General features: G+C 50.2%; 54 protein-coding genes and 6 tRNA genes (1 of these 60 running past the window's edge). 54 read left to right on the top strand and 6 right to left on the bottom strand.

The annotated features are described in order from the left end of the window. Positions 1-256, bottom strand: partial view of a cell division protein ZapA gene (gene zapA, locus BZG77_RS06850; RefSeq protein WP_077646674.1) — the 5' portion only. 50 nt of this gene lie to the left of the window's left edge; the window shows 256 of its 306 coding nt (coding positions 1-256); it begins with the start codon at positions 254-256; its stop codon lies beyond the left edge, outside the window. Between the two features lie 345 nt (positions 257-601). On the opposite strand from zapA, the gene BZG77_RS06845 reads away from it, so the two are divergent. From BZG77_RS06845 to gcvH, 4 genes are all read left to right on the top strand, one after another. Next, complete coding sequence (locus BZG77_RS06845; RefSeq protein ID WP_077459801.1) at positions 602-1,180, top strand: UPF0149 family protein; 579 nt, start codon at positions 602-604, stop codon at positions 1,178-1,180. Between the two features lie 57 nt (positions 1,181-1,237). Further along, positions 1,238-2,428 carry a 2-octaprenyl-6-methoxyphenyl hydroxylase gene (gene ubiH / locus BZG77_RS06840; RefSeq protein WP_077646673.1) on the top strand — a complete coding sequence of 397 codons (1,191 nt, stop codon included), beginning with the start codon at positions 1,238-1,240 and terminating at the stop codon, positions 2,426-2,428. Next, a complete protein-coding gene (locus BZG77_RS06835; RefSeq protein WP_077646672.1) occupies positions 2,425-3,660 on the top strand; it encodes an FAD-dependent 2-octaprenylphenol hydroxylase in 1,236 nt (411 codons plus the stop codon). The genes ubiH and BZG77_RS06835 overlap by 4 nt, the downstream gene beginning before the upstream one ends. A 182-nt stretch (positions 3,661-3,842) precedes the next feature. Then, positions 3,843-4,241 (top strand): glycine cleavage system protein GcvH, encoded by a 399-nt coding sequence (gene gcvH, locus BZG77_RS06830; protein ID WP_021022112.1) that lies wholly within the window; start codon positions 3,843-3,845, stop codon positions 4,239-4,241. A 157-nt stretch (positions 4,242-4,398) separates the two neighbouring features. On the opposite strand, the gene ygfZ is transcribed toward gcvH, so the two are convergent. Further along, on the bottom strand, positions 4,399-5,382 hold the full coding sequence (ygfZ, locus tag BZG77_RS06825; RefSeq protein WP_077646671.1) for a tRNA-modifying protein YgfZ: 984 nt from the start codon (positions 5,380-5,382) through the stop codon (positions 4,399-4,401). Positions 5,383-5,597: 215 nt separating this feature from the next. On the opposite strand from ygfZ, the gene BZG77_RS06820 reads away from it, so the two are divergent. The 4 genes from BZG77_RS06820 (at position 5,598) to BZG77_RS06805 (ending at position 6,935) form a co-directional block, all read left to right on the top strand. Beyond that, complete coding sequence (locus BZG77_RS06820) at positions 5,598-5,861, top strand: FAD assembly factor SdhE (protein WP_021022110.1); 264 nt, start codon at positions 5,598-5,600, stop codon at positions 5,859-5,861. Beyond that, positions 5,830-6,240, top strand: a complete 411-nt coding sequence (locus BZG77_RS06815; RefSeq protein ID WP_131826140.1) for a hypothetical protein — start codon at positions 5,830-5,832, stop codon at positions 6,238-6,240. Before BZG77_RS06820 ends, BZG77_RS06815 begins: the two co-directional genes overlap by 32 nt. A gap of 101 nt (positions 6,241-6,341) precedes the next feature. After that, on the top strand, positions 6,342-6,563 hold the full coding sequence (locus BZG77_RS06810; RefSeq protein WP_077646669.1) for a hypothetical protein: 222 nt from the start codon (positions 6,342-6,344) through the stop codon (positions 6,561-6,563). Between the two features lie 45 nt (positions 6,564-6,608). Further along, the gene (locus BZG77_RS06805) at positions 6,609-6,935 is read left to right on the top strand and encodes a methyl-accepting chemotaxis protein (RefSeq protein ID WP_131826139.1); all 327 of its coding nucleotides are present in this window, start codon (positions 6,609-6,611) and stop codon (positions 6,933-6,935) included. A gap of 57 nt (positions 6,936-6,992) precedes the next feature. Here the strand turns inward: BZG77_RS06805 and nadB are convergent, their stop codons facing one another. Then, the gene (gene nadB / locus BZG77_RS06800) at positions 6,993-8,609 is read right to left on the bottom strand and encodes an L-aspartate oxidase (protein ID WP_077459795.1); all 1,617 of its coding nucleotides are present in this window, start codon (positions 8,607-8,609) and stop codon (positions 6,993-6,995) included. Positions 8,610-8,941: 332 nt separating this feature from the next. On the opposite strand from nadB, the gene rpoE reads away from it, so the two are divergent. The 11 genes from rpoE (at position 8,942) to acpS (ending at position 17,888) form a co-directional block, all read left to right on the top strand. Further along, positions 8,942-9,523, top strand: a complete 582-nt coding sequence (gene rpoE / locus BZG77_RS06795) for an RNA polymerase sigma factor RpoE (RefSeq protein WP_021022105.1) — start codon at positions 8,942-8,944, stop codon at positions 9,521-9,523. A gap of 32 nt (positions 9,524-9,555) precedes the next feature. Continuing rightward, positions 9,556-10,188, top strand: coding sequence for an RseA family anti-sigma factor (locus BZG77_RS06790; protein ID WP_077646667.1), 633 nt, complete (start codon positions 9,556-9,558; stop codon positions 10,186-10,188). Next, positions 10,185-11,153: a sigma-E factor regulatory protein RseB gene (gene rseB, locus BZG77_RS06785; RefSeq protein WP_077646666.1), complete on the top strand. Its 969-nt coding sequence runs from the start codon at positions 10,185-10,187 to the stop codon at positions 11,151-11,153. Before BZG77_RS06790 ends, rseB begins: the two co-directional genes overlap by 4 nt. Positions 11,154-11,164: 11 nt before the next feature. Next, positions 11,165-11,662 carry a SoxR reducing system RseC family protein gene (locus tag BZG77_RS06780; protein ID WP_077646665.1) on the top strand — a complete coding sequence of 166 codons (498 nt, stop codon included), beginning with the start codon at positions 11,165-11,167 and terminating at the stop codon, positions 11,660-11,662. 78 nt (positions 11,663-11,740) lie between these two features. Next, positions 11,741-13,537, top strand: a complete 1,797-nt coding sequence (gene lepA / locus BZG77_RS06775; protein WP_077646664.1) for a translation elongation factor 4 — start codon at positions 11,741-11,743, stop codon at positions 13,535-13,537. 14 nt (positions 13,538-13,551) lie between these two features. Continuing rightward, a complete protein-coding gene (gene lepB / locus BZG77_RS06770) occupies positions 13,552-14,448 on the top strand; it encodes a signal peptidase I (RefSeq protein ID WP_077646663.1) in 897 nt (298 codons plus the stop codon). Between the two features lie 12 nt (positions 14,449-14,460). Then, positions 14,461-15,132, top strand: a complete 672-nt coding sequence (gene rnc / locus BZG77_RS06765) for a ribonuclease III (protein ID WP_028569567.1) — start codon at positions 14,461-14,463, stop codon at positions 15,130-15,132. After that, the gene (era, locus tag BZG77_RS06760; RefSeq protein ID WP_021022098.1) at positions 15,132-16,037 is read left to right on the top strand and encodes a GTPase Era; all 906 of its coding nucleotides are present in this window, start codon (positions 15,132-15,134) and stop codon (positions 16,035-16,037) included. The genes rnc and era overlap by 1 nt, the downstream gene beginning before the upstream one ends. 40 nt (positions 16,038-16,077) lie before the next feature. Continuing rightward, on the top strand, positions 16,078-16,773 hold the full coding sequence (gene recO, locus BZG77_RS06755) for a DNA repair protein RecO (protein WP_021022097.1): 696 nt from the start codon (positions 16,078-16,080) through the stop codon (positions 16,771-16,773). A gap of 2 nt (positions 16,774-16,775) precedes the next feature. After that, positions 16,776-17,507: a pyridoxine 5'-phosphate synthase gene (pdxJ, locus tag BZG77_RS06750; RefSeq protein ID WP_021022096.1), complete on the top strand. Its 732-nt coding sequence runs from the start codon at positions 16,776-16,778 to the stop codon at positions 17,505-17,507. Continuing rightward, positions 17,508-17,888, top strand: coding sequence for a holo-ACP synthase (acpS, locus tag BZG77_RS06745; protein WP_077646662.1), 381 nt, complete (start codon positions 17,508-17,510; stop codon positions 17,886-17,888). It abuts the gene before it with no gap. Here the strand turns inward: acpS and barA are convergent. Next, the gene (gene barA / locus BZG77_RS06740; protein WP_077646661.1) at positions 17,885-20,650 is read right to left on the bottom strand and encodes a two-component sensor histidine kinase BarA; all 2,766 of its coding nucleotides are present in this window, start codon (positions 20,648-20,650) and stop codon (positions 17,885-17,887) included. The genes acpS and barA overlap by 4 nt on opposite strands. A 145-nt stretch (positions 20,651-20,795) precedes the next feature. On the opposite strand from barA, the gene rlmD reads away from it, so the two are divergent. The 13 genes from rlmD (at position 20,796) to rpoS (ending at position 34,609) form a co-directional block, all read left to right on the top strand. Further along, entirely contained in the window at positions 20,796-22,127 is a 1,332-nt protein-coding gene (gene rlmD / locus BZG77_RS06735) for a 23S rRNA (uracil(1939)-C(5))-methyltransferase RlmD (RefSeq protein WP_077646660.1), read from the top strand. Positions 22,128-22,195: 68 nt separating this feature from the next. Beyond that, positions 22,196-24,412 (top strand): GTP diphosphokinase, encoded by a 2,217-nt coding sequence (gene relA, locus BZG77_RS06730; RefSeq protein WP_021022092.1) that lies wholly within the window; start codon positions 22,196-22,198, stop codon positions 24,410-24,412. A 50-nt stretch (positions 24,413-24,462) separates the two neighbouring features. Further along, complete coding sequence (gene mazG / locus BZG77_RS06725; RefSeq protein WP_077646659.1) at positions 24,463-25,257, top strand: nucleoside triphosphate pyrophosphohydrolase; 795 nt, start codon at positions 24,463-24,465, stop codon at positions 25,255-25,257. Positions 25,258-25,412: 155 nt separating this feature from the next. Continuing rightward, the gene (locus BZG77_RS06720) at positions 25,413-27,047 is read left to right on the top strand and encodes a CTP synthase (RefSeq protein WP_021022090.1); all 1,635 of its coding nucleotides are present in this window, start codon (positions 25,413-25,415) and stop codon (positions 27,045-27,047) included. Positions 27,048-27,121: 74 nt separating this feature from the next. Beyond that, entirely contained in the window at positions 27,122-28,420 is a 1,299-nt protein-coding gene (gene eno / locus BZG77_RS06715) for a phosphopyruvate hydratase (RefSeq protein WP_077459783.1), read from the top strand. Between the two features lie 159 nt (positions 28,421-28,579). Continuing rightward, complete coding sequence (gene ftsB, locus BZG77_RS06710) at positions 28,580-28,858, top strand: cell division protein FtsB (RefSeq protein ID WP_021022088.1); 279 nt, start codon at positions 28,580-28,582, stop codon at positions 28,856-28,858. Between the two features lie 42 nt (positions 28,859-28,900). Next, positions 28,901-29,614: a 2-C-methyl-D-erythritol 4-phosphate cytidylyltransferase gene (ispD, locus tag BZG77_RS06705; protein WP_274532599.1), complete on the top strand. Its 714-nt coding sequence runs from the start codon at positions 28,901-28,903 to the stop codon at positions 29,612-29,614. After that, positions 29,614-30,093 (top strand): 2-C-methyl-D-erythritol 2,4-cyclodiphosphate synthase, encoded by a 480-nt coding sequence (gene ispF, locus BZG77_RS06700; protein WP_077646658.1) that lies wholly within the window; start codon positions 29,614-29,616, stop codon positions 30,091-30,093. Before ispD ends, ispF begins: the two co-directional genes overlap by 1 nt. Next, positions 30,090-31,121 carry a tRNA pseudouridine(13) synthase TruD gene (truD, locus tag BZG77_RS06695; protein WP_077646657.1) on the top strand — a complete coding sequence of 344 codons (1,032 nt, stop codon included), beginning with the start codon at positions 30,090-30,092 and terminating at the stop codon, positions 31,119-31,121. The genes ispF and truD overlap by 4 nt, the downstream gene beginning before the upstream one ends. Continuing rightward, positions 31,105-31,842, top strand: a complete 738-nt coding sequence (gene surE, locus BZG77_RS06690; RefSeq protein ID WP_077459780.1) for a 5'/3'-nucleotidase SurE — start codon at positions 31,105-31,107, stop codon at positions 31,840-31,842. The genes truD and surE overlap by 17 nt, the downstream gene beginning before the upstream one ends. A gap of 85 nt (positions 31,843-31,927) precedes the next feature. Continuing rightward, the gene (locus tag BZG77_RS06685; RefSeq protein ID WP_077459779.1) at positions 31,928-32,548 is read left to right on the top strand and encodes a protein-L-isoaspartate(D-aspartate) O-methyltransferase; all 621 of its coding nucleotides are present in this window, start codon (positions 31,928-31,930) and stop codon (positions 32,546-32,548) included. A gap of 34 nt (positions 32,549-32,582) precedes the next feature. Next, positions 32,583-33,530, top strand: a complete 948-nt coding sequence (locus tag BZG77_RS06680) for a peptidoglycan DD-metalloendopeptidase family protein (protein WP_077576438.1) — start codon at positions 32,583-32,585, stop codon at positions 33,528-33,530. A 104-nt stretch (positions 33,531-33,634) separates the two neighbouring features. Beyond that, positions 33,635-34,609, top strand: coding sequence for an RNA polymerase sigma factor RpoS (gene rpoS / locus BZG77_RS06675; RefSeq protein ID WP_077576439.1), 975 nt, complete (start codon positions 33,635-33,637; stop codon positions 34,607-34,609). A 134-nt stretch (positions 34,610-34,743) separates the two neighbouring features. Here the strand turns inward: rpoS and mutS are convergent, their stop codons facing one another. Next, entirely contained in the window at positions 34,744-37,290 is a 2,547-nt protein-coding gene (gene mutS, locus BZG77_RS06670; RefSeq protein ID WP_198532397.1) for a DNA mismatch repair protein MutS, read from the bottom strand. Between the two features lie 139 nt (positions 37,291-37,429). Here mutS and BZG77_RS06665 point away from each other — a divergent pair, with 139 nt between their 5' ends. From BZG77_RS06665 to BZG77_RS06560, 22 genes are all read left to right on the top strand, one after another. Then, a complete protein-coding gene (locus BZG77_RS06665; RefSeq protein WP_021022082.1) occupies positions 37,430-37,915 on the top strand; it encodes a CinA family protein in 486 nt (161 codons plus the stop codon). Positions 37,916-38,046: 131 nt separating this feature from the next. Next, positions 38,047-39,096, top strand: a complete 1,050-nt coding sequence (gene recA / locus BZG77_RS06660; RefSeq protein WP_021022081.1) for a recombinase RecA — start codon at positions 38,047-38,049, stop codon at positions 39,094-39,096. Further along, on the top strand, positions 39,096-39,563 hold the full coding sequence (locus BZG77_RS06655) for a regulatory protein RecX (RefSeq protein WP_241844117.1): 468 nt from the start codon (positions 39,096-39,098) through the stop codon (positions 39,561-39,563). Before recA ends, BZG77_RS06655 begins: the two co-directional genes overlap by 1 nt. A 128-nt stretch (positions 39,564-39,691) precedes the next feature. Continuing rightward, positions 39,692-42,274, top strand: coding sequence for an alanine--tRNA ligase (gene alaS, locus BZG77_RS06650; protein ID WP_077646655.1), 2,583 nt, complete (start codon positions 39,692-39,694; stop codon positions 42,272-42,274). A gap of 442 nt (positions 42,275-42,716) precedes the next feature. Continuing rightward, positions 42,717-42,914, top strand: coding sequence for a carbon storage regulator CsrA (gene csrA / locus BZG77_RS06645; RefSeq protein ID WP_021022078.1), 198 nt, complete (start codon positions 42,717-42,719; stop codon positions 42,912-42,914). A gap of 197 nt (positions 42,915-43,111) precedes the next feature. Beyond that, positions 43,112-43,204: transfer RNA gene (locus BZG77_RS06640), tRNA-Ser, on the top strand. Between the two features lie 24 nt (positions 43,205-43,228). Next, positions 43,229-43,305: transfer RNA gene (locus BZG77_RS06635), tRNA-Arg, on the top strand. Positions 43,306-43,313: 8 nt separating this feature from the next. Next, positions 43,314-43,406: transfer RNA gene (locus BZG77_RS06630), tRNA-Ser, on the top strand. 42 nt (positions 43,407-43,448) lie between these two features. Continuing rightward, positions 43,449-43,525 (top strand) — tRNA-Arg (locus BZG77_RS06625). Positions 43,526-43,581: 56 nt separating this feature from the next. Then, positions 43,582-43,658 (top strand) — tRNA-Arg (locus BZG77_RS06620). 26 nt (positions 43,659-43,684) lie between these two features. Continuing rightward, a tRNA-Arg gene (locus tag BZG77_RS06615) sits at positions 43,685-43,761 on the top strand. Between the two features lie 440 nt (positions 43,762-44,201). Beyond that, positions 44,202-44,450, top strand: coding sequence for an oxaloacetate decarboxylase subunit gamma (locus BZG77_RS06610; protein ID WP_021022076.1), 249 nt, complete (start codon positions 44,202-44,204; stop codon positions 44,448-44,450). A 31-nt stretch (positions 44,451-44,481) separates the two neighbouring features. Further along, positions 44,482-46,284, top strand: coding sequence for a sodium-extruding oxaloacetate decarboxylase subunit alpha (oadA, locus tag BZG77_RS06605; RefSeq protein WP_077646654.1), 1,803 nt, complete (start codon positions 44,482-44,484; stop codon positions 46,282-46,284). A 9-nt stretch (positions 46,285-46,293) separates the two neighbouring features. Further along, the gene (locus tag BZG77_RS06600; RefSeq protein WP_077646653.1) at positions 46,294-47,424 is read left to right on the top strand and encodes a sodium ion-translocating decarboxylase subunit beta; all 1,131 of its coding nucleotides are present in this window, start codon (positions 46,294-46,296) and stop codon (positions 47,422-47,424) included. Between the two features lie 208 nt (positions 47,425-47,632). After that, positions 47,633-48,589: an NADP-dependent oxidoreductase gene (locus tag BZG77_RS06595; RefSeq protein WP_021022073.1), complete on the top strand. Its 957-nt coding sequence runs from the start codon at positions 47,633-47,635 to the stop codon at positions 48,587-48,589. Positions 48,590-48,594: 5 nt separating this feature from the next. Then, positions 48,595-49,017, top strand: coding sequence for a YqaA family protein (locus tag BZG77_RS06590; RefSeq protein WP_077646652.1), 423 nt, complete (start codon positions 48,595-48,597; stop codon positions 49,015-49,017). Between the two features lie 10 nt (positions 49,018-49,027). Continuing rightward, the gene (locus BZG77_RS06585) at positions 49,028-51,877 is read left to right on the top strand and encodes a M16 family metallopeptidase (RefSeq protein ID WP_077646651.1); all 2,850 of its coding nucleotides are present in this window, start codon (positions 49,028-49,030) and stop codon (positions 51,875-51,877) included. Positions 51,878-51,972: 95 nt separating this feature from the next. Further along, a complete protein-coding gene (gshA, locus tag BZG77_RS06580; RefSeq protein ID WP_077646650.1) occupies positions 51,973-53,550 on the top strand; it encodes a glutamate--cysteine ligase in 1,578 nt (525 codons plus the stop codon). A gap of 14 nt (positions 53,551-53,564) precedes the next feature. Beyond that, positions 53,565-54,182 (top strand): transglycosylase SLT domain-containing protein, encoded by a 618-nt coding sequence (locus tag BZG77_RS06575; RefSeq protein WP_077646689.1) that lies wholly within the window; start codon positions 53,565-53,567, stop codon positions 54,180-54,182. A 28-nt stretch (positions 54,183-54,210) separates the two neighbouring features. Continuing rightward, positions 54,211-54,729 (top strand): S-ribosylhomocysteine lyase, encoded by a 519-nt coding sequence (luxS, locus tag BZG77_RS06570; RefSeq protein ID WP_077646649.1) that lies wholly within the window; start codon positions 54,211-54,213, stop codon positions 54,727-54,729. A gap of 280 nt (positions 54,730-55,009) precedes the next feature. After that, on the top strand, positions 55,010-56,089 hold the full coding sequence (locus BZG77_RS06565) for a substrate-binding domain-containing protein (protein WP_077646648.1): 1,080 nt from the start codon (positions 55,010-55,012) through the stop codon (positions 56,087-56,089). A gap of 3 nt (positions 56,090-56,092) precedes the next feature. Then, entirely contained in the window at positions 56,093-57,346 is a 1,254-nt protein-coding gene (locus tag BZG77_RS06560; protein WP_077646647.1) for a LuxQ periplasmic sensor domain-containing protein, read from the top strand. On the opposite strand, the gene BZG77_RS06555 is transcribed toward BZG77_RS06560, so the two are convergent. After that, a partial coding sequence (locus BZG77_RS06555) for a transposase (protein WP_198532395.1) occupies positions 57,304-57,671 on the bottom strand: 368 nt, incomplete at its 5' end. The genes BZG77_RS06560 and BZG77_RS06555 overlap by 43 nt on opposite strands.

Raw genomic sequence — 57,671 nt, 5'->3', positions numbered from 1 at the left:
TCAGGGCGGTCCGTTGCTTGACCTGATCTTCAACTGTCTCCAACGCTTGTTTGGTATCATTTAATTCATGACAAACATTCAAAGCGGCAATGGCAATTAGTTGCTCTGTATTGGTTACTTTAGTGCGCTCTGCCAGCCGATGCAACCGTTGATCGAACTCGTTTGCTGCATCTTTAAGCGCTTGCTCTTGTCCAGGCGGACAATTGACGCGAACAAGGCGATCCAGGATTTTAATTTCAACCGGTTGTGTGTTCATAGTCCCAAGCTGGCTCCTCATACGGCCCGCAATGTCGAGGGCCAGATACAGAATAATGGCGCTATTCTAGCAATTATTTTCCCGAATACACTACATCGAAAGTTGCCTTGGTGAGTGATGCAGAGAATTTAGACAAAAATGGACACCGAGGGGTTGATCTTTATCATCGTGGCAACGGCCTTCCTGCTTTTACACTGGGCTTGTGACCACCATAATGGACAGAATAATTCTGCATCGCACAAGCTGGCCAAGAATCACGGGTTTTTTCGCTGAGTGATTCAGCCCTGTGGTGTGAAATGCTAAACTAACCCACTTATTTTTGAGCGCACGACCAAGGGCAACATTGTGACTGAAACCCGTTTACCCGCATATGCGAAGACTGCAGAAATATTAACAGCAGATAGTCTGGCGGTTACGCCGGCAGAAATGCATGGATTGATCGCCGGTATGCTAAGTGGTGGCTTGGCACTGGAAGAGGGGAGTTGGCTAACCATGCTTTATGATTATACCAACCAAGGAATGGGCTGGCCGACCGAGTCAAAAACCTTGGCCATGCAGAGCTACCATCAATTGAAAACCCAACTGACAGGAACGGATTTAGATCTCGATATTTATGTTCCGGATGATGAACACTCGGGTGTCGTTGCCCGTGCAGAAGCGTTAGTGGAGTGGATTAATACCTTTCTTGCTGGCGTTGGTCTGATTGGGACAAAGGGGCGTAAACTATCCAAAGACGTCACAGAAGCGCTCAGCGATTTAAAGGAAGTGGCGCAGTTAGGGATTGACGAAGACGGAGATTTGCAAGAGCAAGCGGACTTGCTTGAGCAAGTTGTTGAGCATGTGCGTGTGTGTAGCTTGGTTGTCCATGCCGAGCTTGGCGCACGTCTTGAAACTGACGACGAGACGCCAAAAACGCGCCATTAACCGCAATGACGTCTGCGGTTTGAGGCGTGGTGATGACTCAGGGTGAGGAAAAGTAGGATGAAAGCCTATGACATAGTGATTGCTGGTGGTGCAATGGCTGGCGCAACCGCGGCACTGGCGTTAGATACGCTAAGTGGCGGGAGGTTACGTATTGCGGTCGTTGAGGCGATGATGCCAAACCATGGTGATCACCCAGGTTATGATGCGCGGAGTATCGCGTTAGCCGAGGGCAGTTGCGCTGCTTTTGAGCAACTGGGACTTTGGGAGGCGTTGGCGCCGTTTGGCACACCGATCCAGCATATTCACGTTTCAGATCGTGGTCATGCTGGGCAAACGCACATTGATGCGCAAATGCAGGGCGTGTCATATCTCGGTCAGGTCATTGAACTGGCAGATGCCGGCGCGGTATTGCACCAAAAACTGCATGCGCGTCCCGCCATCGATGTCTTTTGTCCTGATGCAGTGATCGCGATTGAGCGAAAGCTTGACGCTGTTACTGTCACACTCAAACAAGGACAATCGCTAACGGCATCATTACTCATTGCCGCTGATGGCGGTCGCTCGCCTTGTAGTCGTTTGCTCCATCTCCCCCGGCAGCAGCACGACTTTGGTCAAGTGGCTGTGATTGCCAATGTGTCTACGGCGCTTCCGCATCAAGGTCACGCCTTTGAGCGTTTTACCGACACGGGGCCCGTCGCGTTACTGCCCATGTCGCAAGGACGTTGCTCATTAGTGTGGTGCATGACTCCCGATGAGGCGCAATCGCTCACCCAAGTCAGCGATTCGGTTTTTTTACAACGCTTACAACAGGTTTTCGGTTGGCGTCTTGGTAAGTTACTTCATGTCGGAGAACGTCATGCCTACCCGCTGGTGCTCAATCAGGTCGTGCGGCCGGTGAGTCATCGTGTGGCGGTGGTTGGCAACGCAGCACAAAGTTTACATCCCATTGCAGGACAAGGCTTTAACCTCGGCCTGCGAGATGTCATCACGCTGGCTCAAACTGTCAGCGCAGCCTTCCAGCGCGGGCAAGATATTGGCGCGATACCGGTCCTGATGGATTATGCCAGTCAACGCCAGCCAGACAGAGACACAACCGTCGCACTAACATCAGGGCTCGTTCATCTTTTTTCTAATCAAAGTGCACTACTCGCGGCTGCACGGAACGCAGGTTTGGGGTTGATGTCGACCATAGAAAGGGTGAAACAACCCCTTGTGCAACGCACCATAGGATGGGTAGAACCGAAATGAAGATGATCAATGCAGATGTCGCGATTGTAGGTGGTGGAATGGTGGGGCTAACACTTGCCGCCTCACTGGCAGAAACGGACTTACGCATCGTTGTGATTGAAGGTAAAAAACCGGTAACAACACTAGACGATCTACCAGAAAACCGTGTATCGGCACTGAGTCGCGCGAGCGAGAATATGCTTCGTGCCTTAGATGTTTGGCCGGGTATCGTTGCACGCCGACTGGCAAGCTATCAAAAAATGCACGTTTGGGAGAAAGATAGCTTTGCGCAAATTGATTTTGACGCACAGGCATTTGGTCAGCAAAACCTAGGACACATTGTTGAAAACCGCGTGATTCAACTTGCCCTGCTCGACAAAGTGCAGCAGCAGAGTAATGTCACCATTCTCATGCCTGAGCAGTGCCAGTCTATGATGCAAGGTGAGCGCGAAACCTGGTTGCAATTGGCCTCGGGAGGTGGTGTGACGACAAAGCTGGTTGTCGGAGCCGATGGCGCTCGCTCATGGGTGCGCGAGCAAGCACACTTTCCATTGGTTCAGCGAGATTATGGACACCATGCAGTGGTGGCAACGGTACGTACAGAAGCCCCTCATCAAGGCGTCGCGCGTCAGGTTTTTACGCCTGATGGCCCTTTGGCGTTTCTACCACTGTCCGATCCGCATTTATGTTCCATTGTTTGGTCGGTGCCGCCTGAACAAGCGTCGGAGTATCGCGACATGGCGTCTGATGGATTCGAGCGGGCGCTCACCGCTGCCTTTGACGCTAGATTAGGGCGATGTGAGGTGGCCGGACCGCGTGCGAGTTATCCTCTTAGCATGCGTTATGCTCAGAATTTTGCCTCTGAGCGCATTGCCCTTATCGGTGATGCCGCACATACCATTCATCCGCTTGCCGGTCAAGGGGTGAATTTAGGGATGTTAGATGCGGCCGCGTTAGCACAGACACTCGCGCAACTTTCAGAAAAAGGGAAAGATGTGGGGGCGTATGCGTCACTGCGTCATTTCGAGCGTTGGCGTAAAGCGGAAGCCATGCAAATGATTGCGGCGATGCAGGGATTCCGGAGCTTGTTTGATGGTCAAAATCCAGTGAAAAAGCTCGTTCGTGGTGTAGGTATGCGCGCGGTGAATCACCTACCCGGCGCCAAACAGCCCTTTATGGCCAAAGCCTTGGGGCTAGAGGGAGAGCTCCCTGATCTCGCGAAGCCACCTGCTCGGCGCGCCCATTTTTCTTGATCGTGTGACAACGAAAATTGGCGAAAAAAAGAAAATATGCTAAATAGCATGACGAACAGCTTGTCTGGAAGTTTGTATTTACCGACCGATGTTGCACATTAGCACTGGGTACAACCAGAGCACTGGCTACAACCTGAGTCTTGGGTCTAACAAGGTCACTGGGTCTAACAAGGAACAATATTATGAGCGATATTCCATCCGGATTAAAATTTACTGAGACGCATGAGTGGGTGCGTCCTGAAGGGGAAGGCCTCTTCACCATTGGCATTTCCGATCATGCTCAAGCGTTGCTTGGTGATATGGTTTTTGTTGATTTACCTGATGAAGGTGACACCTTTGATGCCGGGGATGATTGCGCAGTGGCCGAGTCGGTCAAAGCGGCGTCAGATATTTATGCGCCGATTTCCGGGCAAGTGATCGCCGTGAATGAAGAGTTGGATAGCGCCCCAGAATTAGTCAACAGCGATCCTTACGGCGATGGTTGGCTTTTTCAAGTTCAAGCCACTGACGAATCAGAAATTGATGCCTTGTTTGATGCACAAGGGTATGAAGAAACCTTAGGCGACCAAGATGCCGATTAAGGTGTAGTACCAACCGTGTGCCACTAGCATTAACAAGTGAGGGATCCTGGCGGGATCCCTTTCTGTTTATTGGCTTCCCGGTCAGTGACGTCGGCGTGATCAAGCGCCGACGTCACCTGTGTTTGCCAAGCCGTATGGGAGATGCCAAGCTCACTACTTATTCATCGTCAGTCAGAGAGTAAGGTAGAGGCTCACGCTGCCAGATAAACTCTGGCGCAGCCGCTAGGCGAAATGCTGTCTCGTCATCGAGGTTGTTTGGCAGAACCGCTAGCACTGCTGCCTGGCCATTAGCTTGACGGTAACCGGCAAGCACGGTTCCACCAGAGCGCCAGTTTTCACCGACAGAACGCTCGATTTTATCCCCAGCCACCGGTGTATGTGTGGCTTGTCCTGTGAGTTTATACATGGCCCGCTTGTTTATTCCTCGGTATTTAGCGCGAGCAACGGTCTCTTGGCCGGTATAACAGCCTTTGGTGAAGCTGATGGCATTCAATGCCTGCAAATTCAACGATTGAGGAATAAATTCACCACTGGTTGCGGCTTCTATGCGAGGGAGTGCGGCATCGATTTCATATCGATCCCAATATTCACTGCTGAGAAGGACCGCGGACGACTGAGACTGATTCACGAGCGCGGTTGCCCCCTCGGGAGTGATCGCGAGTAACCAACGATGAGGCGCGATCATCACCGCCGTTCCCTGCTCGCCCTGGCGGACGTTACCTTGTGGGCCAAAGTGGTCAGTCACCCACTTTTCCGCCTGGGTGCCAACCACGCCAAGAAGTACGCAGTCAACTTTATCAAATGCGATCTTAGAGAAGATGGCGTATTTTTTGACTTCCTGTAATTGGGTTGCCTCAATCGATGCCGGCTGCACCATGGCTAAGCCATCTTGGAAGTGGAAAAAACGTAACACGGACCAGACTTTACCTTTTGGATCGCAATGCGCCGCTAAGGTTGATTGATCCACGTCGAGTTGCTCAATATCGCAAGTGAGCTGGCCTTGTAAGTATGACTTGGTGTCGTCGCCACTAATTTTGGTTAACGCCCAATTATCGAGGGCAACAATGGCCAGTTCCGGCGTCTGGTCACTGGGGTGTTGTGCCACAGGCTCAAAAGCTTGGGTTTGATACCATTCGCTCATATAAATCACGCTCTCCGTTGAGAAAACACAGGCTATTTCTCGTATAGTAATGGTGCATAACAGGCTTGTCAGCCTTTGTATTGTAAGGGTATTGCGCCAAACGGCGGATTAACGCTAGAGAGCTCTCAGATTCGTCTTTTCTTTTTTGGGAAAAGTGGTCGTCAGACCCTAGCGTTGATAGTATCCATCCACTGATATCAGTGATAGAGGTCAACATGGTTAACACTGAAGATAAAGCGCGAATTCGTTGGGCATGCCGTCGGGGGATGCTGGAGCTTGATGTATTGGTCATGCCTTATTTTGAGGCATGCTACGACACATTGAATGAAAATGAAAAACAGGATTTTGTCGCATTTTTAGAAAGCGCCGACCCGGATCTGTTTGCCTGGCTGATGGGGCATGGTAAACCTGACGACCCTAAGATGGTCTCTGTTGTCGAGAAGGTGGTTGCCTATAACCGAAGTAAGTTGCGTACATAGCCAACTCCATTGCCCGCGCTATGTCACCGTCTGTTTATTCCTGGTCGGGATGATGGTGGCATGGCTATTGGCGGTGCATGTGTCCCTCCCTCTTTGCGCGCGTGCTTTCCTGACGCTTCACGTTGTCCGTGAATTGATTCACTTTCAACACCGACTGGTCGAGAGTACCGGCTGTGTCACTGTGTATTTTGATGATTGGATAAGGCTACCCAGCGGCGAACGCCAACCCATTACATGTATCTGGGCGACGCCTTGGCTGATGATGCTCAAAGCGCAATCGGATGCGCGCTGTTTATATTTGTGGCGCCATGGCTTGCTGGACTATCATTTTCGTCTGCTTTATCGGCATTATTGTCAACCAAAGCAGGATAGTTTGTGACATATTTATGACGTCTCGGTTGCCTTGCTTTACTTTTTCCTAACATCGCCGATAGGATATTTAGTGCAATACACTGTAATGAAAAAGACTTTCTTGCTCGGATGGATCCCACATACCTCTTTCGGTTTGAAAACAACGTTGCAACCTTTAATCAGCAACTGACCGACTTTCGAGCACGCAGTGCCTCCCTTGGGTTAGAAACCGTAACGATTGATGACGTCCAGACAGCCATGCAAGCTTATGCAAATGGGTTTAGCGAACTGGGTGACGGCTATCAAACATTAGGCTTAACGACAGATCAAGGCTTAAGAGGCCAAATGTAAAGCGCGAGTCAAGCGCTCGTGGCCGCAACTGAAAACGATATTGTGATGCTGAGTAGTATCCAAAAAATGGTGGTCGATGTTAGCCGAGCGGTGCAGACTTTACACCAAAGCGCAGAGCCGGTGGAGTCTCGCACCGAGCAAACCGGCACCGCACTGGCGACGCAGCTGGATATTATGGATATGAGTACGCATATTGCGACGGCGATAGAGCAGCAAAGCTCGGTTGCTAAAGAAGTTAACCATAACTTGCATAACATTCAAGACATTGCCCAGACGAGTACTGAACGCGCGATCCAAAACCGTCAAGCTGCTCATCAAGTCGCAGAAGAAGCGGCTAACTTAGAGCGGGCCGTAAGTGAATTTAAAAGCTAATCATACGGCCAGTCGAGAGACTGGCCGTTGTTTATTGCGACGATACCATGCGCCACATTAGCAAGGCTGATCGGGAACGAGGATGGTTGGGCCTGATTGAGCATGAGCGTCAGGATAGTCAATGGTGTAATGTAGACCACGACTTTCTTTGCGTTGCATGGCACAACGCACCATCAATTCAGCGACTTGGAGTAAATTACGTAATTCGAGCAAGTTATTTGAGACACGAAAATTAGCGTAGTACTCGTGCGTTTCTTGTTTAAGTAGCTCAATGCGACGCAAAGCACGTTCTAAGCGCTTGGTTGAGCGCACAATCCCCATGTAATCCCACATAAACAGGCGCAGCTCATGCCAATTGTGCTGAATCACCACTTCCTCATCGGAACAAATCACTTGGCTCTCATCCCAAGCTGGCAACGCTGTGTGTGGCTCGATATGGTCTGAGTGGGCTTTAATATGCTCAGCGGCAGACCACGCATACACCACACATTCGAGCAACGAGTTAGAAGCCATGCGATTTGCACCGTGTAGCCCGGTATAACTCACTTCACCAATGGCATATAAACCAGGCAGATCCGTAGTGCCATTTTTATCCACCATCACACCACCACAGGTATAGTGAGCGGCCGGAACTATCGGGATGGCGTCTTGGGTCAAGTCAATGCCGTACTCTTTTAGCTTCTCGTAAATGGTGGGGAAGTGCTTGGTGATAAATTGCGGATCTTTATGGCTGATATCGAGATACATACAATCAGCGCCAAGCCGTTTCATTTCATAATCAATCGCACGCGCCACGACATCACGGGGAGCAAGCTCACCACGCGGATCAAAGTCTTGCATAAAGCGCGATCCATCCGGGCGTTTTAGGTGCGCACCTTCACCACGTAATGCTTCGGTTAGCAAAAAGTTACGCGCGTCAGGGTGGTATAAACAAGTCGGGTGGAACTGATTGAACTCAAGATTCGCGACACGGCAACCTGCTCGCCATGCCATCGCAATACCATCACCAGAAGAAACGTCTGGGTTAGAGGTGTACTGATATACTTTAGATGCGCCACCTGTTGCCAGCACCACATAATTACAGCGGACAGTTTCTACAACTTCTTGATTGCGATTCCAAATATAGGCTCCTAACACATGATTAGGGCCACCGAGCCCGACTTTTTTACGCGTGATAATGTCCAGCGCGTTATGACGCTCGAGTAGGGTAATATTAGGATGTTGTCGAACGTTATCTTGCAATGAGTTTTGCACCGCCATACCGGTTGCATCGGCGGTGTGTAGAATACGTCGGTGACTATGACCACCCTCGCGAGTGAGATGATAACGCGGGGTTTCATCATCACTGTCTTCTTGATCGAAGGGCACGCCGCCATCAATCAGCCATTGAACACAGTCTTTGGCGTTACGGGCGATAAAGTCGACAACATCGGTATCACAGATACCGCCACCGGCTATTTGTGTATCTTCGACATGGGACTCCACCGAGTCTTGTTCGTCAAAAACAGCGGCAATGCCGCCTTGTGCGTAGAGTGTCGCCCCTTCACTGAGAGGGCCTTTACTGAGTACGATAACTCGGTGCGTGGGCGCCAAACGTAGCGCCAACGATAAGCCAGCGGCACCGCTGCCGATGACCAACACGTCACATTGATGTTCCTGAGTTGTGGTCGTCATGATCCCTAATCCTCTTTCTGCGCTCCCAATGTTACACCAATTTGACGCGGCCGCGCGCGCGAAGATCAAATCCAGTCTTGCTTGGGGGAAAGTTTGCAACCGTGGCATTGTTTGGGGGACAATACACGCAGCCAAAGACGCGCGCTTTGGTCATTCCGTCACAGTAATGTGATTTCACGCATAATAAAACCAACATGGTGAGGAACTTTTCTCCTAAGCGGTCATCGAATTCTCAGCGAAAGCTCGCAAGCGGGTTTAACCGCGCTCTGACAACGTCGGACCTAGAATGTCGATAATCGGGCGAAAAGACCAACCAAGGAGTAAACGCTCGAATGGGCGAGCAGCTAACCGACCAGGTTCTAATAGAACGTGTACAGAATGGTGACAAGCAAGCTTTCAATCTGTTAGTCGTCAAATATCAAAATAAGGTATGTAACCTTATTGCCCGCTATGTAGGCTCACATAGTGGTGATATTCCGGATATCGCACAAGAAGCGTTTATTAAAGCGTATCGTGCTTTGCCGGGGTTTCGTGGCGAAAGTGCGTTTTATACTTGGTTGTATCGCATTGCAGTGAACACCGCGAAAAACCATTTGGTGGCACAAGGACGACGTCCGCCAGGCAGCGATATTGACGCCGACGAAGCAGAAAATTACGAAAGTGGGGGGTCGTTAAAAGAAATATCGAACCCTGAAAACTTGATGTTGTCTGAAGAATTGAGGCAGGTGGTGTTTTCGACCATTGAAACACTGCCTGACGACTTAAGAACCGCAATCACCTTACGAGAGCTCGATGGGCTTAGTTATGAGGAAATTGCACAGGTAATGGATTGTCCAGTCGGTACGGTACGGTCGCGTATATTTCGAGCGCGTGAAGCGGTAGAAAAGCGCATCCGGCCACTGATGAAACGGTAACGAGTTTTACTGGCTGCATGACGGTGACTTGAATGACTGATAAAGAAAAAATTTCGGCGTTATTAGATGGCGAACTGGTGGACACGTCGGTGATCCATGATATAGAGCGAGATAATAGCGCACAACAGGCCTGGAGCGACTTTGGCATCATTCGTGATGTGATGCGTGGTGACGCGCCTGGCTCGTTGCAATGGAACATTGCCGGTTCTGTCGCGTCCGCGTTGGAAGCAGAACCGGCTTATCAAGGCGCTCACGTTGACAGTAACGTACACCCGATGCACGAGTTACAGCCGCGTCCGGAAAAGGCGCGTCGCCATCTACCTGGCTGGCTGCAACAGCTCACTCAGGTCAGTGTCGCCGCTTGTGTTTCTCTCGCCGTGATCGTAGGCGTGCAGCATTATAACCAGTCTGAACCAACGTCTCCGGGGGTTGGCAATCAAACCCAACCGCCAGTATTGGAAACGATTCCTTTTGCAGGTGCTGCTGAACCGGTGAGTTTAAGCCGGAATGATTTGCGTGCGACGCCTTCAGAATCTGAAATGATGGAGCAGCGTCGGCGCGTAAATGCAATGCTCAAAGACTATGAATTGCAGCTAAGGTTGAATAAGGATAGTCTGTCTAGCAATCAGACCATGGCACCGTCGACAAGCAGTAGTAAGCAATGAAAAAAATTCTGATCGGTGCGCTTGCGCTGGTCAGTTTGATGTCTGCGCAAGCCTCGGCCGAACCCTCTGCCGAGGCTTTGTTACATCAAATGGATACCGCAAGCGATACCTTGGACTATGAACTGTCCTACATTCTCGTTGGCAAAAATAGCCTAGAGCCACTGCGTTTTCGCCATGCACGGGTAGGTGGCGAAGCGTTTGGTCATCTCATGTATTTGAGTGGTCCGTCGCGAGAAGTAATTCGTCGCGGAAAGGAAATCAGCTATTTTGAACCTGGTTATGACCCTTTCACGATCGCCAGTGATCATATGGTGGCACCATTGCCTACTCTCATTCAGGCCGATATTGATATACTGGCAAACCATTATGACTTTGTCTCAATGGGACATGCGCGCGAGGCGGGCATGGATTGCCAGGTTGTACGTATCACACCGAAAGATGGTGAGCGATATTCTTACGTGCTTTGGCTAGACCAAGACAGTCACCTACCAGTGAGAGCCGATTTACTTGACCGAGATGGGGATCCGCTTGAACAATATCGCGCCTTATCGCTGGTGGTTACGCCTAAAATTAACGACGCGATGCAAAAACTCACGCAGTTAGCCTTGCCGCCGGTATTAACCCTCCCGCAAACAACCCGCCGCTCTGACCTGGATTGGCAGGTGACGGTGCTGCCAGATGGCTTTAAGCCTGTGTACAGTAACCGCCATCGTTTAATGATGACTAAGCGGGCAGTGGAAAGCCAAATGTTTAGCGACGGCCTTTTTAGTTTTTCTGTTTATTTAGCCAAAGCCGACGGTGTCTCCGTGCGTGAACAGATAGTGCGCCAAGGCCGACGGACGCTGCACAGTGTTATCAATGGCAACGCCGAAATTACAGTGGTGGGGGACATTCCACCGGAGACCGCTAAACGGATTGCTGATTCGGTTCGTATTAATCGCATGCCAACATCACAGACAGAGTAAAAGGTTGCACCATGATTAAAGCACTGGCGGAGGTAACAGGGTACCAAGACGGCTGGCTGTCCCTTGCCTGTCAGCAGCAAACCAGCTGTGGCAGCTGCAAATCGCAAAGCCAGTGTGGCACTGGCATTGTGTCCAAGGCCCTACCCGGAAAAGTGAACTATGTCAGCGTTCGTTCGCCAGAACCGCTGCCGACAGGAACTCTCGTTGAAATTGGCCTCGGTGAAGCCACCTTGGTACGCTCGGCGCTCGTGGTTTATATGGTGCCATTAATGATGATGTTCGTGGGCGCCTTACTGGGACAATTTTTCTTTGCCGCGTTGATAGGGAGCGGCGAAGGAGGTGTTATCGCACTAAGCCTAGGCTTCGGTGCCCTTGGGGTCGGTATCGCACGACGCTTAGCGAAATATGTCGGGAGTGCCGAACAGCAGCAACCTGAGCTTCTGCGTGTCATGGGAGAGCCAATTTCCGAGTTGGCAGTGATAAATACCCGACACCAGGATAGCGACTAGCCACTATTTTCGGTAGAATCCAGCCCAATTGATCTTAGGATCCCATTCTTATTGATAACGAGTAAGTCACACCCACTTATGAAGCATATTCGTAACTTTTCGATCATCGCCCATATTGACCACGGTAAGTCGACGCTTTCTGATCGACTCATTCACGTATGCGGCGGCCTTACTGACCGGGAAATGGCAGAGCAGGTCCTTGACTCCATGGATCTGGAACGTGAACGCGGTATCACCATCAAAGCACAAAGTGTGACACTGAACTATAAAGCCAAAGACGGCAATGAGTATCAGTTGAACTTCATCGATACGCCAGGACACGTCGACTTCTCTTATGAGGTGTCGCGCTCACTGAAGGCATGTGAAGGTGCTTTGCTGGTGGTGGATGCAGGACAAGGGGTTGAAGCACAGACGCTCGCCAACTGCTACACCGCAATGGATATGGACCTTGAAGTGGTCCCTGTCCTGAACAAAATCGATTTGCCGGCCGCCGACCCAGACCGTGTGGCGCAAGAAATCGAAGATATTGTTGGTATTGAAGCCATTGAAGCCACGCGTTGTTCAGCCAAAACAGGGGTTGGAGTCGATGGCGTACTCGAAGATATTGTTCGCCTTATTCCACCGCCGGAAGGTAACCCCGACGCCCCCACTCAAGCGTTGATTATCGACTCTTGGTTCGATAAATATCTTGGCGTGGTCTCGTTAGTGCGCATTCGTGAAGGCTCGCTCAAAAAAGGCGACAAAGTGAAAATCATGAGCACGGGCCAAGAATGGAACGTGGACAGCATTGGCATTTTCACGCCCAAGCGTAAAGAGCTTAATGGTTTGCAAACCGGTGAAGTAGGCTGGGTGATCTGTGGGATCAAAGATATCCTCGGCGCCCCCGTGGGCGACACCATCACCCATGCCAAAAACGGCTGCGAAAAACGGATTGAAGGGTTCCAAAAAGTTAAGCCTCAGGTGTACGCGGGCTTATTCCCGATTTCATCCGATGATTATGAAAACTTCCGTGATGCCTTGGATAAGTTAAGCCTCAATGATGCGTCGCTTTTTTTTGAGCCAGAGAGCTCTGCGGCGCTTGGCTTCGGTTTCCGTTGTGGTTTCCTTGGCATGCTGCACATGGAGATCATTCAAGAGCGCCTGGAGCGAGAATACGACCTTGAGCTGATCACCACAGCCCCCACGGTTGTTTACGAAGTCACGCAAAACGATGGTGAAATTATCTATGTAGACAGCCCAGCCAAGCTGCCCCCAGTGAATGACATTCAAGCCATTGGTGAGCCTATCGCGCGTTGTAATATCTTGGTGCCCAATGAATTCGTCGGCAATGTGATTTCCTTGTGTGTTGAGAAGCGTGGTGCCCAAGTGGATATGGTTTATCACGGCAATCAAGTTGCGCTGACCTATGACATACCCATGGCGGAAGTCGTGTTGGACTTTTTCGACCGAATTAAGTCAACATCGCGCGGTTATGCCTCGTTAGATTATAACTTCGAACGTTACGACGTGTCTGACATGGTACGGGTGGATATCTTACTGAATGGCGAGCGTGTCGATGCACTGGCGATTATTACGCACCGTGCTCATGCGCAACCGCGTGGTCGCGAGCTAGTGGAAAAAATGAAAGAGTTTATTCCGCGTCAGCAGTTTGATATCGCCATCCAAGCCTCGATTGGCAATCACATTATCGCCCGTTCAACCGTCAAGCAGTTGCGTAAAAACGTCACGGCAAAATGTTACGGCGGTGATGTGAGTCGTAAGAAAAAACTATTGCAAAAACAAAAAGAAGGTAAGAAGCGCATGAAGCAGGTCGGTAATGTCGAGCTGCCGCAAGAAGCTTTCTTGGCCATTTTGCATGTGGGCAAAGATAAATAACAACGGATTCCATGATGGCCAATACGTTTTCTTTAATTTTAGTGCTGGTGACCTTGGTCACCGGCCTGGTTTGGGCGTTAGATAAATACCGCTGGGCGCCGCGTCGCCGCCAGGCTGCAGGCAAAGCACTGAAGGTCGCACAGACTGATTTGGATGCCGAACAAGTCGCGAAAGTGATGCCACAACCGAGTTGGGTTGAGAATATGGCGTCTATTTTCCCGGTGATCGCGGTGGTTTTAGTGTTGCGATCATTCATTTATGAGCCTTTCCAAATTCCGTCCGGATCGATGATGCCAACCTTATTGGTTGGCGATTTTATTTTGGTGGAAAAATTTGCCTATGGGCTGCGAGATCCGGCTTTTCACACTGAACTGGTTGATACTGGCAAACCTGAGCGCGGTGACATTGTGGTGTTTAAATATCCGCCGCAGCCGAATATTGACTATATCAAGCGTACGGTGGGGCTACCCGGCGATACCATTGTGTATGAAGATAAGCGCTTGTGTATTCAGCCTAAAGGCGAAGCGCAGTGCCAGCCTGTCGCGATGGATAACATTCAACCTAGTGAATTTGCACAAGGTGGTGTGAATCTGGTGCAAGCACAAGAGCAGCTGGGTGAGCAAGCGCATCAGATCCTTGTCCATCCGAATAAGCGCGATCGAATCAGTGCCTATCAGCCACGTCCGGGCGTCAATCGTTGGGTGGTGCCAGAAGGGCATTACTTTATGATGGGTGATAACCGCGATAACAGTGCGGATAGCCGCTTTTGGGGCTTTGTGCCTGAGCGCAACTTAGTCGGCAAAGCGGTGGCTATTTGGGTCAGCTTCGAATTCGAGCGCAACAGTGACAGCTGGCTACCATCGTGGATACCGACAGGGATACGCTTTAACCGTATTGGTGGAATTGATTAATTCTGGACTATGATGACAAAACTAACAGATAAATTGCAGCGAGAGATCGGCTATCAGTTCAGCAGTGCTGCATTGCTTGAACTGGCGTTGACGCACCGTAGTGCCAATGGCACACATAATGAGCGTCTCGAATTTTTGGGTGACTCAATTCTTAGCTTCGTGATTGCCGAGGATCTTTATCATCGCTTTCCGAAAGTGGATGAAGGGGATATGAGTCGGATGCGCGCGACCTTAGTGCGCGGTAATACACTAGCCGAAATTGGGCGGGAGTTTTCTCTGGGCGAAGTCATGCGCCTTGGCCCAGGAGAACTTAAAAGTGGCGGTTTTCGCCGCGATTCGATTTTGGCTGACGCTGTAGAAGCATTGATTGGCGCCATCTTTTTAGACAGTGATATCAACCGGGTACGAGATATTATCTTGCAATGGTATCAGCAGCGACTCGAAACCATTGAACCGGGTGTCAGCCAAAAAGATCCGAAAACCCGTTTGCAAGAGCTCTTGCAGGGAAAACGTAAACCGTTACCGTCTTATACGGTGATGAAAGTGAAGGGTGAAGCACACAACCAAGAGTTTACGGTAGAGTGCCAGATATCAGGACTGGAGCGTTCTGTGATTGGAAAAGGCAGTAGTCGTCGCAAGGCAGAGCAAGCGGCTGCAGAACTCGCACTACAGAAGTTGACATAATGACTGACACACAGCGCTGCGGCTTTATTGCCATTGTTGGCCGCCCGAACGTAGGAAAATCAACATTGCTGAACCGCTTGGTAGGGCAAAAGTTGTCGATTACCTCGCGTAAACCCCAAACCACGCGTCACCGAATCATGGGCGTGGATACCCGGGATAACTACCAGGCGGTGTATGTCGATACGCCTGGGCTACACATTGAAGAAAAGCGCGCCATTAACCGTCTTATGAATCGGGCTGCAAACAGCTCGTTAACCGACGTTGAATTGGTATTGTTTCTCGTGGATGGCACACATTGGACTAATGACGATGAAATGGTGCTTAATAAGCTAGCGCGTTCAGAGTTGCCGACGGTTTTGTTGGTCAACAAAGTGGATAACGTTAAAGAGAAGACGGAGCTGTTTCCGCATCTACAAGCGTTGTCAGAGAAAATGCCGTTTGTCGACGTGATCCCGGTTTCAGCGAAAAACGGGACCAATATTGATGTGGTCGAGCAGCGTGTTCGTGATGCGTTGCCGGCGTCTGAATTCTACTTTCCTGAAGAATATGTTACCGACCGCTCTCAGCGTTTTATGGCCTCAGAAATTATCCGTGAAAAGCTGATGCGTTTTACCGGTGAAGAGCTGCCTTATTCAGTGACGGTTGAAATTGAACGTTTTGACTACAACCCTGAAACCGATGGCTTTCATATTAATGGTTTGATTTTAGTTGAGCGTACCGGCCAGAAGAAAATGGTCATTGGTAAAGGCGGCGAAAAGATCAAACGCATTGGCCGAGAGGCACGCTTAGACATGGAAGATCTCTTCGAACGTAAGGTCTATCTTGAGCTTTGGGTGAAAGTGAAATCCGGCTGGGCTGATGACGAACGCGCGTTGCGCAGTTTAGGCTATATCGACGATCTTTAATTGGCCCGATCATCGGGTCCATGCACTCAGGAGAGGGTGAGTGGACGGCTTTCAACGTGGTTTTGTGCTGCATTCGCGCCCCTATAGTGAATCGAGTCTGCTCTTAGATGTGTTCTCTGAGTTCGAGGGACGTATCACGCTTCTCGCCAAGGGAGCACGTCGTCCCCGTTCGGCCATAAGAGGCGCACTGCAGCCTTTTACTCCCTTGCTGCTCAAGTGGGGGGGACGCGGTGAATTACGTACATTGCGCAGTGCTGAGGCCACAGGCCTCGCGCTGCCTTTATCAGGCAATGCTCTGTATTCCGGCTTTTACCTCAATGAGTTAGTTATGCGTGTGCTTGAGCCTCATACGCCTTACCCAGCGTTATTTTTCGATTATGTCACCGCCTTAACCCAGCTTGCCCGCTATCACAACCCAGAGCCTGCATTACGCTGCTTTGAGCTTGCGCTGTTAGAAGCACTAGGCTATGGCGTTGATTTTCTTCATTGTGCTGGTAGCGGCGACCCGATCAACGATACGATGACGTATCTATATCGTGAGCAGCAAGGCTTTGTCGCGTCGATCATGAAAAGCCAACATCGGCAATTTACTGGCGCTGATCTACGAGCGTTGGCGACACGACATTTTGAAACGGTGGCACAGCTGCGCGCCGCCAAGCGTTTTACACGTATGGCGCTCAAACCTTATCTTGGTCCTAAGCCGCTAAAAAGCAGAGAATTGTTTAGAAGGAAATAATCATGGATAAAATTTACCTCGGTGTGAACATTGATCACGTTGCGACGATACGTAATGCACGTGGTACCGCGTACCCGGATCCGGTTCATGCGGCGGAGTTAGCTGAGCGTGCTGGAGCGGCAGGGATCACCGTGCATCTTCGTGAAGATCGTCGCCACATCACTGATCGCGATGTCCGTTTACTCAAAGAAACGCTACAAACGCGTATGAATCTGGAAATGGCGGTGACCGATGAAATGGTTGAGATTGCGCTCGAGATTCAACCTGAATTTGTTTGTTTGGTCCCGGAAAAACGTGAAGAGCTCACGACCGAAGGGGGCTTGGATGTCGCGGGCCAGCTGGATAAAGTGAAAGCGGCAACCCAGCGTCTAAGCGAAGCTGGGATTAAGGTTTCCCTTTTTATTGATGCTGATCGCAATCAAATTGAAGCGGCTCATCAATGTGGTGCGCCCTTTATTGAGCTGCATACAGGCCACTACGCGGATGCAACCAATGACAACGATCGCCAATCGGAGCTTAAAAAGATCTCCGCAGCGGCAAGCTCTGCTGTCGATTTGGGGATCAAAGTGAATGCGGGCCATGGCCTGACGTATCATAACGTCACTCCCATCGCGGCGATGCCTGAAATGCATGAGCTGAATATTGGTCATGCAATCATAGGTCGTGCAATGTTTGATGGCTTGCAAAAAGCGGTGGCGGATATGAAAGCGATTATGGAAGCGGCGCGTCGCTAAATGGCCATTGTTGGAATTGGTACAGACATTGTTGAGATTGCGCGTATTGAAAAAGCGTTTGCACGCCACTCGCGCTTTGCCGATCGGATCCTAACCGATAGTGAGCGGGACCATATGGCAACACATCATGCGCCTGCTCGTTACTTGGCCAAGCGCTTTGCTGCGAAAGAAGCCGCGGCAAAAGCGCTAGGAACCGGGATTGCCGACGGTGTCACGTTTCATGATTTTACCATTACGAATCAGACTTCCGGCCAGCCGGCCCTAAGCCTTTCTGGCCGTGCTGCCCAATTGGCACGCGAGCGTGGCGTTGCGCACTGTTGGCTGACCTTATCGGATGAAAAGGCCTACGCGGTCGCGTATGTTATCTTAGAAACGGGTTAACAGCCCTGCGCGTTATCGAGATATTGCGGTGCCAGTTGCTCAATATGTGCAATCTCATCTTGGAGCTCTAACAGCTCAGGTTCGACAGCTGCGATATCTGCCCCGGCTTTTAATTGCGTTTCTAACTCGTGACACAGGCTTTTAAGTTGAGGCACACCGCTATAAGCACAGCTACCGTGGAGCTTGTGGATGGCTTGCCATAAGCTATCGGTCTCTGACTCTCCCGCCAACGCACTAGCGACCACCTTCTTCACTGACGTAAAAGAGGCGAGTAACATTTCTAGCATTTCTTTGGCGAGATCGGCCTTGCCTGCTGCTTGGTTGAGCGCCCGCTGCCAATCCAGATGACGCGCACTGTGATCCTGGTTAGCCGAATAAGTGGGTAACGGCGCGGCTTGATGAGGTGCTACCGTGTCATCAAAATGCAGCCAACGACTCAGGGTGCTTTCTAGCATGGCCTCTTCAATGGGCTTGGTGAGGTAATCGTCCATCCCGGCATCAATAAGGCGCTCACGCTCACCAGGCATCGCATGAGCGGTTACTGCTACAATCGGCGTTTGCTGGTTGAGTCCCGCTTTACGAATTTCTTGGCTAGCGGTGACACCGTCCATTTCGGGCATTTGAATATCCATCAAAATGATATCAAAGGCGTATTGGTGTGCCAGTGACAGGGCTTTGACGCCATCATCTGCGGTCACGACTTTCTCTACCCGCTCAGCCAACAAGGCCGTGATCAGTTTCAAGTTCGCAGGATTATCATCGACAGTCATCACGGTGTAGGGCGCCTTTTGCGTGGTGTTAGGTTGAGGTAGCGGCAAAGGCGCCGGCTCGGGTGAACCAAGCAGTGTTTCCAATAGTTTACGCTGCGGGATCGGCTTGGCGACACACGCTCGTACGCCAGCTTTCAAAAGATGCTCGGATGCTTCGAGTTCGGTGGTGGGTAAGCAAACCACCACTGACTGCGCTTGCTGCTCACAGAGACTGACTGCATCTTGCATCTCACTGAGCGCAGGCATGCTCCCAGCATCAAAACAAAGGAGAGCAAAATGATACTGACGGTCAGTGAGCACATGGGTGCCGGACGCGGTATCAACGTTTAGGCCCACTTGGCTCAGTCGTTTGCGCAAAATCTCTCTGGTACGCGCATTGGGCTCCACAATCAGAATATCGCGCCCGACCAAAGGCTCGATGTCGAGTGGCTGCGATACCGGTAAATCAGTTTGTGTCAGCTGCAGCGTAAACCAGAATGATGAACCTTGGTGAAGGCGACTGGTAAAGCCAATATCGCCGCCCATTTGTTGGACTAATTTTTGCGTGATCACAAGCCCGAGCCCAGTACCGCCATAACGGCGCGAGATACTGGCATCTGCCTGTCTAAACGCTTGGAAAAGCTGCGCTTGTTGACGTTCAGAGATCCCAATGCCGGTGTCTTTGACCATCAACTGCAGTTCGACGGTTTCATCGTGTAGCTGTTTAAGATCGACACTGACATCAATATTACCTCGCTCGGTAAATTTCGCCGCGTTGCCAATCAAATTGATTAAAACTTGTTGGATACGAAGCGGATCGCCAACCGCTCCCGCAGGAATCCGAGCATCGGTGCGCAGGGTTAGCTCTAGCCCTTTCTCATGCGCCATAGGCGCGAGTAGGCGCATCACTTCGTCGAGCATCTCTTGCACGTCGAACGGAATGTTTTCTAACAGCAACTTACCCGCTTCCAGCTTAGAGAAATCTAAGATGTCATTGATGATCGTCAGCAGGTTATTGGCGGATTTTTCAATGGTGAGAAGGTAATCTCGTTGACTACTACTGAGCTCGGTTTTTAGCATTTGTCGCGTAAAGCCAATCACCCCGTTGAGCGGTGTACGCAGCTCATGGGACATATTGGCGAGAAACTCGGATTTAACCCGTGCCGCTTCTTGCGCGTTTTTCTTGGCAATGTCTAACTCAACGTTTTGGATCTCGAGCTGCTCTAAGGTTTCGCGTAGATCACTGGTCGCCTGATCAATACTTTGTTGCATTTCCAAATGGTATTCGGACAATGAGATTGCCATTGCATTGATGCCATTTTTTAAGGTATCCAGCTCGCCGAGCAGCTCACCTTCAATCCGCACGTCAAGATGGCCTCGTCGAATTCTATCGACCAAGGTCACCATGTTGCCGATTGGATGAGTCACATCGGCAATCAAACGGTAAGCGAAAAAGCAGGAGAGAATCCCGCCCAGCGCGACCATAACCAGCGCTGTGATCATTTCCTGGTACTGTTTCAACCGTACTGAGCTAAGGTCCAACTCCATCGCAATATATCCCAAAGGGCGCTCGACATTGAACCCGGGGGTAAAGCGTCCAATTTCTAAAATCGGTGCACGCAAAATCAAGGTATCTTGCTGTTGGCTAACCTGTAATTGTGTGGGAATAGGTTGGCCACTATCGACGGAGAGCATGGCTAAATTGCGGTGGTAATTCGAGGTCACAAACAGCTCGTTACGACGATCGAACACGGCAATACTTCTCACAAACTGAGAATGCTGGCGGTGAGCAAAGCCGATGAGCCGGCGCACGTTTTCACGACTGTCATTTTTCAATCCCACTTCGCTGGCAATGGCGAGCGGTTCTATAATCGCAGAACCGGTTACCGTGAGTTGCTGCTCAAGGTCTTGATAGCGGGTGCTGGTGAAAAATGCACTGAGTAATAGCCCAACAATGAGTGTCGGTGCAATAGTGAGTACAGAAACACGGGTGCGGAGGCCATATTTGGTCATGCTAGATAAACTATGGGAAAATAATCACGACAATTAGCGCCAGTGTACATGATTCAATCACAAAATAGTCAGCGAACTATCACAACTCCCACTGGCAGGATCTCTTGACTGGCTTGGCAACAAGCTTTAAACACTGGAATACGACATGGCGCGCTTTTTTAAGCCCGAAAAAAATAAAAAGGTTGAGCAAAAGCATCAGCTGATAACCATTAAACGCTTAGACCATCATGGCGATGGCGTTGGCTTTTTGGATAAAAAACCGGTGTTTGTCCCAGGTACCTTGCCGAGAGAGCAAGCCTTGGTACAGCTGACCGAGCAAAAGCGGCAATATGCGCGCGGCCAATTAATTAAACTCGATAGCCACGCCACACAACGTGTTGAGCCAGGGTGCCCGGTTTATCAGCAGTGCGGTGGTTGCAGCTTGCAGCATCTAAGCCATGAAGGGCAGGTTACGCATAAACAGCAAACGTTGAATGAGCTGATGCAAAAATTTGCTGGGGAAGAGGCAACACTCTCGGCATCTATTACAGATAGGCCATGGCAGTATCGGCGTCGTGCGCGCATCAGTCTTCAGGTTGATAAAAAGGGGGCATTGGCAATGGGGTTTCGTGCTCGCCAACGCAGTGCGATTATCAATGTTAGCCATTGTCCGGTCCTGAGTGAGTCATTGAATACCTTGCTTGCGCACTTGCGCCCGTGTTTGGATGGCCTGCGTGGTCGACGTATTTTGGGTCATCTTGATTTGATTGAGGCCGACAACACCACGGTAGTGTCGTTGCGTACCACCAAGGTATTGCACAGTGATGACCGTCAAGCATTGTGCCACTGGGCAGAAACTCAAGGCTGCACCTTTTATCTTCATCAAGGCGATGGCGCACCTGAACGTCTTATCGGCGCCGCGCCAGATTACCAAGTGGCGGGATGTCGCCTTGCGTTTCAACCGAATGACTTTATTCAGGTCAACCCGACGGTCAATCAGGACATGGTGTCACAGGCACTGGATTGGCTAGCGCTAGAGAAAGAAGATCGTGTCTTGGATCTCTTTTGTGGATTGGGTAACTTTAGTGTCCCCGCTGCCAAACTGGTTGGGCACGTTGTCGGGGTGGAAGGCGTGCAAGCCATGGTGAATCAGGCGGCAGATAATGCGAAGATAAATGGTTGTGATAACACCGGTTTTTATCAAGCTGATTTAAATAGCGACGCGTTAGAGGGAGAGTGGACCCATTTCGATTTTACCAAAATCTTACTCGATCCGGCACGCGCAGGGGCTGCGGGTGTTATAGACTTTGTGGCACAATCGAGGGCTTCACATATTGTTTATGTGTCCTGTAATCCTGCCACCCTGGCGCGCGATGCCCGCGTGCTGCTTGATAATGGTTATGCACTTGTCAAATTAGGGATGCTGGATATGTTCCCACAAACAGGACACATGGAATCGATGGCCTTGTTTAAGCCGGTGACGAACAAGCGGGCATAAGCGTTTAGTGGCTTGTCGTTATCGACATGCCTCTCTTGTCAGTAAGAGAGTTAAGGATAGGAACAGTTATGGTTGCGGTACGAGAAGCCCACCTACACGAAGATGAAACATTTGAGCTTAACACCTGGGTTAAGCGACTCGGGCAAGACGCATCGACGACACAAGCCTTGTTAGACGGCTACCAATATTGTCGAGCATTGAGTGACGATGAATCAGCACTCAGCCAGCCTTTGTGGCGAGGCCGAGAGATGATCGAAATCCTCGTGACATTAAGCATGGATGCCGACACCTTGCTGGCCGCGCTATTATTTCCGATGGTCGACGCCGAATTGGTCACCCTGGAGACACTGGCGGACGACTATTCGATGTCGATAGTCAACCTGATTCGCGGTGTGCAGCAGACCGCTGCGATTCGGCATTTAAATACCCAAGCCGACGATGAGGCCACGTCCTCGCAAGTTGATAATGTGCGCCGTATGTTACTCTCTATGGTGGAAGACTTTCGTTGCGTGGTGATTAAACTCGCCGAGCGTATTTGCCATTTACGTGAAGTGAAAGATGCGCCAGAGTCTGTGCGTCAGCAAGCAGCGAAAGAGAGCGCTAACATTTATGCGCCTTTGGCTAACCGATTGGGAATTGGTCAGCTAAAGTGGGAGCTTGAAGATTACGCGTTCCGTTACCAACATGCGCAAACTTATAAACAAATCGCCAAGCAGCTGGCCGAGCGACGCATTGACCGTGAAAACTATATCAGTGCCTTTGTCGAAGGGCTCCAGCAGGAAATGGAAGCGTCGCATATTAATGCACAGGTATATGGACGCCCGAAGCATATTTATAGTATCTGGCGCAAAATGCAGAAGAAAAACCTGGAGTTTGATGAGTTGTTTGATGTGCGCGCTGTGCGCATTATTGCGGATCAACTTCAGGATTGTTACGCCGCATTAGGTGCCGTCCACACCCAGTTCCGTCATCTGCCCAAAGAATTCGATGATTATGTCGCCAACCCCAAGCCGAACGGTTATCAGTCAATTCACACCGTGGTGTTGGGGCCGGAAGGCAAGCCCGTTGAGATTCAAATTCGCACCAAACAAATGCACGATGATGCAGAGCTAGGTGTAGCGGCCCATTGGAAATATAAAGAAGGCTCAGCCAGTGGCCGCAGTGGCTACGATGAAAAAATCACCTGGCTGCGTAAGCTATTGGCATGGCAAGAAGAAATGTCTGATTCGGGCGAAATGCTTGATGAGTTGCGTAGCCAAGTGTTCGACGATCGGGTGTATGCGTTCACCCCGCGCGGCGATGTCGTCGACTTACCTATAGGGGCAACGCCACTTGATTTTGCCTACCACATCCATTCAGAAGTGGGTCATCGTTGCATTGGTGCCAAAGTAGAAGGGCGAATTGTTCCGTTCACCTATCACCTACAAATGGGCGACCAGGTTGAAATCATCACGCAAAAAGAGCCTAACCCGTCGCGAGATTGGCTCAATCCCAGCCATGGATTTGTTAACTCAAGTCGTGCGCGCGCCAAAATAAATGCTTGGTTCCGCAAGCAAGACAAAGACAAGAACATTGCTGCCGGTAAAGAAATCTTGGATACCGAGCTACAAAAAATTGGCGGCATCAGTAAAGATGCCAATTTGGCGCTAAAACGCTTTAACGTTAACACGCTGGACGAGCTTTATGCCGGCGTGGGCAGTGGTGATTTGCGCATTAATCAGGTAGTGAACCATATTAATGGCCTGATTAATAAACCGAGCCTGGAAGAAGAAGAGCAGCAGTTGTTAGAAAAACTGCAGCAAAGCGAACAAAAACCGAGCACCGGCAAAGCCCACCGCGATGCCGTGGTTGTCGAAGGTGTTGATAACCTGATGACGCATCTCGCGCGCTGCTGCCAGCCGTTGCCGGGTGATGACATTAAAGGATTTGTTACCCAAGGGCGTGGTATTTCGGTCCATCGTGCAGATTGCGAGCAGCTCAATGAGCTTAGCCATCATGCACCGGAGCGGATTATCGCCACGGTGTGGGGGAAAGGCCATATTGGTCAATACCATGTACGCATTCGCCTTTCGGCAAACGAACGAACCGGGCTGGTCAAAGATATCAATAACGTGTTAAGCAATGAGAAAGCACGGGTAGCCGGGATGCAAAGCCGGGTTGATTATAAAAAGCAAATGTCGATCATGGACTTTGATCTCGAAATCTCTGATTTAGATACCTTAAGCCGCGTTGTAAACCGGCTTGAACAAGTGAAAGATGTGGTCGAAGCGAAACGCCTCCGCTAATACATTCGCCCTGTTTCGACAGGGCGTTTTTTTCATGAAGGAACCTTCTTATGGCGTCAATTGACAACTTACTGACGATCATGGCGACCTTACGCGACCCTAATCATGGTTGTGACTGGGACAAGGCACAAACCTTTGCCTCTATCGTGCCTCATACCTTAGAAGAGGCGTACGAAGTGGCTGACGCCATCGAGCGTGAAAACTGGTCTGACCTAAAAGATGAGTTGGGCGACCTTCTTTTTCAAATTGTGTTCTACAGTCAATTAGGGCGCGAACAACATCGATTTGATTTTGACGATGTCGTCAGTGCGGTGTGCGATAAGCTCACGCGTCGTCACCCTCACGTATTCGGTCCTAAAGATGCGGACGGGAAGCCATTAAGCTCGCCTGATTGGGAAGGTATTAAGGCGCAAGAGCGCGCAGAGAAAATGCCCTCAACCCAATCCTGCAGTCTATTAGATGGCGTGACTCAGGGGTTGCCCGCGTTAACTCGCGCCCACAAGCTACAAAAACGATGTGCAAGGGCAGGGTTTGATTGGCCAACCGTGGCGCCGGTTATCGCGAAAGTGCGAGAAGAGCTGGAAGAGGTCGAACATGAATTAGCACAGACACCGGTTGACGCAAACCGTGTGGAAGACGAAGTTGGCGATCTTTTGTTTGCTGTCGTCAATGTCGCGCGCCACCTAGGCACGGATGCTGAGCAGGCGTTGCGCGCAGCYAATCAGAAATTTGAACGTCGCTTTCGTGGCGTTGAAAATCAATTACGTGATAATGGAAAAAATATTCAACAATGTCAGCTGGATGAACTAGAATCGGCGTGGCAAGCGGTTAAAAAAGACGAGTAAGGCAATATCCTGTAATTGGCATAATTGATTTGTGACAATTAAAAACACCAGGGTGTGTGGTAGCTTTCACATTGTGGGAGTCAGTGGGGTCTGGTATCATAATATCCCGTCCAGAACTTCATTTATTTCCTCTAAATCCAACTCTCAGGTTTAGCATGACGACGAACTACATTTTTGTTACGGGCGGTGTTGTATCCTCCCTCGGTAAGGGTATTGCTGCAGCCTCATTAGCAGCCATTCTTGAAGCGCGTGGCCTTAACGTCACCATCATGAAACTCGACCCTTATATTAACGTGGATCCAGGGACAATGAGCCCTACCCAGCACGGAGAAGTATTCGTCACGGAAGACGGCGCAGAGACCGACCTTGATCTCGGTCACTATGAGCGCTTCATTCGCACTAAAATGACCAAGCGTAATAACTTTACCTCTGGCCGTGTTTATGCGGATGTACTGCGCAAAGAGCGCCGTGGAGACTACCTGGGGGCGACGATTCAGGTGATCCCACATATTACCAACTCGATCAAAGATCGCATCGTCGCAGGCGGTGAAGGTCACGATATTGTGATCGTCGAGATCGGCGGAACGGTCGGTGATATTGAATCATTACCATTTTTGGAAGCGATTCGTCAGTTGACGGTAGACGTGGGCCGCGAACATGCCATGTTCATGCATCTGACATTAGTGCCTTACTTGGCTGCGGCAGGCGAAGTAAAAACCAAGCCGACCCAGCACTCAGTAAAAGAGCTTCTGTCGATTGGTATTCAGCCGGATGTGCTGGTATGCCGTAGTGAGCGTCCAATTCCTGCCAATGAACGCGCTAAGATTGCGCTGTTCTGTAATGTGGCGGAAAAAGCGGTCATCACCATGAAAGACGTCGACTCTATCTACAAGATCCCATCGTTGATCCGTTCGCAAGGGTTGGACGATTTGGTCTGCAAGCGCTTTGGCATTGAAGCCGTAGAAGCTGACTTGTCTGAATGGGAGCAAGTGAGCTACGAAGAAGCCAACCCAATGGGTGAAGTCACCATTGGTATGGTCGGTAAGTACATTGAATTGCCGGATGCGTACAAGTCCGTCAATGAAGCGTTAAAACATGGTGGGTTGAAAAATCGTCTGACCGTCAACATCAAGTACGTGGATTCACAAGATCTTGAAACCCGCGGCAGTGAAATGCTGAAGGACTTGGACGCGATTCTCGTCCCTGGTGGATTTGGTGACCGCGGCATTGAAGGTAAGATCCTTGCGGCACAATATGCACGTGAAAACAATGTGCCGTATCTGGGTATTTGTCTTGGTATGCAGGTGGCGTTGATTGAATACGCACGTAATGTCGCCGGCATGGAAGGCGCTAACTCGACTGAGTTTAGCCAAGAAAGCCCTTATCCTGTCGTTGGCCTGATCACTGAGTGGGTCGATGAAGAAGGCAAAGTGGAAGAGCGTAGCGAGACGTCAGATCTTGGTGGCACCATGCGCCTAGGCGCGCAGCTTTGCCACCTTGCCGAAGGCTCTAAAGCGCATCAGCTCTACGGCAATACCCAAATCCATGAGCGCCATCGCCACCGTTATGAAGTGAATAATCTGCTACGTCCTAAGCTAGAAAAAGCAGGATTGTCAGTTTCTGGTCTGTCTGCCGATAAAAAGCTGGTAGAGATCATTGAAAACCCAGCACATCCTTGGTTCGTGGCGTGCCAGTTCCATCCGGAATTCACTTCAACGCCGCGTGATGGCCATCCACTGTTTGCTGGATTTGTTGCTGCGGCAGGCAAAAAACAGCGCGGTGAGCTATAAACGACATTCGAGCGGTAGCCCAGAAGGCGGCCGCTCTTTATTTTTAAAAACAATGACAGACGAGAGGAATCACAATGTCTAAGATCGTTAAAGTTCTAGGTCGTGAAATTATTGATTCACGCGGTAACCCTACCGTTGAAGCGGAAGTTCACCTAGAAGGTGGTTTCGTTGGTATGGCAGCAGCTCCTTCTGGTGCATCTACGGGTTCTCGCGAAGCACTAGAACTGCGTGATGGTGATAAGTCACGTTTCATGGGTAAAGGCGTACTGAAAGCGATTGAAGCTGTGAATGGCCCAATCGCAGAAGCATTGCTGGGTAAAGACGCTAAAGCGCAAGCGGATATCGACCAAGTGATGATCGATCTCGACGGTACCGAGAACAAATCTCAGTTCGGTGCTAACGCTATCCTCGCGGTTTCTTTGGCGAACGCCAAAGCGGCGGCAGCGGCAAAAGGCATGCCTTTGTTCGAGCATATCGCTGAGCTAAACGGTACTGCGGGTCAGTTCTCTATGCCTCTGCCAATGATGAATATCCTGAATGGTGGTGAGCACGCGGATAACAACGTTGATATCCAAGAGTTCATGATCCAGCCAGTCGGTGCTAAGACGCTAAAAGAAGCGCTGCGTATCGGTGCAGAAGTATTCCACAACCTTGCCAAAGTACTGAAAGCCAAAGGCCTAAGCACTGCTGTTGGTGACGAAGGTGGTTTTGCGCCTAACCTAGAGTCAAACGCAGCAGCACTCGCTGCGATTAAAGAAGCGGTTGAGCAAGCAGGCTACGAGCTGGGTAAAGACATTACTTTAGCAATGGACTGTGCAGCGTCTGAGTTCTATGACAAAGAGCAAGGCATCTACAACATGAAAGGTGAAGGTAAAACCTTCTCTTCAGAAGAGTTTAACCACTATCTTGCTAAGCTGGCTGAAGAGTACCCAATCGTGTCTATCGAAGACGGCCTCGACGAGTCTGATTGGGACGGCTTTAAGCACCAAACCGAACTGCTGGGTGACAAGCTTCAGCTGGTCGGTGATGACCTGTTCGTGACTAACACTAAGATCCTGAAAGAAGGCATCGACAAAGGTGTGGCGAACTCTATCTTGATCAAATTCAACCAGATCGGTTCATTGACTGAGACGCTGGCTGCAATCAAGATGGCGAAAGACGCTGGTTACACGGCGGTTATCTCTCACCGTTCAGGCGAAACTGAAGACGCAACCATCGCTGACTTAGCGGTGGGTACTGCAGCAGGCCAAATCAAAACCGGTTCGATGAGCCGTTCAGATCGCGTTGCTAAGTACAACCAGCTTATCCGCATCGAAGATGCGCTGGGTGAAAAAGCACCGTTTAACGGTCTAAAAGAAGTGAAAGGCCAATAATCGGCACTTAGACACTTTTATTAGAAAAGCCGCGCCGTTTAACGGCGCGGCTTTTTTTCGTTTAGGAAAACCATGACACCAGCGACCTGATCCGCTAGCCTATGCGACTAGAATGCTATTGTGCAAATACGTCGAGCCGATATAGGAAGGAGTACAGGTATGAGGCTGCTATCGGTTGCGCTGTTTCTCACGCTTGTTTGGCTACAATACGATTTATGGTTAGGCAAAAATGGTGTGACAGATTACTGGCAAATTGAAGCCAATGTCGCCGTGCAGCAGCAGGCCAATCAAAAACTCGTGACGCGTAATCAACAAATGTACGCGGAGATTGCGGATTTAAAACGCGGTCAAGAAGCGATTGAAGAGCGCGCACGTAACGAGCTTGGCATGATCAAACCCGACGAAACATTTTTCCGATTGGTCGATACAAGACAATAACCGATTACCGCCTGCAGGCGGTACTAACAAAGAAGATAACTTGTGGTCGAACAAACCTCTTTGCAGCCTGGCGCTTTGCGGTCGGGTATCAGTGCCGTGGTCCCTGCCGCCGGGGTGGGACGGCGAATGCAGGCTCACTGTCCTAAACAATACCTTACTTTAGCAGGCAAAACGCTGCTTCAACATACCGTTGAGCGCTTGCTGGCACACCCTGCGATTAGTTCGGTGGTGATTGCGATTAGCGCTAACGACGGTTACTTTGCGCAAACTGGCCTTGGTGAGCATGCCGATGTGCAGGTTGTGACCGGGGGGCTAACTCGCGCAACCTCTGTACAAGCTGGATTAGCAGCGGTGACAACTCAGTGGGTCATGGTGCATGATGCGGCACGACCGTGTGTGACGCATGCAGACATTGATGCGCTGATCGCGCACGCGCAATCTCATCAAGACGGAGCCTTATTGGCGGCGCCAGTGAGAGACACGATGAAGCGTGCGAATAACGATGGACAAGTGGCACATACGGTTGAGCGCGAAGCGCTTTGGCATGCCCTGACGCCACAAATGTTTTTAACTCAAACACTAAAACGCGCACTGGAAATAGCCGGTGATCAGGTCACCGATGAAGCTTCCGCGATTGAAGCGATCGGCGGACATCCGATTTTGGTGCCTGCGAGTGCTAGCAATATTAAGGTCACCCATCCAGAGGATCAGTGGCTTGCAGCGTTTTACCTTTCACAACAAGAAGGCCAAGCATGATGCGAATTGGACACGGCTTTGACGTGCATAAATTTGGGGGCGATGGCCCGGTTATTATCGGTGGGGTGGCAGTGCCTTATGAGCAAGGACTGATCGCGCATTCAGACGGTGATGTTGCCCTCCATGCGTTATGTGATGCTTTACTGGGCGCGATTGCCGCCGGCGATATTGGCCAGCATTATCCAGATACCTGTGAAGAATGGGCTGGGGCCGATAGCCGGATGTTACTGCGAGACGTTTACACCAAAGTACGAGCGAAAGGCTATCAGCTCGGGAATGCGGATATCACCATTATTGCCCAAGCACCTAAAATGGGCCCGCATATTCAAGCGATGCGTGCGGCGATCGCAAAAGACTTGTGCGTGGAAATGGGCGCGGTCAACGTCAAAGCGACGACGTCAGAGCGTCTTGGTTTTACTGGCCGTAAAGAAGGCATCGCGTGCGAAGCCGTTGTCTTATTGAATAAAGAGGCTCTATGACAGACTTACTGGCACCTTTAGCGTACTTACATGGTCAGCCGACACAGTCCGGGACCTTAAAAGCCTCTCCAGACGATTTTATTGTCTCAGAATCCCTCGGTTTTACGCCATCTGGTCAAGGCGAGCACTTTTTAGTCCGAATTAAAAAGCGGGGTGAAAACACGCAATACGTAGCTAACGAACTGGCAAAAGCCTGTGGTGTTACCTCGCGCCAAGTCAGCTGGGCCGGTTTAAAAGATCGCCATGCGGTAACAGAGCAATGGTTCAGCGTTCACCTGCCAGGAAAAGATGATCCGGATTTAGCGGCGTTTGTCGAGACCCATCCGGGTGTTGTCAGTATCGAGGGCACCGCACGGCATCAACATAAACTACGTCCGGGTGATTTGATTGGTAATCAGTTTACGCTCTGTATTCGTCAGCTTACCGATCCGCAAGCATTGCTCCCTCGTCTTGAAGCCATTGCTAAAGAGGGCGTCCCTAATTATTTTGGCGCTCAGCGATTTGGTCGCGAGGGCAACAATGTGGCGATAGCTCGTGCTTGGGGGCGTGGAGAGCGCAAAGTCCGAGATAAGAGTAAACGTAGTTTTTATCTCTCAGCTGCGCGTGCGTTGTTGTTTAATCAAGTGGTTTCTGCGCGATTAAAGGCTGGCTTGTTTGACCAGACACTGGCTGGTGATTTATGTATGGACGAGCAAAAACAAACGTATACGGTCGAGGCCGGTCTTCAAAAGCCAACCATTACTGCACCGATGACGGGTGATAATGCTTTACCGACCACCGCTGACGCCGAGCAGTTTGAGTTAAATGTGGTAGAACAAGAGCCAGATTTATTGGCGGTGATTCGCGATAATCGCATGCGTCATGACCGTCGCCTAATACGTTTACTGCCTCAGGCCATGACGTGGTCGCACGATACCGATACCTTGACCGTCAGTTTCTTTTTACCTGCGGGGGCATTTGCGACAGCGGTGATGAGAGAAGTTGTGATTGCAAATGAACAAGGAGAGCGTGATGCGCATATTGATTAGTAACGATGACGGCTACCATGCGCAAGGGATCCAAACATTGACCGAGGTGTTATCGAGTATTGCTGATGTCGTAGTCGCCGCGCCGGATCGTAACTGCTCAGGGGCCTCCAACTCGTTAACGTTGGAAAATCCATTACGGGTACGTGAACTGGGCCCCCAACGTTATGCGGTTCAAGGCACCCCGACGGATTCGGTCCATTTAGCCCTGCGGGAGCTGTTGCCGTGGGAGCCCGATTTTGTGATTACAGGGATCAATCATGGGGCGAATTTGGGTGATGACGTACTGTACTCGGGGACGGTCGCTGCGGCAACAGAAGGCTTTTTCCTCGGCGCGCCAGCAATCGCAGTCTCACTTTGTGGTCATCAACACTTTGACACTGCGGCACATGTGGTGAAACAGTTTTTAGCGAAAAACCAGCGTCATGAGGCGCCGAACCATCGTTTGATCAATATTAATGTGCCGGATGTGCCTCTTGACCGTCTTGCGGGTTGGAAAGTGACCCGTCTTGGCGCCCGCCACCACGCAGAAGATGTGATAAAACAAGGCGATCCGCGAGGTAAACCGATATACTGGATTGGCGCGCCGGGTAAAACACAAGACGCAGGACCAGGAACCGACTTCCACGCGATTTCTGAGCAGTTTGTCTCTATCACACCACTGCAAGTGGATTTAACCGCTCATGATACGCTAGGTGTGTTTTCGCAATGGCTGACTGAGTAGTCCCCTCGCGTGCCATACTGGGCTAGCCGCAATGAGGCGGCAGCCTTATTTATCGATTCAAACTCAGTGATAAAGGAAGCAGACGTTGAGTCAAGCGCAATCACTTATTCAATTTTTGCAACAACAAGGTGTGACAAACACTGACGTTTTAGATGCCATGCAAGCCGTGCCCAGACATTTATTTGTCTCTGAAGCCATGACCCACCAGGCCTACGGAAACAATGCGTTACCGATTGGTTGGGGACAAACCATTTCACAACCTTATATTGTGGCTAAGATGACATCGCTACTCAATTTGCAACGAGATAGTCGCATTTTGGAAATTGGCACTGGGTCCGGTTATCAAACCGCCATCCTCGCGAACTTGGTCGATCATGTTTATTCTGTCGAACGGATTAAACAATTACAAATGCTGGCCAAACGGCGCCTTAAACAGCTGGATATTTATAACGTTTCCACCAAGCATGGAGATGGTTGGCAAGGTTGGCCGAGTAAAGGACCGTATGATGCTATTATGGTCACCGCGGCAGCCGCCAACATTCCGGAGGCTTTGTGTGAACAACTTAATGATGGCGGTGTGATGTTGATTCCCATTGGTGATGCTGAGCAAACGCTGATGAAAGTCACGCGTGACGGAACGAGATTCGACACCGAGATGGTTGAATCGGTTAAATTTGTTCCCCTTGTTGCGGGCGAACTGGCATAAACTGCCTGAGCGATGGAGCTGTGTTTTAAAATAGATGAAAATCGCGCTTTTTCTGTCACTATTAGTTTTTTTATCTGGTTGTTCCTGGCGAGGACCGGCACCGGTATCCAGTGTGACGCCCGATTACACCAGTGTGGACAGAGGCAGCTATCGCGGTAGCTATTATGAAGTGAAAAAAGGCGACACGCTTTACTACATCGCTTACATCACGGATCGCGATATTGACGATATCATCGAGCATAATAATTTACAGCCTCCTTACACCATTTACCCCGGGCAGACACTGGCATTGTGGAAGCCCGCTTATCAGCGTCCCAATGTGGCTAAATCGCCTGCTAGGGACCAATCTTCCTCATCTTCTTCTGCTGCCGAGGTCGTCGCCAATGGCGCTTCTGTGGCCGCTGCCACAAAAGCCACTGCAAGTGCTGCGTCGGTAGCAGCATCTTCTAGAAAAGGCGCCGATCCTGGCAAATTTGAGGGGAAAAAGAAGTCAAAAACCGCGACTCAACGCACAAAAGACGTTGAATCGGACCCTTCAGCGGGGTACAGTCAAGTAAAAGAAAAAAGTAAAAAAGTTGTTAATAAGCGGACCGCTAGCGTATCTAACCAACAGATTACCTGGCAATGGCCAGCAAAAGGCCGAATGGTGTCCCGATTTTCTAGTACAGAGCGAGGCAATAAGGGCATAGATATTGCCGGGCAACGAGGACAACGTATTCAGGCAGCGGCAGATGGAAAAGTCGTTTACGCCGGAAGCGCGCTTCGAGGTTACGGTAAATTAATAATAGTGAAACACAATGATGATTATCTAAGTGCGTACGCGCACAACGATTCGTTTTATGTTTCAGAAGGCCAAGCTGTCACGAAGGGGCAAAAAATAGCTTCAATGGGCAGTTCTGGTGCAAACAGTGTTCGGTTGCATTTTGAAATTCGCTACAAAGGAAAATCGGTCAATCCGTTGCATTATCTGCCAAAGCGTTAGCACAGGGGCAAAACCAAAGTGATAACGCTGCAGCCACCGATGTGACGGGGCCGGTTAAAGCAGAAACACATTCTGCTTTGCTGCTACGTCATAAGGGAGGCGCTATGAGCCAAACAAATACCGCAAAAAAACTGGACGGCTTGAATCAAGACGTGGAATTGGACACCGTTGAGGCGCAAGCCACAGAGGTGGCCGAAGAAGTCGAAGAGGCTGTTCAGCAACAAGCAGCCACGTCCAAAGCCTCTGATGCCACCCAACTTTACCTAAGTGAAATCGGCTTCTCACCACTTCTTACTGCCGAAGAAGAGGTGCTTTATGCACGTCGAGCGCTACGGGGTGATGAGGTTGCGCGCAAACGTATGATTGAGAGTAACCTGCGATTGGTGGTTAAAATTTCGCGTCGTTACTCGAATCGGGGGCTAGCGTTATTGGATCTGGTTGAAGAAGGGAACCTTGGACTGATCCGTGCCGTAGAAAAGTTTGACCCAGAGCGCGGCTTCCGTTTTTCAACCTATGCAACCTGGTGGATTCGCCAAACCATTGAGCGTGCCATTATGAACCAGACGCGTACCATTCGTCTGCCTATTCATGTCGTCAAAGAGTTGAATGTGTATTTGCGTACTGCCCGTGAATTAGCGCAAAAGCTAGATCATGAGCCGACAGCGGAAGATATTGCCGCGCAGCTTGATAAGCCGGTTGAAGATGTAAATCGTATGCTCCGCCTCAATGAACGTATTGGCTCTGTGGATAATCCGATTGGTGGTGACTCAGAAAAAGCGCTGTTGGATATCATCCCTGACGAAAAGCAGGATGGCCCTGAATACACCACGCAAGACGATGATATGAAGAAATCGATTGTGCAATGGCTACAGGAGCTGAATCCGAAGCAACGCGAAGTGTTGTCGCGCCGGTTTGGTCTTCTGGGACATGAAGCCTCTACGCTGGAAGATGTTGGGCGTGAAATTGGCCTAACCCGTGAGCGGGTTCGTCAAATTCAAGTGGAAGGCCTACGTCGTTTACGCGACATGCTGACCCATCAAGGGCTAAGTATTGAGTCGCTCTTTAATGTTGAACAATAGACAATACTACCCAAATCATAGCGCAACATTAAAACGGGATAGCAAAGGCTGTCCCGTTTTTTGTTGTGCGGTCATCGATGCTTTGGTGATGATTAACGCGCGATAATCAATGCGAATGGCTTCACCTGGCGTGATTAACGTGATTGCTGCAATGCTTTAAGGGCATAAAGTGCATCTAAGGCCTGACGCGGGGTCATTTCATCTGGATTGAGTGCATCAATTGCATGATCTAATTCACTGGGCTCGGGGAGCAAAGGCAATTGCGTCGGTGTTATTTTACCGACCGACTGTTTGGTATTTGCCGTGTGCTGGCCGCTTTGCTCAAGTTGGGCCAGCTTATGTTTGGCGCGGCGAATGACGGGTTTGGGAACCCCGGCCAGGCTTGCGACTGCTAAACCATAAGATTTACTGGCTGCTCCCTCTTGTACCGCGTGCATAAAGGCGATTTCATCGCCATGCTCCATCGCATCTAGATGAACGTTGACCAAGCCTTCCATTTGTCCTGGCAGTTCGGTGAGCTCAAAGTAATGTGTGGCAAATAGGGTCATGGCATGGATTTTTTCTGCCAGCCACTCGGCACTGGCCCATGCTAAGGACAAGCCATCATAAGTACTGGTGCCGCGTCCAATTTCATCCATTAACACCAAGCTGTTGGCCGTGGCATTGTGAAGAATGTTCGCGGTTTCTGTCATCTCTACCATAAATGTCGAACGCCCTGAGGCAAGGTCATCGGACGCGCCAATACGGGTAAAGATACGATCAACAGGTCCAATGCTGGCGTGCTCCGCGGGCACATAGGCACCGATATGACTTAGCAAGGTGATCAAGGCTGTTTGACGCATATAGGTGGATTTACCCCCCATATTCGGACCGGTAATGATCAGCATGCGGCGTTCAGGATTTAATGTGATCGGGTTGGGGATAAATGGATCCGTCATGACCTGCTCAACCACCGGGTGTCGACCCGCTTCGATATCGATCCCCGGTTGTTCGGTCAATATTGGGCGATGATAGTTGAGGCTATCAGCACGCTCCGCGAGGTTACACAATACATCCAACGCGGATAACGCCTCTGACGCTTGCTGTAATCGCGCCAAATGTGGCAGTAACTGATCAAACAATTCGTCCCATAAGCGTTTTTCGAGCGCCAACGCATTAGACCGAGAGCTTAATACTTTGTCTTCATGCTCTTTTAATTCTGGGATGATGTAGCGCTCGGCATTTTTAAGCGTTTGACGGCGAATATAGTGCGCAGGTACCCGATCACTTTGCGCGCGGCTGATTTGAATATAAAAACCATGCACCTGGTTATAACCCACTTTCAGCGTGTCGATGCCATGTTGCTCGCGCTCGCGGGTTTCTAGTTCTTCTAAGTAACGTGATGCGCCTTCGGACAGGTCGCGCCACTCATCCAGTTCCGCGCTGTACCCTGACGCAATCACGCCGCCATCACGGATCACTACCGGTGGATTGTCGACGACGGCCCGCGTGAGTAGATCGTGTAACTCCGGCATCGGAGTGGTGGCTTTTTGGTGATCGGAGAAGGCACTGTGGTCAAGCTCGGTGAGCAATGTTTGCACCTCAGGTAGCTGCGCCAATGCAGTACGTAGCCTTGCCATATCACGCGGGCGCGCTGAACGCATGGCCAAGCGAGCAAGGACACGTTCAATGTCTCCCACCGGCTTGAGGGCGTCGCTAAGATCCGTGTACAAGCTATTGTCTAGCAGGGTGCCAATGGCATCTAAGCGCTGATTGAGCACTTGGCGATCGCGCAAGGGTTGATGTAACCAGCGTTTGAGTAAACGGCTGCCCATCGGTGTCGTGGTTTTGTCTAGCACCTCGGCCAGCGTGTTATCGGTGCCACCGGCGAGATTTTGGGTGATTTCTAAGTTACGTCGTGTTGCAGCATCAAGCACGACAGAGCTATCTTGCTGATCTTTAACAATGGCACGAATGTGAGGCAGTGCAGTACGCTGCGTTTCTTTAGCATATTGTAAAACACAGCCTGCCGCGCTTAGCCCAAGAGAGCAGTCCTCGACGCCAAAGCCAACTAAATCGCGCGTACCAAACTGGCCGGTCAATTGGCTGCGTGCCGTGTCTAAATCAAACTCCCATATTGGACGGCGTCTTGCACCGCGGCTCACCGATAAGAGATCGGGGTAGGGGAAGTCCTCTGGATACAAGAGTTCGACAGGCTGAGTACGCTGCAATTCCGCCTGCATCTGCTCATAGGTTGTCGGCTCAGTCAGAACGAATCGCCCAGAGGTGATATCTAAGGTTGCAAAGCCAAACTGGTCGTTATCGCACGTTAATGCGGCCACTAGGTTGTCGACGCGTTCACTCAGCAATGCCTCATCAGAGACGGTACCCGGTGTCACGATGCGTACCACCTGGCGCTCAACCGGGCCTTTACTGGTGGCAGGATCACCAATTTGCTCGCAAATGGCAACGGGTTCACCCAATTGCACCAACTTGGCCAAATAGCCCTCCACGGCATGATAGGGCACGCCTGCCATGGGGATCGGTTCACCGCCTGAACTGCCGCGTTTGGTCAACGAAATATCTAATAATTGAGAGGCGCGTTTGGCATCGTCGTAAAAGAGTTCGTAAAAATCTCCCATACGATAAAAGAGCAGCTCTTCAGGATGCTGCGCTTTAAGTTTGAGATACTGTTGCATCATGGGAGTGTGCTTTTCGAGCGCTTGTACTGTCACGACTAGACCTGCAAAATGGAACGTTAAGGGCGTTAGAATACGTGATCGGACCGCAAGGGGTAAAGTTGTGGTGCAGGTTTCTCAACCCAATAAAAAGGAGTGCGCAGTGGACCCTTTATTCTCATTGGCAAAGCGTTTGGGTGATGCCCTATTGGATACAGAATTAACCGTGACTACCGCGGAGTCATGCACCGGCGGCGGTATTGCCTATTGCCTGACCGATGTGCCAGGCAGCTCGCAGTGGTTTCAGCAGGCATGGGTTACCTATAGCAACACCGCAAAGCAAGCATTAGTTCATGTCCCCACGGATTTACTGGCCCAGTATGGCGCAGTGAGCGAACCTGTGGTCAGCGCGATGGCGGAAGGTGCATTGGCCGAGGCTAACGCAGGATTAGCGATTGCGGTCAGTGGTGTTGCAGGACCGAGTGGTGGTAGCGATGATAAACCGATCGGTACTGTTTGGTTTGCTTGGGCGTGGCACAATGGTGAAACGGATAGTGAAGTATGTCATTTTGATGGTGATCGGCGCGCCGTGCGTGAACAAACCATTGAACATGCACTCTCATTTGCGCTACAGCGATTGTCGCCATAATCGGAGGCGTGTCGCATCCGATAGATTTTTTCTAAACAGGGCTAGACACTGTATAAATGGACAGTATACTTAGCCCCATTAATGATAGCTTTTATCTCATAGAGATAGCGTTTTATTTCCTGGAGACCGAAATGGACGATAACAAAGAAAAGGCGCTCGCAGCCGCACTCGGGCAAATCGAAAAGCAATTTGGCAAAGGCTCAATCATGCGTCTGGGTGATGACCGTACCATGGACATCGAAACCGTATCGACCGGCTCTTTGTCTCTGGATATTGCGCTAGGTGCAGGTGGCCTACCATTTGGTCGTATCATCGAGATCTATGGACCTGAATCATCAGGTAAAACGACATTGACCCTAGAAGCCATCGCTGAAGCACAAAAAAAGGGCAAGACTTGTGCGTTTATTGACGCGGAACACGCACTCGACCCAATCTATGCGCGCAAGCTGGGTGTCGATATTGATAACCTGTTGGTGTCTCAGCCCGATACTGGCGAACAAGCTTTGGAAATTGCTGATGCGCTGACGCGTTCCGGGGCCGTTGATATGATTGTTATCGATTCGGTCGCAGCCTTGACGCCAAAAGCTGAGATTGAAGGCGAAATGGGCGACTCCCACATGGGTCTGCAAGCGCGTATGCTGTCACAAGCAATGCGTAAGCTGACCGCCAACATCAAAAACAGCAATACCATGATGGTCTTTATCAACCAAATTCGGATGAAGATTGGTGTGATGTTTGGTAACCCAGAAACGACCACAGGCGGTAATGCATTGAAGTTCTATGCATCGGTCCGTTTAGATATTCGCCGCATTGGTGCGATTAAAGAAGGCGATGAAGTGGTGGGTAACGAAACCCGCGTCAAAGTGGTAAAAAACAAAGTCGCCGCACCGTTTAAACAAGCAGAGTTCCAAATCCTTTATGGTCAGGGCATTAACTTGCAGGGCGAGCTGGTGGATCTGGGTGTGAAACATAAACTGGTAGAAAAAGCCGGAGCTTGGTACAGCTACAAAGGCGATAAAATTGGCCAAGGTAAAGCCAATGCATGTAAATACCTGAAAGAAAACCCCCATATTGCTGAAGAAATTGACACTACCTTGCGTGAGATGTTGCTGCAGCCAGGCCTGAACAACGAAGCTGTAGACGCCAACGTTGAGGCAGATACTGAGGACGAGAAGCTGTAATGGCGGCATCGTGCCAAGAAATAGCGGTGGGCCTGTTGGCTCGCCGCGATCACTCTGTCCACGAGCTAACACAAAAATTGTCTCAACGCGGATTTGATGACGACGCAATTACCCTCACTATTAATGACTGCTTAGAACGAGGCTGGTTAGATGACGCGCGCTTTGCTACCAGCTTGTTGCGTCAGGGGATTAACAAACACCATGGCTGGTTGCGTATCTGCCAAGATGCGAAACGTAAAGGCATTGATATTGAGCTATTAGCCCGCGCAGAGCAAGACGCTGAAGTGGATTGGTACCTACTCGCCAAAGAAACAGCGATACGTAAGTATGCTGACCTAGATGGCCGTCTTCCTCCTGTTGAGCACAAGGTGAAAGCGAAACGCATGCGTTTTTTACAATCGCGCGGTTTTAACTTTGATCAAATCCAATACGCGCTGAATGACGACGATATCGACCCGCATTTCTAAACCAATCCTACTCTGTCTCTTTTCCCCACGCGATCGGTTGTTTACAATGGCGTAAACAATACGATGCTCCCATCGCGTCATTACCATAACCGGTTGCTAACGCAATATTCGATTATCAGGATTAGCCAATGTATATGAGCACTGATGAGATCCGTACAGCGTTTCTCAAGTTCTTTGAAAGCAAAGGGCACCAGATTGTGCCTAGCTCATCGCTCGTCCCTGCCGACGACCCAACACTGTTGTTCACTAATGCAGGCATGAACCAATTTAAGGACACCTTCTTAGGGGCCGAGAAGCGAGACTACACACGTGCGACCTCAGCACAACGTTGTGTGCGCGCCGGCGGTAAACATAACGACCTTGAAAATGTAGGCTTTACCGCTCGTCATCACACCTTTTTTGAAATGCTCGGTAACTTTAGTTTTGGTGACTACTTCAAAAAAGACGCGATTGCTTATGCGTGGGCGTTTTTGACCGAGACGATCGGTTTGCCAAAAGAAAAACTGTTGGTGACCATTTACCACACTGATGACGAAGCGTTTGATCTTTGGCATAACACCATCGGTGTACCGGCGGATCGCATTGTGCGTATCGGCGATAAAGAAGGCGGAAAGCCGTATGAGTCAGACAACTTCTGGCAAATGGGGGATACCGGACCTTGTGGGCCTTGCAGTGAAATTTTCTACGACCACGGTGAGCATATCTGGGGAGGACCTCCAGGTACGCCTGAAGAAGACGGTGATCGCTTCATTGAGATCTGGAACATCGTTTTCATGCAGTTCAATCGACAAGCTGATGGCACCATGGAGAACCTCCCTAAACCGTCAGTTGATACGGGAATGGGGATTGAGCGTATCGCCGCGATTAAGCAAGGCGTGCACTCCAACTATGAAATTGATGTTTTCCAGCAATTAATTAAGCAAGTGGCTGACATCATCGGAGTTGAAGACCTGACCAATCAGTCTTTGCGTGTGGTCGCTGATCATATCCGATCTTGTGCGTATTTGATTGTCGATGGTGTGATGCCTTCTAACGAAGGGCGCGGCTACGTGTTACGTCGAATTATTCGTCGTGCGGTGCGTCATGGTAATAAGTTAGGCAGCAAAGACACCTTCTTCTACAAGTTGGTGGGGCCGTTGGCCACCATCATGGGCACGGCCGGCGAAGATCTGCGTGCGCAGCAAACCATGATTGAAAAAGTCCTAAAAATTGAAGAAGACAACTTTAGTCGTACTCTTGAACGCGGCATGTTAATGCTAGAAGAAGCGTTAGATAAAGTGGATGGCGATGAGTTGGATGGCGAGACCGTCTTCAAGCTTTACGATACCTACGGCTTTCCAGCGGACTTAACCAACGATGTCGCGCGTGAGCGCGGTTACCGCATTGATGAAGCCGGTTTTGAAGCGGCGATGGACGCTCAGCGTCAACGCGCGCGCAAAGCCGGTCAATTTGGCACCGATTATAACCAAACGATTAAAGTCGACCACGGCTCTGATTTCTGCGGTTACACAGGCACAGAGGCGAAAGGTCAGATCACTGAGATTTTCGTGGAGGGTGAATCGGTCGACCATCTGGCATCGGGCGATCACGCGGTGGTTATCCTCGACCACACCCCTTTCTATGCCGAAGCCGGTGGTCAGTGTGGTGATACAGGCATCATTGATACCGACCAAGGGCGTTTCACGGTAACGGATACCCAGAAGATCGGGCAGGCGATTGCTCATTATGGTGCTTTATCCGACGGACAGTTAAGTGTTGGCGCGCAGGCAACCGCGCAAGTCGATGCCAAGCGTCGTCATGCGGTGGCCATGAACCACTCAGCCACGCACCTGTTACATGCAGCGCTCCGTGGCGTGCTCGGCGATCACATTGCGCAAAAAGGGTCCTTGGTGCGCGCTGATGGTTTGCGCTTTGATTTTTCTCACTTAGAGCCTGTGACTGCCGATGAGCTAAAAGCGGTAGAGCGTATCGTTAATGAGCAAATTCGCGCGAACAATGCAGTACAAACGGAAGTCATGGATATCGACGCTGCGAAACAAAAAGGCGCGATGGCATTGTTTGGTGAGAAATACAACGACGAAGTGCGCGTATTGAGTATGGGCGACTTCTCCATCGAGCTTTGCGGTGGCACGCATGCCAATCGTACCGGCGACATTGGTATGTTCAAAATCGTTTCAGAGGCAGGTATTGCAGCTGGAGTTCGTCGTATCGAGGCCATTACAGGTCAAGCGGCGATARATAATGTGTACCAAACCCAAGCCGACTACGAGGCCAAATTGGATGAAGTGCATGGCAAAGCTAAAGGGTTGGAGAAGCAAATCCAACAACTGAAGCAAAAGCTCGCAGCACAAGAAAGCGCTGGATTGATTAATCAAGTGCGCGAAATCAATGGCACTAAGGTACTGATCAGCCAACTCGATGGGGCAGATAACAAGGCACTGCGTAGTATGGTTGATGATCTCAAAAACCAAATGGGGAGCGGGATTGTGCTTCTCGGCAATGTCGCCAACGATAAAGTAGGCTTGATTGCAGGTGTGACCAAAGATCTCACCGGTAGAGTGAAAGCGGGTGAGCTGGTCAATGTTGTCGCGCAACAAGTCGGAGGTAAAGGCGGTGGTCGCCCTGATATGGCGCAAGCGGGTGGTAGCGATGTAAGCGCATTACCCAGCGCGTTAGCCTCTGTCGATGCTTGGCTTGCCGAACGGTTATAATTCGCTAAAAAGCATTTAAGAAAAGTCAAGAAGGTCGCCATGCGCGGCCTTTTTTTGTGATCTAGATTAATAATTGCACTTTTTTTTTGATTCTGTATAGTGCAACGCCTTAGGCGATGTGTCGGTGCTGAGCGGTGATATCGCTTACATTTTATCGCTTTGCTGACCAGTGCAACACTGATTTCTCTTACTCTGTTGTCTCAGATCACGCGCCTTTATGGCTAACGGTATGATGATAAAACAGTAAATTTCTCTGCCCTTTTCTGGATATGGTGTGATAATTCGGCCATAGTGTGAAGTGCGGGTAACAAAACCTCCCGCATTGGCATCACGAGCAGGGAAATAATCCAACGATTGCAGATAGCGAGCCGATACGCTGGCGGGTTATCTGGCTCAGAAACTAATTGAATAAATACAAGATTGATACTCAAGGAGTAGAAGCATGCTGATTTTGACTCGCCGTGTTGGCGAAACCTTGATGATTGGTGATGAAGTCACCGTCACTGTGTTGGGTGTAAAAGGTAACCAAGTACGTATTGGTGTGAATGCACCGAAAGATGTCTCTGTACACCGCGAAGAGATCTACATGCGTATTCAAGCCGAAAAAGGCGCGCCAGCCGGTAGTCAAAACGACTACTAACAAGGCAAAAGAGGTCGACCAGGGTCGACCTTTTTTATGGTTGGTTTTCCCATAAAATCAAAATGAAACGGCGAGAAAACCAACAATAGAAACACCTAGTGGGTGATAATTGTCCATTTGTTCGTAACAAGGCGACTTTTCCCCTAAAAGTGTTTGACATATATCTGGCTCAAAGTAATATGTGCACCCGCAGCGACGGTGAGGTGGCCGAGTGGCTGAAGGCGCTCCCCTGCTAAGGGAGTATACGGTTTGTAGCCGTATCGAGGGTTCGAATCCCTCCCTCACCGCCATGTTGTTGCAAGCAAGATAGATGCGCGTCCGTAGCTCAGCTGGATAGAGTACCTGGCTACGAACCAGGCGGTCGGAGGTTCGAATCCTCCCGGACGCGCCACTACTTGCGGTGAGGTGGCCGAGTGGCTGAAGGCGCTCCCCTGCTAAGGGAGTATACGGTTTGTAGCCGTATCGAGGGTTCGAATCCCTCCCTCACCGCCATTATCGACAAGCCTGCCTTGTGATAATTGCAGTAAAAGATGTGCGTCCGTAGCTCAGCTGGATAGAGTACCTGGCTACGAACCAGGCGGTCGGAGGTTCGAATCCTCCCGGACGCGCCATCACCTCCATGGAAGACCCGCAACACCGTTCAGGATGAACATAAGATTGACGACACGCGCTCGTAGCTCAGCTGGATAGAGTACCTGGCTACGAACCAGGCGGTCGGAGGTTCGAATCCTCCCGAGCGCGCCATCTTCAATCTATGCAAATCCGTCAGCGCGTCCGTAGCTCAGCTGGATAGAGTACCTGGCTACGAACCAGGCGGTCGGAGGTTCGAATCCTCCCGGACGCGCCATTTTGCATTACCTCTTCCTTCTCCTTATTTCCATTTCGCTATCTTTTCATTGTCACCTAAATCGACTTTTCCGTTTATTATTTTCGCTATCGCTGTTGGACAGCGTGTTGTGATACTGGAAAAACGCTTTTTCCAAAAATGGCATAGTGCGCCTCTATTATTAGCCAAACCGTCAAAACCCTCTATGTGCCAGGACGTTTTATCGCGCGATTAACGGACTTGGACGAGATAAATACGCCTTTTCGAGTGGCGGTTGTTCGCGTGCAATGAGCGCATCATGACCCGTGTTGTCAGGTAACAAAAACACAACACGAGATTGTCATTTATGCGAATTGTTAGTATTTTGAACGCCGATGATGCAATGGCCACCAAGATAAATGAATAATAACGGGCCATCCGCGCATCATTGCCAGTAAGAGTGAGTAACAAGGAAGACAACCATGGATTTAGGCCCGCTTTTAGAACAAGCACTGACGCTGATGCTGACCGGTATGGTTGTGGTGTTTGTGTTTCTTTCTACGTTGATTTTTTTGGTCCACCAACTAGAACGTTTTGGTGACCCGACCCCGCCAGCTGCTGCTAAGGCACCCGCTAAGCCTAACGCACAACCTGCATCGGAAAACGTATCGCCCGATGTCGTTGCCGCGATCACTGTCGCTGTCCAGCAGTACCGCCAACGCCATCGTTGAGTGGTAAGGCACATATAAAAAGGAGTTTGTTATGTCTACGCCGTTAGCTATTACCGATGTGGTATTGCGTGATGCCCATCAGTCGTTGTTTGCCACACGTCTGCGTTTGGACGATATGTTGCCGATTGCCGCCGAGCTCGATCAGATTGGGTTCTGGTCATTAGAAACATGGGGTGGCGCGACCTTTGATGCCTGTATTCGCTATTTGGGTGAAGACCCTTGGGTACGGTTACGAGAGCTTAAAAAAGCCATGCCTAATACCCCGATGCAAATGCTTTTACGTGGGCAGAATCTCTTGGGTTACCGCCACTACGCCGATGATGTGGTATACAAGTTCGTTGAACGCGCTCATGCCAACGGTATGGATGTATTCCGCATCTTTGATGCTATGAATGATGTGCGTAACTTTCAAGCCGCTGTGGGTGCGGCGGTGGACGTAGGTGCTCACGCTCAGGGAACAATTTCTTACACCACTAGCCCTGTGCATACCATGGATACCTGGACCGATTTAGCCAAGCAGTTGGAAGATCTCGGGTGTCACTCTCTGTGCATTAAAGACATGTCTGGTTTGCTAAAGCCTTATGAAGCCCATGAGCTGGTGAGCCGCATCAAAGCGGCGTGTGATATCCCCCTATCCTTGCATTGTCATGCGACCACAGGGTTATCAACAGCAACGGCGGTTAAAGCAGTAGAAGCGGGGTTAGATGTCCTGGATACCGCCATTTCTTCAATGAGCCAAACTTATGGGCATACCCCGACTGAAACCGTGGTCGCAATGCTCGAAGGCACTGAGCGTGAAACGAACCTCGACCTGAATAAGCTTGAATCGATTGCGGCTTACTTCCGTACCGTGCGGAAAAAATACGCCCAATTTGAAGGGCAGCTTAAAGGCGTCGACTCACGTATTTTGATCGCGCAAGTGCCCGGCGGTATGTTGACCAACATGGAGAGCCAGCTTAAAGAGCAAGGGGCGGCCGACAAAATAGACGAAGTGTTGGAGGAAATTCCCCGGGTCCGTGAAGATTTAGGCTATATCCCCTTAGTGACGCCGACCTCACAAATTGTCGGATCGCAATCTGTCATTAATGTATTGACCGGCGAGCGTTATAAGAGCATTACTAAAGAGACTGCTGCGCTGTTAAAAGGCGAATACGGAAAAGCCCCCGCACCGGTCAATGCAAAATTACAAGCGCGCGTGCTTGACGGTGAACAAGCGATTACCTGCCGTCCGGCGGATAAATTAGCCCCCGAAATGGAAAACTTGACGCAGGCATTAACCGATAAAGCGTCGACAGAAGGTGTGAGTTTGGCGGAAGAGACGATTGACGATGTCCTCACCTACGCCTTGTTCCCACAAGTGGGTTGGAAATTCCTCCAAAATCGTGGCAATCCTGATGCGTTTGAACCGGTGCCCACCGGAGACTCCACGCCGCCAGTAACGCTCGCGGCGAGCCCAGCGAGCCAAGTTGAAGTTGAAACTTACAGCGTGCGCGTTAATGGCCAGGTGTATCAAGTGGATGTCGGTCCCGATGGCGCACTAGGCGCGATCCAAACTGCTAACGATGCCGAAAAGGCGCCTACAGCATCGCGTGCCCCAGTGTCACAGACGGCGTCTACCCACGCAGAGCCAGTCACCGCACCGTTAGCGGGTAATATCTTTAAAGTCATGGTGACCGCCGGTGAGCATGTACAAGAAGGTGACGTTCTGATCATCCTAGAAGCGATGAAGATGGAAACCGAAGTCAGGGCTGCGCATGCTGGCACTGTCCAAGATGTACAAGTAAAAGAAGGCGACGCCGTGACTGTCGGCATGCCGCTTTTACATTTAGGATAAGAGGGCAGCATGGAAGGATTAATGATCCTGTGGTCGGAAACAGGACTGGCGAATTTCCAGTGGCCACAGCTGGTGATGATGGCCGTCGGTTGTCTGCTGCTCTTTCTTGCGATCCGACGTGGGTTTGAGCCTTTGCTTCTGTTGCCCATCGGGTTTGGGGCAATCTTGGCGAATATTCCCAACGCGGGTTTTAACGAGCCGGGCGGTTTGTTGTATTACGTCTACCATGTCGGGATTGATACGGGGGTTTTCCCGTTATTGATCTTTATGGGAGTGGGGGCGATGACCGACTTTGGTGCCTTGATTGCTAACCCGCGTACCTTGCTTTTAGGGGCGGCGGCGCAATTTGGCATTTTTGCTACCTTGTTCGGTGCTATCTTGCTCAATCTGGTCCCAGGCATGGAATTTAGCCTTCAAGATGCAGCATCAATTGCGATTATTGGTGGTGCGGATGGGCCGACGGCCATCTTCTTGGCTAGCCGACTATCGCCGGATCTTCTTGGCGCGATTGCAGTCGCAGCCTATAGTTACATGGCGTTGGTGCCAATTATTCAACCGCCGATCATGAAGCTGTTCACCTCGCCACAAGAGCGCCAAATTGAAATGAAACAGCTGCGTCATGTCTCGAAAACGGAGAAAGTGCTGTTTCCTTTAGCGGTCTTGATGATGACGATCTTATTCTTACCCACCGCAACGCCCTTGGTTGGTATGTTTTGTCTGGGCAATCTGATGCGTGAGTGTGGCGTCGTCGATCGGTTATCGAGTACTGCGCAGAATGAGTTGATCAACATTGTGACCATTTTCTTGGGGCTTGCCGTTGGTTCTAAGCTAGAAGCGGATAAGTTTCTTCAGTTTGAAACCTTGGGGATCTTGGTGCTCGGAGCGGTCGCGTTCAGCATCGGCACCGGAACGGGCGTCTTAATGGCGAAGCTGCTTAACCGGTTTAGCCGCGATCCTATCAACCCACTGATTGGTGCGGCCGGCGTCTCTGCCGTGCCAATGGCTGCGCGCGTGGTGAATAAGGTTGGACTGGATGCCAATCCACATAACTTCCTGCTGATGCATGCGATGGGACCGAATGTGGCTGGCGTGCTTGGCTCTGCTGTCGCAGCGGGGATATTGCTAGCGTTAGTCGGATAGCCGTGCGAGGTGAATGTAGAGACAAACCGTAGCAAGAACAAAACACGTGAACAGTGAAAAGAAAACAGCGGCAGGCATTGAGTCTGTCGCTGTTTTTGTTAAGACTAGGGGTTTACGCGTTGCGATGACCCTGTGCTTTTTTATTATCTGCGCTATCAAATTTATTACCTGCGCCATGAAAGCATAATGGCATGCGAAAGGAGTCAATATGTCGAATAACTTGTCTCTTGCGATTACCGAATTCGGTGCGCCAGAGGTTCTCTCCCCAGTAAACCGTGCTATCCCCTCACCGTCGGAAGAGCAGGTGTTAATTCAGGTAAAAGCCGCGGGCGTGAACCCGATCGATGCCAAAACCCGTGCCGGACTGGGTTGGGCGGCGGAACATAACCAAGATAAGCTGCCTTGGGTACCCGGTTACGATGTGGCCGGTGTGGTGGTGGCAAACGGCACCAACGAAAGTAAGTTTGATGTGGGTGATCGCGTGGCAGGAATGATTGGTTTCCCGACCGAGGGAGGGGGATATAGCCAGTACGTGGCTGCCGACGCCGGACTGCTTTCCACGGTACCACCCAGTGTCCCAATGGTGGATGCTGCCGCGGTACCACTTGCCGGGCTCACGGCGTGGCAAGCGCTCGAGCATGTCAAACTCGCCCGTGACGAAAAAATACTGATTTTGGCGGGGGCCGGGGGAGTGGGCCACCTTGCGGTACAATTAGCAGTAAGAACGGGGGCTCAGGTGTATGCGACAGCATCGCCGGGCAACCATGAATTTTTGCGCCAGCTAGATGCGAAACCGATAGACTATCACCAGGCACATTGGGCGACAGCGCAGGGCGAGTTTGATGTATTGATTGATTTGGTCGGTGGCGATACGGGCATTGAAGCACTTGCGAGCCTAAAAACCGGTGGACGTGTGGTCACGGTGCCGACCAATACACGTGATATGATCACCGCTGCTGCGGCCGAGCGAGGATTAAAAGCCACGGGGATGCTGGTTGAGCCCAACACCTGGCAAACTCAGCGCTTGCTTGACATGCTTGATCAAGGCGAGCTTCATATTGATATTGCCGCTGTCTACCCTCTAGAACAAGGGGCGCAAGCCCATAAAGCGCTCGAGTCTGGTCATACACGCGGTAAGCGAGTATTAGAAATGCCGTCGTCGTAACAACCATGGACGACTGGTCGGCGTTGGCGACACTGTTTGTCACCAGCTTTTTGAGTGCCACTTTGTTGCCAGGTGGTTCAGAAGCGAATTTGGTTTACTTATTAACTCAGCAACAGTTTGCTGATGGCGTAATTGTAGCTATTGCGACCGTCGGAAACACCCTTGGAGGCATGATCAACTATGCCATCGGCCGTTGGATTCCGGATTATCAGCCGCACCAACGCTGGCATCGTCGTGCGCACTTGGGACTACAACGTTATGGTTATGCGGCTTTATTATTGAGTTGGGTCCCCATCATTGGCGACCCTTTGTGCGTGGTCGCCGGTTGGCTACGTTTGCGTCAATCATGGTGTTGGGCGGTTATCTTTATTGCCAAAGCATCGCGTTACATGGTTATTGTTTGGTCATTTTATTGGGTCACTGGGTAGGAATCATCATATGCAACGCTTATTGTTCGTCGCTGTTCTCGTTTTATCCGTTCTGACAGGATGTCAGCTACTGGAAACATCGCCTCCTGCTACACCAAAGGGGGTGACCTGGATAAAAACAGTCTCGCCACAACCGGGCAGTGCCCAAGTGCCTTATCAACAGTTTACGCTCGATAACGGGCTGACTGTTTTGCTGCACCAAGACCACTCCGACCCCTTAGTCAGTGTCGACATGCGTTATCATGTTGGCTCTGCGCGTGAGGAGCCTGGCAAATCGGGCTTTGCGCACTTTTTCGAACATATGATGTTTGAAGGCTCAGAGCACGTTGACGATCATGGTAAGCGTATCAAAGAAGTCGGTGGCTATAACAATGGATCGACCAACCGCGATACCACCCAGTATTATCAAACGGTGCCGGCTAATGAATTAGAACGTGTACTTTGGTTAGAATCCGATCGCATGGGTTTTCTGTTGGATGCCGTGTCACAGCATAAGTTTGAAGTGCAGCGTGATACGGTGAAAAACGAGCGAGCCTTTCGGATAGACAATGTTCCCTATGGCCGCGTTAACGAAACCATTAATCAAGCGCTATACCCCGAAGGTCATCCTTATTCATGGCCGGTGATTGGTTACGTGGAAGATTTAGACCGCGTTGATGTCGACGACCTCAAGCAATTCTTCTTACGTTGGTACGGTCCCAACAATGCCACCTTGACCATTGGTGGGGATATTGATGTACAACAAACCTTAGCGTGGGTGAAAAAGTACTTTGGTGACATCCCGCAAGGGCCAACTATCCCCGCGGCAGACCCTCAGCCTGTCACACTGGAAGCCGATCGATTTGTCACTTTAGAAGATAAAGTGTCGCAGCCTGTTTTGATCATGAGCTTCCCTACCAGTACGCCTGAGACAGACACCAGTACGCGTCTGAGTGTCCTGGCCAATGTGTTGGGACAAGGGCGAGATAGTGTCCTTTACCAATCATTGGTGCAAACGGGAAAACTGCTTAGTGCAGGTGCATCGCATCAGTGCGGTGAGCTTGCATGCACCTTCGAAATTTATGGTGTCGGCAGTCAAGATCAGTCGTTAGCTGAGGTGCGCACGCTACTGCGCCAGAGCATGGCGACATTTGCGGCGCAAGGCGTTGACCAAGACGATATCAACCAAATCAAAGCCATGGTAGAAGCGGATAACATTTTTGCCCTACAAAGCGTCGATGGCAAAGTAGAACAACTGGCCAGTGACTATACGTTGCATGGCGACGCAAGCATACTGACACAACGCCTAGCCCGTTTGGATGCTGTAACGCCTCAAAAGGTGATGGACAGTTATCAACAGTGGGTAAGCAATCGACCTGCGGTTAACCTCAGTGTGGTGCCTGAAGGGCGTCAAGATTTGGTCGCTCATCCGGCAAACTTTGTCTATCAGCGCCCTGATTATCGCCACGTCGCTAGCCAAAATAATGCGGATACACTGGCGTTACGCAACACGCCTGAACGCTTTGACCGCAGCCTGATCCCGCCCCCGAATGGAAGCGTGACTGTCCATGTTCCTACTATTTATCGCGCGGAGCTCGACAATGGTATTCACCTGGCAGGCACCGTCAGTCGCGAGACCCCTACAGTGACCTTGCAACTTCGCTTGCCGGCAGGTGTGTTGATGGAGCCGAATGATAAGCGTGGTGTCGCCGAACTCACGGCCAGTATGATCACTGAAGGCGGCGCGGGAATGTCGGCCGCTGAATTAACCCAAGCGCTCGATAAACTTGGCAGTCAGATGAGTGTTAATCCCGGTGGCTACCATACGACAGTGACCGTAACCTCCTTAAAAAAGCATCTGGGAGAGACGCTTCTATTAGTGAATAAAGTGATCAGTGCTCCAACGTTTTCCGAACAAGATTTTGAACGACTTAAAAAGCAAACATTGGAGAGTATGGCGTCACGCGCCGACGATGCGGGCTGGTTGGCGGATCAGGCTATTAGCCAATTGCTTTATCAAGATGCCACCTTCCGTGCCCCGCAAGGTGGTGTGGCAGAAGACGTTGCCGCACTCACCCTTGCCGACGTTAAACGCTTTTATCAACAGCATTATGTGTTGAAAGAAAGTCAGCTTGTCGTGGTGGGTGATTTGTCCCGTGAGCATGCGATCAATCTCGCTAACCGGATTCAACCTTGGCAACCGACTCCTGAGGGGCATGCTCAAGTAGCAAGGCCCGTGCCTCGAGACGAAAAAAGTCCACAAATTTGGTTAGTGGATAAACCACAAGCGCCACAAACCAGTATTCGTATGATACGTCATGGCATGCCTTACGACTCAACCGGCCCCATGTTTAAAACCCGCTTAGCTAACTTTAATCTCGGCGGAAACTTTAATGCCCGCATCAACCAAAACTTACGCCAAGATAAAGGTTACACCTACGGCGCCCACAGTGCTGTGTATGGTGGTCGTCAAACCGGGACCATTGAAGTGAGTGCCGATGTGCGTGCGGATGCCAGTGCCGAGGCCATTAAAGAGCTTTGGAAAGAAATGGCCCACGCGCACGAAAATGGATTTACTGAGCAAGAGCTTGCCTATTTACGTCAATCGAGCGGCCAGCAGGATGCACTCAATTATGAAACACCGTGGGAAAAAGCGGGCTTGATTGCGCACATTGAGGCATTTAATTTGGCTGACGACTATCGTGAAGCGCAAAAAGCCATGCTGTATTCACTGACACGCCAACAACTAAATGCCCATGCATCGCGCTGGTTCGATCCTAACGACTACCAAATCATCGTGGTTGGCGATGCAGAGCGTTTGGAAGGGGATCTGCGTCAACTTGGCTTGCCAGTCAATAGGCTGGCGTTAGATTACCGTTAATACCGGTTGGATAAACTTACCCCGCTGCGTGATGGCTTTTGAGCAATAGCTTGTTTATATTGACCACCACGCAGCATACAAATAAGAGATACATTTTGACTGATTTCACCCAGCGGTTAGCGCGTTTAGCGCAAAACCCAGATGCATTGAAGGGGATTGGCCGCGGATTGGAGCGCGAGGCATTACGCATTACGCCAGCAGGCCATTTAGCGCAGACGGCGCATCCAGAGACACTTGGATCCGCGCTGACACACCGTTGGATCACGACGGATTTTGCGGAGTCTTTGTTGGAATTTATTACGCCCGTCAATACATCGGTCAACGGAATGCTTGATGAGCTGCAAGACATTCACCGTTTTACTTACAAGCAAATGGGTGACGAGCAGCTCTGGCCGATGTCCATGCCATGTGTGGTCGCTTCTGAAGACGATATTACTTTGGCGCAATATGGCAGCTCGAATATTGGTCGGATGAAAACGCTTTATCGGCAGGGACTCAAACACCGCTATGGCAGTGTGATGCAAGTGATCTCGGGCGTGCATTTTAATATCTCACTCCCTGAGGCGTTTTGGCAGCATCTGTATCACTCAGAGACTGTTAGCCAAGCTGCGGTGACACAAGGCTATTTTGATTTGATCCGTAATTACTACCGCCATGGTTGGATGATCCCTTACCTGTTTGGTGCATCACCGGCTTTGTGTGGATCCTTTATCAAACATACTGACAGTCCGCTGGCGTTTGAGCACATGCCATCGGGAACCTGTTACTTGCCGTATGCAACGTCCCTGCGTTTGAGTGATTTAGGCTATACCAACAACGCCCAAGCCGACTTGAAAATAGGCTTTAATACATTAGAGCAATATTTAGAAGGATTACGTCGCGCTATTCGTACCCCTTCGCAGCAATTTGCACAGTTGGGGATTCGTGACGGTGAAACCTATCGACAACTCAATACCAATGTGCTGCAAATTGAGAATGAGCTTTATGCTCCGATTCGACCAAAACGTAATGCGGAAAGCGGCGAAAAGCCGACCGAAGCACTAAGCCGCGGCGGAGTAGAGTACATAGAAGTCCGCTCACTAGATGTGAATCCTTACAGTCCTATTGGCATTGAAGAAGATCAAGTGCATTTTCTCGATTTATTTGTGTCTTGGTGTGCGTTATCGCCCTCCGAGCCCATGTCCGATCCGGAGCTGAATTGCTGGCGGGATAACTGGCATAAAATTGTACTTGAAGGGCGAAAACCCGGCTTAACCTTAACCACAGGATGCAATGGCGGTACCTTAACTCAGGCCGAGTGGGGACGTCAGGTGATGGCAGAGCTGAAACAATTAGCCAAAGTGATGGACCAGACCGTTGGTGATAGCCGCTATGAGCGCGTATGCGACAAAATGATTGCGTGTTTTGATAACCCCGAACTAACCTTATCAGGGCGTGTGCTGGCAGACGTGATTGCGCAAGGCGGAATTGGTGGTGTTGGCCTAAGCTTGGCGAGTGAGCACAAGAAGGCATTGGCTGATGTGCCGTATCAGGTTCACAGTGATGTCGACTTTCTCCGAGAAGCCGAAGACAGTATGGCACGGCAAAAAGCGGTAGAAGCCAGTGACACACAAAGCTTTGAGCAGTTTCTAAACGCTTATTTCAAAGATGTGCCGATGGCAGAAAGCTGGTAACTGGAATAATGGCGATGAGCAGGACGCGTATTCTCAACCGATTAGGGATAATCACCGCCATGATATTGTTACCCGGGTGCGCGACGCCGCCACCGGATAACCCCAGTAATGTCTGTGCGATTTTTGAGCAAAATCCTGACTGGTTTGAGGCGGCCGTCGAGATGGAAGACAGCTGGGGGACGCCTATTCAGGTCGCGATGGCATTTGTGAAGCAAGAAAGCGCGTTCGTTCACGATGCTTTGCCTCCACGTGACTATGTATTAGGCATTTTACCCTGGGGGCGAGTGAGCAGCGCATATGGTTATGCGCAAGCACAAGACCCCGCGTGGTCAGACTATCAAAAAGCCACAGACAATGGCGGCTCTCGCACCGACTTTGCCGATGCGTTACAGTTTATAGGCTGGTACACATCAGAAACGCATCGTCAGCTTGGGGTGTCGCAATGGGATGTTTACCGGCAATATTTAGCTTACCATGAAGGAAGAGGCGGATTTCAACGTGGCTCATTTGAGCGAAAACCTGGGCTCAAACGGGTGGCGCGTAAAGTCGAACAACAAGCAAAGGACTACGGTTGGCAGCTAAAAGGGTGCCGGCAACGACTAGATGACAATCTGAGCTGGTGGCCATTTTAAGGCCGCAGTGATGAATGAAGGAGGAAAGATGCCACTACTAGATAGCTTCACGGTTGACCATACCCGCATGAATGCACCGGCGGTACGGGTCGCAAAAACCATGCAAACGCCCAGCGGTGACACCATCACTGTGTTTGATTTGCGTTTTTGTCGTCCCAATGAACAGCACTTAACCGAAAAAGGGATCCATACCTTGGAGCACCTTTTCGCTGGCTTTATGCGCAATCATCTGAATAGTGACAAGGTGGAGATCATCGATATCTCGCCGATGGGCTGCCGCACCGGTTTTTATATGAGCTTGATTGGCGAGCCCCAAGAGTCGGAGGTTGCTAAAGCATGGGAGCTTGCGATGGAAGATGTCCTTATTGTTCCTTCGCAAGATAAAATTCCGGAGCTTAACGAATATCAATGTGGTACTTATGAGATGCATTCGTTGAATGAAGCCAAAGATATTGCTCATGCAATCATAGATGCAGGTGTGACTGTCAACAAAAATGATGATCTATCGCTGCCCGAATCGATGTTGCAAACGTTGCGCGTCGATTAAAACGCGACCAGTCATCCCTCTGCGGTAACACTGCCTTCTGTGTTACCGCCCCCCTCCCGATTTGAGTGTTCTTTTCATTACTTTTGTCTCAATAGCTAGATAAACCCAAGAGAAGTGTAGGCGTCGTTGCAGCTTTTTTGCCTGTTCAAGCACGCTTCTGCATTTTGTCGCTGCGTATTCGCCTGGGTTTCGCTAAGCTGGCAACTGAAATCGACTATCAAAAAAGGCTGTGAAACCCAAAGTGAGTTTACGCACAAGACATCATATTCGCCCCATCAGTATGTATCATTACCTGCTAGGTATCATGTTGTTGGCGACGGTGCCGAGTGCGCAAGCGTCGTTAAATGACTATTGGTCATATGACGAGTTTCTTGCACGGTATCCTGAGCAAAAAGCGCTGACGGCAACACTCGATAAACAAGTGCAATCCGATCCTGCGCCAATGCAGCGTGCGCTGGCACCGATAAAAATTTCAGTGGTCGTGCCGGGTCAACAAATCTCTGATTATTGGCAGCGTAATGTGCGAGCGTTCGAACGTCGCTTACAAGCGCTTAATATTCCTTACCAGTTAAAAGAAGTCACAACACGACCGAACAACGACATACGAGAACAAAGTGCGTCTTTGTATGCGGCGCTACGTGACGGTGCCGACTATCTTGTGTTTACCTTAAACAGTGTTCGTCACCGTAAGTTTATTAATCATGTGCTATCACAGAAAAAAACCAAGCTCATACTGCAAAATATCACCACACCGGTAAAAGCGTGGCAAGGTAATCAGCCTTTTCTCTACGTGGGGTTTGACCATCAGCGCGGCAGTCAGCTACTGGCTGATTATTATCAAACGCGTTATCCGAAAGGGGCGAATTACTCGGTGTTGTTTTTTTCTCAAGGGTATGTGAGTGATGCACGTGGGGACACTTTTATTGAAACCATGAGTCGCTATGGTGATAGTCAATTGGTCTCGGCTTATTACACCAAAGGTGACCAACATTCTGGTTATCAGGCAGCCAAAGCTATGTTAAACAATAATCCGCAACTCGACTTTATTTATGCTTGCGCGACAGATGTGGCGTTTGGGGCAATCAAAGCGCTTGAAGAGTTGGGAAGAGGGGAAGTTGGCGTGAACGGCTGGGGAGGCGGGTCCGCTGAATTGGATGCTGTCATGTCAGGACAACTAGACGCAACCGTGATGCGTATGAACGATGATACCGGGGTGGCGATGGCTGAAGCCATCAAACGCGATCTACAACAAAAAGCTGTGCCTGTTGTATATTCAGGTCGGTTTAACGTCGTCACTCAATATGATGATCCGGATCGAATAGAAAAACTTAAGCAACATGCATTTAGATACTCGGATTAAATCATGCCCACCTTTGGTTCACCTAAATTATCACTATCGCAATTACTGACTCGCTTGATTGTGGTCTTCTTCTTATGTGTGACCGCGGGCGTTTATATACAAAGTTACCAGTTGACCTTGGCGGGGATTAATCAAGAGATTAGCCGTACTTTGGCACAAACTTCTCGTCTATTGCAAAACGTCTTTGATAGTCGCTTAACGGCACTGCAAATTCACCAAAATACCAATGCTGCAAGTATGACACTCCAGTCACTGGTCGCCAGTGAAGATAGTGACGCACTTGATGACTATTTTATCGAACAAGAGCAACAAGATGTTGCAAATACCCCTGACTTTCGTTTTATCGCTAAAGACGACCGTGTGTTATGGCATGATGGCAGCAGCTTGTTTTACGGTATTGATAATGAGGGATTGGATCAGCTGCGTTTGCAATTACGAAGTATTAATCTTTGGACTTTAACCTCTGTCACCACGGATACAGAGCAAGGTTATTTACTGATGCGAAAAACGCCGATCGTTTTTCAATCAAACGGTAAGCTCGGCGGATATTTGTATGTGGTCGTGATGCTGAATGGTAATTTTTCGTTTGTGAAAAGTTTGCAGCGTGCCAGTGACACTCAGGCGGTATGGCTATCGGCAGACAATGCAACCTTAGCATCTACTCTTAGTGGTAACGATGACATAGGCAAGGCGTTAACGTTGCCGAGCGAGGAGAGTAGTCAAGCGTTTCGGCACTATTTAGTGAGCCAATCCAAGCTTCGCATCGGCGGTGAGTCAACCAAAATTTCATTGTTATCGGCGCAACGTAATGACAACATTGTTACATTACAGCGGCAAATGGGCATCAACTTATTGCTCACTACCCTAATCATTATTATCGCCGCTTTTTGGGTCAATCGTTTTGTGAAAACTCGGGTTGCGGATTCGCTCGATAGGCTAATGCGATATAGCCAAGGGGCGCGATCACGTCAACGTACCTTGCCGTTTGCCGGATCCGATATTGAAGAGTTTAATCACATCGGCAAAACTTTAGAGTCGACTTTTCATGCGCTGCACGAGAAAGAGCGCTCCCTACAAGATTTATTTGATTACGCGCTATCACCGATTATTGTTTGGGACACGAACTTTGCTATCACCCGTATCAATCCAGCAGCCAAGTTAAAGCTGAACTATGACGAACAAATCTATGCCTCAAGCTGGTTGTATGAGGCTCTTCACCGTTCATGGTGGAAAGTCATATCAAGCCCCCCAAAATAGAACAGTATCGCTGTCTTGAACCGTTGTTTGTTTCTAAAGCCTTTGGCTCTAAGCTTCATGTACTGGATTTTGGCATTTATAGCTTCCGCCAGGCCATTCGATGCCTTCAGCCGCATTGCATTAAGGATTGCTGGTAAGTGCTTTTTCACTGTCGCCGCTGCTGTCATCAATGGTTTAATTCCACTTGCTTTAACTAAAGCAAGCCACTCTAGCCATTGATTCCTTGCGCTTCTGATCGAACCTCCGTACCAGATTAGTCTTGCTTGCTCTTTGAGCAACCAGCTAAGGCTTGTATCTATCATGAGCTTGGCCAATTTGTTTATAC

It is taken from the genome of Salinivibrio sp. IB643, assembly GCF_001996105.1.
Classification (GTDB): Bacteria; Pseudomonadota; Gammaproteobacteria; order Enterobacterales; family Vibrionaceae; genus Salinivibrio; species Salinivibrio costicola.
This window is presented reverse-complemented; position numbering and strand designations above follow the sequence as displayed.

Bases quoted from the DNA above. Each gene is read 5' to 3' on its own strand.
- ubiH (WP_077646673.1), top strand. From the start codon at position 1,238: ATGAAAGCCTATGACATAGTGATTGCTGGTGGTGCAATGGCTGGCGCA.
- BZG77_RS06835 (WP_077646672.1), top strand. From the start codon at position 2,425: ATGAAGATGATCAATGCAGATGTCGCGATTGTAGGTGGTGGAATGGTG.
- gcvH (WP_021022112.1), top strand. From the start codon at position 3,843: ATGAGCGATATTCCATCCGGATTAAAATTTACTGAGACGCATGAGTGG.
- ygfZ (WP_077646671.1), bottom strand. From the start codon at position 5,382: ATGAGCGAATGGTATCAAACCCAAGCTTTTGAGCCTGTGGCACAACAC.
- BZG77_RS06820 (WP_021022110.1), top strand. From the start codon at position 5,598: ATGGTTAACACTGAAGATAAAGCGCGAATTCGTTGGGCATGCCGTCGG.
- BZG77_RS06810 (WP_077646669.1), top strand. From the start codon at position 6,342: ATGGATCCCACATACCTCTTTCGGTTTGAAAACAACGTTGCAACCTTT.
- BZG77_RS06805 (WP_131826139.1), top strand. From the start codon at position 6,609: ATGCTGAGTAGTATCCAAAAAATGGTGGTCGATGTTAGCCGAGCGGTG.
- nadB (WP_077459795.1), bottom strand. From the start codon at position 8,609: ATGACGACCACAACTCAGGAACATCAATGTGACGTGTTGGTCATCGGC.
- rpoE (WP_021022105.1), top strand. From the start codon at position 8,942: ATGGGCGAGCAGCTAACCGACCAGGTTCTAATAGAACGTGTACAGAAT.
- BZG77_RS06790 (WP_077646667.1), top strand. From the start codon at position 9,556: ATGACTGATAAAGAAAAAATTTCGGCGTTATTAGATGGCGAACTGGTG.
- rseB (WP_077646666.1), top strand. From the start codon at position 10,185: ATGAAAAAAATTCTGATCGGTGCGCTTGCGCTGGTCAGTTTGATGTCT.
- BZG77_RS06780 (WP_077646665.1), top strand. From the start codon at position 11,165: ATGATTAAAGCACTGGCGGAGGTAACAGGGTACCAAGACGGCTGGCTG.
- lepA (WP_077646664.1), top strand. From the start codon at position 11,741: ATGAAGCATATTCGTAACTTTTCGATCATCGCCCATATTGACCACGGT.
- lepB (WP_077646663.1), top strand. From the start codon at position 13,552: ATGGCCAATACGTTTTCTTTAATTTTAGTGCTGGTGACCTTGGTCACC.
- rnc (WP_028569567.1), top strand. From the start codon at position 14,461: ATGACAAAACTAACAGATAAATTGCAGCGAGAGATCGGCTATCAGTTC.
- era (WP_021022098.1), top strand. From the start codon at position 15,132: ATGACTGACACACAGCGCTGCGGCTTTATTGCCATTGTTGGCCGCCCG.
- pdxJ (WP_021022096.1), top strand. From the start codon at position 16,776: ATGGATAAAATTTACCTCGGTGTGAACATTGATCACGTTGCGACGATA.
- acpS (WP_077646662.1), top strand. From the start codon at position 17,508: ATGGCCATTGTTGGAATTGGTACAGACATTGTTGAGATTGCGCGTATT.
- barA (WP_077646661.1), bottom strand. From the start codon at position 20,650: ATGACCAAATATGGCCTCCGCACCCGTGTTTCTGTACTCACTATTGCA.
- rlmD (WP_077646660.1), top strand. From the start codon at position 20,796: ATGGCGCGCTTTTTTAAGCCCGAAAAAAATAAAAAGGTTGAGCAAAAG.
- relA (WP_021022092.1), top strand. From the start codon at position 22,196: ATGGTTGCGGTACGAGAAGCCCACCTACACGAAGATGAAACATTTGAG.
- BZG77_RS06720 (WP_021022090.1), top strand. From the start codon at position 25,413: ATGACGACGAACTACATTTTTGTTACGGGCGGTGTTGTATCCTCCCTC.
- eno (WP_077459783.1), top strand. From the start codon at position 27,122: ATGTCTAAGATCGTTAAAGTTCTAGGTCGTGAAATTATTGATTCACGC.
- ftsB (WP_021022088.1), top strand. From the start codon at position 28,580: ATGAGGCTGCTATCGGTTGCGCTGTTTCTCACGCTTGTTTGGCTACAA.
- ispF (WP_077646658.1), top strand. From the start codon at position 29,614: ATGCGAATTGGACACGGCTTTGACGTGCATAAATTTGGGGGCGATGGC.
- truD (WP_077646657.1), top strand. From the start codon at position 30,090: ATGACAGACTTACTGGCACCTTTAGCGTACTTACATGGTCAGCCGACA.
- surE (WP_077459780.1), top strand. From the start codon at position 31,105: ATGCGCATATTGATTAGTAACGATGACGGCTACCATGCGCAAGGGATC.
- BZG77_RS06680 (WP_077576438.1), top strand. From the start codon at position 32,583: ATGAAAATCGCGCTTTTTCTGTCACTATTAGTTTTTTTATCTGGTTGT.
- rpoS (WP_077576439.1), top strand. From the start codon at position 33,635: ATGAGCCAAACAAATACCGCAAAAAAACTGGACGGCTTGAATCAAGAC.
- mutS (WP_198532397.1), bottom strand. From the start codon at position 37,290: ATGATGCAACAGTATCTCAAACTTAAAGCGCAGCATCCTGAAGAGCTG.
- recA (WP_021022081.1), top strand. From the start codon at position 38,047: ATGGACGATAACAAAGAAAAGGCGCTCGCAGCCGCACTCGGGCAAATC.
- BZG77_RS06655 (WP_241844117.1), top strand. From the start codon at position 39,096: ATGGCGGCATCGTGCCAAGAAATAGCGGTGGGCCTGTTGGCTCGCCGC.
- csrA (WP_021022078.1), top strand. From the start codon at position 42,717: ATGCTGATTTTGACTCGCCGTGTTGGCGAAACCTTGATGATTGGTGAT.
- BZG77_RS06610 (WP_021022076.1), top strand. From the start codon at position 44,202: ATGGATTTAGGCCCGCTTTTAGAACAAGCACTGACGCTGATGCTGACC.
- oadA (WP_077646654.1), top strand. From the start codon at position 44,482: ATGTCTACGCCGTTAGCTATTACCGATGTGGTATTGCGTGATGCCCAT.
- BZG77_RS06600 (WP_077646653.1), top strand. From the start codon at position 46,294: ATGGAAGGATTAATGATCCTGTGGTCGGAAACAGGACTGGCGAATTTC.
- BZG77_RS06595 (WP_021022073.1), top strand. From the start codon at position 47,633: ATGTCGAATAACTTGTCTCTTGCGATTACCGAATTCGGTGCGCCAGAG.
- BZG77_RS06590 (WP_077646652.1), top strand. From the start codon at position 48,595: ATGGACGACTGGTCGGCGTTGGCGACACTGTTTGTCACCAGCTTTTTG.
- BZG77_RS06585 (WP_077646651.1), top strand. From the start codon at position 49,028: ATGCAACGCTTATTGTTCGTCGCTGTTCTCGTTTTATCCGTTCTGACA.
- BZG77_RS06575 (WP_077646689.1), top strand. From the start codon at position 53,565: ATGAGCAGGACGCGTATTCTCAACCGATTAGGGATAATCACCGCCATG.
- luxS (WP_077646649.1), top strand. From the start codon at position 54,211: ATGCCACTACTAGATAGCTTCACGGTTGACCATACCCGCATGAATGCA.
- BZG77_RS06565 (WP_077646648.1), top strand. From the start codon at position 55,010: ATGTATCATTACCTGCTAGGTATCATGTTGTTGGCGACGGTGCCGAGT.
- BZG77_RS06560 (WP_077646647.1), top strand. From the start codon at position 56,093: ATGCCCACCTTTGGTTCACCTAAATTATCACTATCGCAATTACTGACT.